A 50881-nucleotide genomic window follows, 5' to 3' on the forward strand; every position below is an offset into this window, starting at 1 on the left:
AGCGTAGCCCTACTACGCAACCTTCGGTTAGCTATGAAGGGCCATGATAGGAGCCATTCGAAGCTAAACTGCGTATCAAACTTCGTAAGGCGGAGTATGGCAATCCAGAATTCGTGCGCTCAATCTGAGCGCGACATAATAGTTATCTGGCTCTTACATCGAATCCACTTCAAACTATTTGTTCAGCTACTTTTTCTCTCTGTTGAATAGAAGTCGCCGCATCAGTTTCTTCGGGGCTTATAATTCGTTCAATTGTTTGATTAATAGTCGTTACCGCTTCTCGTGGATTATAGGATTTAATAAGCGTTGCAATGGTCAAAGGATGTATTTTTTCTTGTGCTCCAAGCAAAGCAGCTACGTCTCCGATCTGTATGTTTTCTATATGCGTCACATCAATCAATGTATGATTCATGCAAATTCTTCCCACAATGGGCGCATAGTGTTGCTGTCCATCAGCAGTAGCAATAAGCACTGATCCAATGTTACTTAAATTACGATGATAGCCATGGTAATAACCGACCGGTAAGATGCCAATTTTAGTTTCTTGTGCTGTTGTATAGGTTCTATCGTATCCAACATGCTCATTGGCTGCAATGGTACGAATAAAGCTGATGGTTGTTTTCCATGTAGCAACCGGAATAAAAGAATAATTATTTATTTTTGGGAGCAATCCATATGCAGCGCCGCCGATGCGTACAAAATTACCATGTGCCGCTGGTGTTGAGATCGTTGCAGCAGAATTGGCGATATGGTGTAGTGGAATTTCGACATTTTGTCGTTTTAATTCTTCAAGAAGAGCGTTAAATTCTTGCAATTGTTGTGGTGTAAAATCGCTGGCAGGATTATTGCTTTCTGCAAAATGTGATGATATGCCTCTGATTTTTATATATGGTAGAGCAAGAATGGTATGAATATTTGCAAGGAACTCTGCAGGAGTAAAGCCAAGGCGGGACATCCCAGTATCTATTTTGATATGGATATTAATTGATTTGCTTATTGCTTGTGCATGATCATGGACCATTTTTAGGGTTGCCATATCTTGTATCATCAGATCAATGTTATGATGAATTGCATCAATGGGATTTGTATCTATAAATGAAAGGACAATGATTGGCTTGGTTACTTTTAGCTCTCGTATAAAGACAGCTTCAGAAAGCGATACCGTGCAAAGCCAGTCAACATTTGAATTTTCTTGGCATAATTGAGCAATTGCTGCGGTTCCATGACCATAGGCATTACCTTTTATTACGATGGCAAGATTCACCGTTGCGCCAATTATTTTTCGTAGCAAAGTAATGTTATGATTAAACGCAGATTTGCTTAATTCTATCCATGATATATGTTTTTTTTCCATGTTTAAAATCTGGTATAATGTTATTATTTATAATTATATCATTATTGATTGAAAATTTTATTTATAATGAAAACTATCAATCTTGTATTATTTGATTAAAAGTAAGTGTATGTGAAAACGGATAAGGAGTATAGAGATGTCAAAAAAGATTTGGTTGTGTGCGTTAGCAGGAAGCGTCGTTGTAGGTTCAGTAGGGGTTGCAGTCTATGTAATGCATAAAAAACCTGCCATTAATATTGCTGAAAATAAACGGTTTATCGAAAAAGAGTTGTACAGAGGCATCAAAGGAGGCGGCCCGCTACAGGAGCATGAACGAGCTTTAATTGAAAAAAATTACACAAAAAAGACATCCATTTACGGCGAAATTCTATACGATTCAGCGCAAGCTTTACTGCAAGATCCAGAGCTTGCATTTGGTCCAGAGGATATATTTTATGATCTTGGATCAGGTGTTGGTAAGATGGCGGTCCAGGTATATTTAAATACGCCGGTTAAAAAAGTAGTGGGAATAGAGTTATCGCCAACGCGTCATGCTAAAGCAGAAAAGGTGATGCAGCGATGTACGCAGAGCAATATAATGCAAAAAGGTCGAGCGCTTGCATTGTGCCACGGCGATATGTTGGAGCTTGATATAGATGACGCAACGATCATTTATATGTGTTCCACTTGTTATCCCCCAGAATTATTAGAGCAATTGGTGCTTAAATTTTCTAAGCTGCAACCGGGTGCGCGTATTATTTCATTAAAAGAGTTACCGAATTATGCACAACATGGAATGGAATTTGTAAAAGAGGTGCGATTGCCGATGACGTGGTCGCGGGAAGATGGTTCACCAGTGTATATATACCGGCGCACGAATACGGGTGTTGCTCCAGCTTGATTGTGTTACTTTTTATTTTTTACAAAAGAAGAAAGACTTTATGGGTAGTTCCTTATTCTATAAAGTCTTTCTTCTTTCGCCCTTGTATTCTGCATAGTACTCACCAGCAATTTGTTGCTGACGCAAAACTTTGATAAAGTTATACCCATTATCAACTTATTCTTTATCTTTTTTATATGAGGTTATGAGATGTCACAAGCGCTTAATGATTTTTTTACCGTCGTTGCCACAGATAAAACGTTACAAGAGCGGCTATTTGTCACAAAAGAAGTCAGTGACGTTGCTACTATTGCAAATGAAATGGGCTTTAGCGTTACAGGGGCTGATGTTCTTCGTGCGCAGGTTGGGCGAGTGTTAACTTTACCCTCTGAAGAATTAGAAAATTTAGTGGCAGGTAATAAATCAAAAAAAGGTGCGCAATGGGGTCGTGCTGGCAAAGGATGGTTGGACAATGCAGGCTTTTGGATACTTGAGCTAATACAGTGGGGCTGTACCGTTCAATCTTTTGAGCCATCGTTAGATCTCTTTGTTGGTAAGGCAAAAGAAGATAAAGAACTACAGCAAAAGCTTCTTGCTGCCAAAACCTATGAAAGCGTTGCTAACATAGCACATGAATATGGCTATGAGGTTGCAAGCATTGATCTGCTTAAACATATGGCTATACAAATCATGAAGCTTAATGATGAAAAAGCAGAAACAGTGGCTTCTGGTGGCGCACATTAAGAGCTTATTCGAAAATTAGTTGGTGGATTAATGTATTGCAAAATATTGCAATGGTTGGAGATTGTAAGAAGCTGTTGACTCCCGATCGTCTTCGCGAGCGTATGCGTGGCGATCCAGGCAATTGTGCGCTCAGTTTGAGCGCTACAAAATAGGTCATTCTTAATTGTATTCATCTAAATATTTCTTTATTAATCTGGATCGCCACGCACGCCAATGGCGGCTCGCGACGACGACCGTGGGGTTCTTGTTCTGGTTAGCTTTCAAATATGGCGTAAAAATAATATAGATTTTTTTAGTTGAATTCAGTTCATATCTCTTTTCCAGGTTTACCGTTAATTTTTCTGCCAATTTTTTGAGAAGTCAAACTAGATCAGATCTTTTGCTATTTGTGGAAGCCCTTACATAGATAGAAACTTACTACTTTTGCTCTTCTTCTCTTGCCGCTGTTTGTGATACAACGGTAAGGCATTCTTGTAAATCTTGATTGAGAGCATCAAGATCTATAGCTGGTATTTCTTCTGCTGTTGGAAAAAGAGGTTTAAAAAATTGTATAATTTTTTTGCGTCCGGGGTGAAGTGCGCTTTGTTCCTGGGCAATTTCTAATAAATTTTTACCATCAAAGGCTCGTATGGCTGTAATATCAATACCACATTCTTCATAATGTGGTATAAGGGTTTTCACGTCGTTAATAGTTCCGCGTCCTGCTGCGTTACATAGCGCGTTCCATCTTAAAAATGCGTCTTGTGCATTGAGAAACAGTTTTTTTTCTTCCGGACTTTTTATGCCGCGGAGTATCTTAAACGCCTCAGGCCAGTGTTGTCCACGTGGTTTATTTTTAATGCTTGGGTGGCTGCAGGTTAAACGGTAAAAATAAATCACCTGTTGTTGCAACTCATTTGATAATTTTGCAGGTACCAATTTTTGCATTATTTCATGCGCTTCGCGCTCGGCCTCGTTAGTTACCTTGTTTAGTTCAAGTCGGTTTTGTAAACGGTTTAGTCTTTTTTCTTTTCTGGGGTCGGCTGAAAATAAAAAACTGGCATTGCATGTTAATAAGGTGATGAGTATATGCGTTATAAAAGTATATTTCATGATAGATGTATTTTTTTAAATATTATTATTTTGGTTTTTATTATTTTTTGTTTGGCTTACAAAGATGGATAGACAATGCACGCATCTGTGCGGTCAGTGGTATTTCTATCGAAGACACCGGTTTTTTTGAAGATTCATTTTTTCTGTATCGTACTAAAAAAGCAGGATATACCATTGTTGGATGAGAGTCGAATAAAACAGTAGGAATAAAAATTTTTTTTGGATGTAGTAGTTTTATATTTTTTGCTCTTTGTGGTGCCATGGTATTAGGAGGTAAGAATAATTGATACGTGTATAATTCTGGTTGCATAATTGTATAGGCCGAAAAATCGAGAACAACGGTTGCGCTTTGTGGCATGGTCGCTTTTATATATTGTGGTGCAATAACAAATATGAATGATAAGAGAGCGTGTGTAAAAAAAGTCATAAATTCCTTTAGGGGTAATGTTTCTGACAGAAAGAAAGTATATATATCAGCAATAAATAACGCTATACTTTATTATCTATAACAATTTGAGAAGTGTAATTATTATTTAAGATCAGATAAGAGGGCATAGCATGAAATATACAAAGTTAATTTTGGCAGTACTGCTTGTTGCAGGACATCTTCACGCGATGGATAAGCAACAAAAAAAAACAGATACTCGATCATCCATGACGCTGCGACTGTTAGAATTATTTTTTCAAAATCCTGCGGATGATTCTGTAAGGAGGCATATAGAAACAACTCTAATTGTGTCCGTTGCTTCTTCCATCTCAGAACATGAAACTTTTGAGACATGGTATGATGAAGTGGAGACTCTGCTGTTGAATAAGCAACATGAGCTTAAAATACAAGCAGACAAGACGCAACAAACAAAAGATCGTTGGCATTTAAATGGAGCTGGACTGATGTTGAAGTCTGTTCAAGATCTTAAAAAAAGCTGGTATAGACCTCGCAAAGAACAAAGGGTTCATCCTTCTTTTGATGCAGAAAAGCTTCAGAGAAAGCTGAATTATCTTGCAGCCAGTATTGCAAGCAAAGCTGAAGAAGCTGAGAAAAAAGAAGCTAATGACGAAGGGTGTGTAATAGGTATGGGAAACACATCGCCATTACAAAAAGAAACGCAGAGTCTATTGCAGCTAACAGGAAATACTGGATCAGCAGAAAGCAGAAACAAAAATACGGTTGCGCAAGACGCTTTAGGGGATGGGGCTGGTCAACGTGAGACGCAAAAAGTTGAAAGTGATGATGCGCCCTTACGCAGATTCTTAGCAATGCAGCAAGCAACTGCGGATTATGGTGAGCAATCGAGCGAATCTAAGAAAACGGGTTCAAAAGAGTCGGGCGTTGATACCACTACGTCAGAAGAAAGCGTACAGCGGGTTAAAGGATCTCAACAAAATGAGCATAATGGCGGGGAACCAGCAGATGAAGAGCAGGAGAATCCTGCAGTTAGACATTTGTTATTGTATTATAATGGCCAATTAAAAAATGCGGGTTCTCTTTCAAATATTTTACACACAACATATGAAAACTTGCCCAAATCGAATGTTGCATTGAGTGCTGCAGGTATAGGAGTGTTGCAGTATGTAAGGCAAAGACCTGCAATCAGCAGAATCCCATTAGCACGTCGAGTGGCGACAGGAATGCAATACATGTTGGGTATACAGGGAGCGGTTCAATTAGGCAGGGCTGCGCGCCAGACGTATACTCAAGTGCAATTAACAAAGGCTGGTGTGCGGCAGCAACTAGCAACATTACAAGCGCAAAACTCTGTTCAGAGATAAACCGTGCAAATAAAAATAACCGCATGAAAGAGGGGAGCGTATTGCTCCCCATATTTTTTATATACTTCCTGCACCGGTCGGTAAATTTTGCATGATCGCTTCTTGGTTATTGATCGCTCTTCCGGCCTCAAATGCATCGTCGATTATTTTATTCGCCTCATTAATAAATTGTATGAGCTCATTGCCTGATACATTTGTTTGTTCAAGTTTTTTAATTTGTTCTTCGATTATTTCTTTTTGTGCGTCGGGGAAGTAGGGCATTTGAGTGGCAAGATTTTGTTTTTCTCGTGCAGCTTCAAGGGCCGAAACACCCAATGTATTGGCTGTAGTTTTTTGGCCATCCTGAAAGCGTTGTTCCGCCTGCCGTGTAATGTTCTCAATACGATTTATGGCATCATCTTTCTCTAGATCAACGCGTTGAAGATCATCAAGGTAGCCTTGTAAAGCATTGGTATGTGTTTGTGGGAAAAAGGGTGTGGCGGCTGCTTGGTCGATCAAGCCAGAATCCGCGCGTCCAACTGGACGCGACATCTTTTTCTTCAACGTAAATTTCGTTCACACGGCCTAGGTCTGCAGAGCAATGCCCACGAAAATAACCCATACGATTTCTATAATCAACTTTCGAAGCATAACTATTGAAGCCTGGATTGCCACGCAGGCTCGCAACGACGGGGAGCAATATCTTTTGCTCCTATTGTTAGGCTTTTGTAGATATGAAAAAAAACATTTTTAGATTGAACCCACGTAAAAATAAAGAGTTTTAAGGGGGAAAAGGGGTAGCAGAGGAGCAAAGAGGCGGATATAAAAAAGGGAGCGGTTGCTCCCCAAATGATTGTAAGTAGAAAAAACTGGTCAGGTTTTAATCACCCTTGTTGGTTCTGTCTTGCGGCAAGTTCTGCCCTTAATCTATCACGTACTGTTGTCGGCTTAACTGGGCGTTTTACATAATATCCTGTACCGTGGATATGTATTTTTTTTCCGGCTAGGATACGGTCTGTCTGCTTTCCAGAAAGCGCAGGTCCTTGGCCAGCAGGGAGCCCCTGTGGGTTTGCTGAAAACAGTATCGTTGGTTTAATAAGTAAAACCATGAATATTATCATCAGTTTTTTCATAAGTATATCCTCAATTGGTAGGTTTTCATTGTTTATTGTTTTTTCATCCATTCAATCATCGTTGTTTTCAAAATAGGGTCATAGCTGCCACCACCACCTTGGATCATCGATTTACTACCACCGCCACGTAGTCCATGCGCTTCTTTTAGCCACGAGCCAAATTTTTGCATATCAACAGCATCAGCAAGCTTTGCAGATAGCGATGCAATGAAGGATGACGTTGCGGCATTTGCAGAAATCAAAAAGTAAAAACCTGGTTGTGCAGTAGTGAGTTGTCCAGCAATTTCTCTGAGCTCTTCAGCGCTTACATCATTAAGGTGTAAAAACAAGAACGGAATATCATTGATGGTTTCACTACTTTGTAACCACACAGGGAGCTGCGTTTTAAGGTTTTGTTTCCTCAGTTGTTTGATGTTGCTTTCCAGTGATTTAATATGCTCTTGTTGCTTTTCTACAGCATCGAGCACGTGTTCTCGCTTAATTTTAAATTCTTGGCTTAATGTTTTTACCGTTGAAAAGCTTTGTTGGAATAATTCAAGCGCTTTGGGACCAGTTACTGCAAAAATACGGCGATGTCCTGCCGATAGTGCGGTAACATCGGTAATTTTAAATGCACCAATAACACCCGTAGCTGGTACGTGCGTTCCTCCGCATAGTTCCACTGAATAATCATCAATGCCAACGATGCGTACTTGTTCTGGATTGTATTTATCGCCAAAGAAGGCAAGAGCGCCTCGCTTGGTTGCTTCTTTCATCGTGTTATATTCGATAGTTACTGGAATATTTTCCATGATTTTTTCGTTTACACGATTTTCGACTTGTTCGATTTGTTCTGGGCTGAGATTTTCGTGATAGGTAAAGTCGAATCGTAAATAATCAGGATGTACTAGAGAACCGGATTGCTTTATCTGTTTTCCTAAAATTTCGATTAACGCCGATTGAAGCATGTGCGTTGCAGTATGATTTTTCATTGCCGTTACGCGAAGCTGCTTGTTGACGATTGAAGTTACTGGCATACCAACAGTAAGTGCTGTCGGTGTTTGTATCTGTACTGCTATTGCCTTGCCAATAAATTTTACGTGGAGCAGTTCGGCTTGCAGATTATTGAATTTTAACCAACCATTATCAGGTACTTGTCCACCACCAACAATAAAGAATGGAGATTGTTCAGCGATCACCCAGCATGTTTCTCCTGCTGGCACTTCTATCACCGATTCGTTGTTGTGGACTAATCCAATAATAGTTGATTCTGTCTCTAGTTCTTGGTAACCCGTGAACTGACTGCTGATAGGAGTATCAAATTCGATATGGTCAAGTTCATCAGTTGTTTTTTTACCAGACTGTTCCTTTTGTTTTTGCATTTGCACTTCAAACGCATCAGTGTCTACGGTAAAATCGTGCTCCCGGGCCATTACATGAATCAGCTCAATCGGAAATCCAAACGTGTCATACAGTTTAAAGGTCTGCTCACCATTGATAATTTTTGTGTCTTGGTTTTGAATAAAGTATTGTTCTAAAATCGCTCTTCCGCGGGTTAAGTTAGCAGAGAACTTTTCTATTTCACTACTCAGAAGCTTATAGATATGAGTAGCATTTGCTTTAAGTTCAGGATAAATGTCGCGCATGTCTTCAACAACCACGAGCGATAATTCTGGGAAGATATTTTTATCGGAAAGTTTTTGAGCAAATAAAGCGGCACGGCGAATAATTTTGCGTAGTACATAGCCACGTCCTTCATTTGAAGGGGCGCATCCATCAGCAATCAAGAATGATGAGGAGCGAATATGATCAGCAAGAACATGAAAAGCGGCTTTTGTCTGAGCAGTTTGCTTTTCGTATATAACGCCGGTTAATTCTTCTATTTTTTTCAAGATGTTAGCAAATAAATCGGTTTCAAACACCGAGTCTTTGTCTTGCATCACTGAGCAGATACGTTCAAGGCCCATACCGGTATCAACCCCTGTTTGTGTAAGTGGTTTGTCGGTACCGTTTGGTTGACGTTCAAATTGCATGAAGACAACGTTCCACACTTCCAAAAAACGATCGCAATCACATGCTGGACTGCATTGTTGCTCGCATCCAAAGCCTGGTCCACGATCGACATGGATTTCAGTGCACGGGCCGCAAGGGCCAGTGTCTCCCATTTGCCAGAAGTTTTCTTCTGCTCCTAGTTTGTGAATTTTTTCTGTTGGTACACCCATCATGTTGTTCCAAATATCGTACGATTCTTGATCATGTAGATATACAGAGACGTGAAGGTTATCAACCGGGAGGCCCAATTCTTTTGTTAAAAAATCCCACGCAAACTGAATAGCCTCTATTTTAAAGTAGTCTCCAAATGAAAAATTCCCCATCATCTCAAAGAAAGTAAGGTGTCGCTTGGTAAAGCCTACGTTATCAAGATCATTATGTTTTCCACCTGCTCGTACACATTTTTGTATGCTTACTGCGCGAGAGTAACTTCGTTTTTCAAGGCCTAAAAAAAGATCTTTAAACTGATTCATGCCTGCGTTGGCGAATAACAAAGTAGGGTCTTGGGCAGGAATTAATGATGAGCTGGCTACTTTTTCATGACCATTTTTCACAAAAAAATCAAAAAAACGACGGCGAATTTCAGTTGAATTCATAGGGAGATTCCTGTTTTTTACTCTTTAAAAGAGAATATATGTATTTTCGTTTCTCATAATAATCCTATTTATGCGTGTAGGCAATTGTTGGGTATTGCCATCATCTTTATCAGGATTATTTATAGAAATAATCTTTTTATTGAAGTTTTCAGTTTGAATATGATACCTTATATTATAAATAAGAAGTATGCCTGATTGGGGCTATTGATATGGAATCGTTAAATCATTAGGAAGGAGTTTTAATATGAAAAAAATATTGTTATTAGCGCCTGTTTTATCGGTGGCTATGCTATTTGTGGGTAAGAACTTTGCAGCACAGGCAACAGCCGGAGATACAACTATGACGCAAACTGCCGTAGTGCCACAAAGTGTGCCAATGCAGCAGCCGGCTATGCAGCCAACGACCGGTACGCCGGCACAAGATTTGCCAAAGGGTCCTGTTGTGACTCCTGAAGTGGCAGCGAGTGACATGCAGAATTACGGTGAAGTGCGGAAGTATAAAACTGCTTTGCCTGAGATGCCGACGGCTCCAGCGATGCCAGCAGCTCCACAGCCCATGGCAATGCCAACTGGAGCGCCAGAAGTAACGGCAATGCCAAATCCAGCACCAGTCGTAGCAGGAGAACCAATGGATGTTTCAGCTCAAGTGGTTAGCAGTTCAGAAATGTCAGCAATGCCTGCGCCAGAAGTTTCAACAATGGAAGCGACAACAACCGCAGTAACACCTTCTATGCCAACAGGCGAAGTTACTACAATGGAAGTACCGCAAGCAGAAATTCCAACATTAACAGAGTCACAATGTAAATTAAGATATCAAAGTTATTCTCCAGCGCCGACAGAAGAACCAGGGATAAGCATGCCAGAGTCTGTAACTACAACAGAATTAGTAACAGAGACAATGCCGGAAATGAATACGCAAGCGACAACAGAAACGATTTCAACAGGAACAGGAGAAGAATCAACGGCAATAGAAGGGTCTGTATCCACAGAACCAGCTTCTGAGTCAGCAATGCGAGAAGAATCTATGCCAGAAGAATCTATGTCAGAAGTGAGTATGTCGTCAGAGATGCCTACTGATGCATCACCAACAGAAGAAATGAATTTCGAAAATTTTGACTGGTCTTCATTTGAAAATGAACAGGAAGACTCAACTCCGGTAGGAGCAGTTTAAATGCAAAAACGTATGAGTATGTATTAGAAAATATTTCGTGGGGTTTTGACATGGCGCGATATTGTAAAGTGTTGCGCCATTTTGCTTGATATATAACGAATTGAGGCAAGGGTTTATTATGAAGAATCTTTTATACAGTATAGCTATTGGATTTCTTATCTCTACAACCGGCAGTCATTGTGCAGCTGCAATGGATATCAAAAAAAGAACAGGGGCTGAAAGTATTCATTATGGCGATGAAAAAAATTTAGATGATAACGTTTTGGAAATGGCAATTCATGATATCTGGAAGGGATACTTTTTTTTATTGCGATCAATAGATCAGAGCGTAATAACACAATATGGTACACGAGAAGCGGTTATGCAAGAACTGTTAAAGCAGGCTGTTGATCAATCACGTTTTATGCCAGAGCTGTCTGATAAACGTGAAATTATTGAACAGGTATTAGGATCATTTGCAGTATATGGAGATCAAGCGAGTAAGCAAGATTTTACGTTGTTTCGTGCTGCTGATGATGTAACAAAACAGAAAAAATATTTTGAATATTTTGAAGAGTATTTTTCGGAGATCGGTCAGAAGATTAAAGATTTTTCTGATAATTGCACGCAAGATTCATTGGTAGTGTTAGAAGAGGATTTACAGAGGATTGCATCACGAATACGCGTGCCTAAAGCAATAGCAATTGATTGGAACTATTTTCAAGAAAAATTAAATACTCTTATTTCGCAAGATTTTGCTATGGGCATGAGCGAAGCAACAGATGTTAAGAATCAGGTTTGTATGCGTGCAGAGTTTATAGCAGACTATTTTATGGCGCTTGCTCATAGATTTAACGATGAGCAGGTGGCAATAGAAATAGTGAATGCACGCTCATTAGGAGAATTTTTATTTTCTAATGTACCGGATTCAGATCTTAATTGGTGTTCATGTTCAGCGGCGCCATTTGCAAAACGTATAGCGTTGGCAGTTCATATGATTAAAGATACGGTAAAACGGCATCCAGATAAAAATAAACGGATAGTGTACAGTTCATTAGCGGCAGGACAGCTGCTTATGGATTTTTTGGTGATATCGGGGTTACAGCATCAAGGCTTTAATAATATTGATATTAATGTAATTGATTTGGACATTAAAGACCAAGTTGCTATTACGGCTCTGTTGGATGATCTTGAAGGCAAACGTAATCGTTTGAAAGAAGGTGCAGCTGATGTGACGCAAGAGCGTATTGTGCAACAGATAGAAGATAAACAAGATGTTGCGCATGATGTTTTACAAAATGCTGTCGCGCAATCGATTTTTGAAAAGGCTATAGGCGCAAATTATAGTTGGTCAAAAGAGACCGTGCAGAATAAGCTGGCACATATAAATCGAGGTATTCATGTCACTATCTGGGACAATGCACAAGAGTATGTAGATTTTGTACAAAAAAACCCTCAATATCAGATAGATATTTTGATGTTGGTGGATGCCGGAGGGGTGCATAAAGTTTCAAGTTATTTGAAAGCTGAGGGGGTTGCGCTGATTGAGACGCAACGTGCTCTGGATGTACAAACACAAGAAATGGATCTTAAAGAGCTGGATGATATAACAGTAGTCAGAAGTTCATCAAAATACAAGGTTGCATGGGGTAATGAAGGTCTTTTTGCACAAAACAATGTTATGTATATTCCGTTACTTACCTGTGGCTCTGCACAGATGTATACCAATATGGCTACAGAAAGTGGTGGTGTACGTCTGTATCAATCAATTATAAAAAATTACAGTGATGCACCGATTACGCGAGCAGTAGGACAAGAAATAGCGCGTAGATTTCGTCGTCATGGATATGATGTTGTATGGCTTTCAGATCCCTATATAGCATATGAAAATATTGTTTGCGCAGCTGTAAAACGTGATGCGTTGATATACACCATGGATGTAGTAAATCGAGATGAATTTGCGGTGCGGACGCAACGATTTACGCGTGATCACTATTTGAAAAAGGAAGAGTTTATTGAGCCAGATATGTATAGGGAATTGATAGAGAAGTTTGGATATCGTCAGAGTGGCACACCAAGAGATAAAAGTATTGGAGGTTTGTTATGAAGAAATATGGATTATATAGTGCCATTGTGTATGGAATGATGTTATTTGTTATGGGATTCTGTTTTGCAGCAAAATAGATGCCACAATGCAAGCAGTGTAATGTTATAAAGTCATTGCGGTAAATGCAGGCAGTAGTTGCAAATATATTTTTTTCAAATCCACAGATATTGCGCGTGTGTCGCAGATAGCGGATAAAAATCCGGTGTCCCCTGACCAGCGGGGAATAATATGTTGATGCAGATGTGTGGGCACACTGCCACCAGCAAACTTTCCGATATTAAACCCAATATTAAACCCTTCAGGGTTAAGTATATTTTTAAGAACGGCAAGGCTTGCATTTGATATTTCCATTAACTCAATACGAGTCTCTTTTGATAATTTGCTCAGGTCCGCTTCATGTTCCAATGGCAGGACCAGTATGTGCCCTGCATTATAGGGGTATAAATTGAGTAATATGTAGGTATGTTCAAATCGTTTTAAAATAAAATTTTTTTCGTTGTTATTATCTTGAAGTTGCACACAAAAAGGGCACGAAGGTGTTGAATTGTTTTGTGTTTTTGTATAGCCATCTCGCCATGGTGCATATAATCGTTTCATTTTCAATACCCTTAAGAATTGTTTTTTTAAGAAGTGTAAAGTGTGCCAGAATAATTAGCAATACTGTTTTGATTTATAAATAAAAAAAGTAGCAGAGTTAATAATTTTCTTTTTTTATCTGTGCAAGCATGGGTGACATGTGTCTTTGGATATAATTTTTTATTACCAAAGCATTCACATTGTAACAACTGGTTTGTTTTGTTGCCTTTTGTGTTTCAATTAATGCTTACAATGGAATAGGTTCTGTATTATAATGATTTCAAATTCATGTCATATTGTGTAATTTTAATTATTTTTATAGGATTTTACAGTGTTAAATCGAAGTGCGGCAAGTTTTCTGTTATTGTATTTTGTTGTTTTTTGTTCTGACGTAAAAGGTATGTCAGGCCCTGAAGTATCATCACGACACTTGCGGCGACAACCGCACGGTGGCAATCTCGTTCATTTTTTTAATCACGCGATGGCTTCTGATGAGATTCCACCAGCACCTCCAATTGGAGAACATCAAATAGGGCGCCCACGCTCTCGTGTTATCGTTTCTCGAGATGAGTTTGCTGCTGCGTCGCTTGCATTTGCTATTGCGGCGCGTGCACTTGAAAGATCAGTATTTTCTGATGCATCTTCATCGTCTGAAACTTTATCACCGGTAGCGCAATCACCATTTGCTCGGGCTCGTTCTGAACGTGCGATGTCGATAACGTCAATGCCGTCTCCCGATTTGTCACCAATACATAGAGAACCTTCTGTTTCTCCAACTACCTACTCTGACATCTCATCACCGGGTTTATCTTCTGGATTATCAGGCCAAGACTTCCAGGATGATAGTATGTATATGATTCCTCAGAGGGCGCCGGTGATGCAACCGCGTTCTCGCGTTGTAGTTTCTCAAGATGAATTTACTGCGCGTGTAGATCTAGAGGAACGAGATGCGTTGCGCTCATTCTTATTGCTTTTTAATTCTCCGCAGATGGTGGCTGAACTTTTAGGGGGTCATGGCGAGCGCAGACGTCCATCATCTGGTTTATCTGACCAAAACTTCCAGGATGATAGTATGCTAGTAAGTCCTCCTGCTGCCACTCCGAGCATTGCATCTACAACAAGAACGCCATGTCCAACACCGCTTACTATGGCTTTTGATGATGAAATTGATGAGGACGCTAAATGTGAGATGGTTGAGAAACCGATGCTGCCGAATATGTTGTCAAAAGATCAATTGCCCGTTGATAGTAAGCGTGCATCGCAAGAGTATCTTGCTGCAGTAAAAGCGCATCGTGTTGCATTGAAGAAGGCTAAACGCAAGGTGTACCAATATAGATATTTTACTTTTTCTGACCATCATCAAACAGAATCAGAAAGACGTGCTCTAAATAGGAGAAAGACAAAAAATCCTAACGTCACCGCAATGTTAGAGGAAGAACAGCGACAACAGTGTGAAGAAGAAATGTTGCGAGCGCAGCAGTTTCCTGTTTCTAGCAGCAGTGCATTCAGCAAGGTACCGCAAGAAGCAGAACCTTCTGTAGCTGAATTAGAGAAAAAAGAGCAGCGACTAATCGCGGAACAAACTGTGGTTCAAAAGAAAATAAAACGGTTAAAGCAACGAGAAGCGCAAAAAAAAGAACAAGGATCACCGCAACAACAGCAAGATGCAGAGGAGCAACCTCAAGCGCAAGAGAATGCAGATCAATGTAAAAAATTAGCTCGAAAACGCGTAGGAGCATCTAGGCGTCTGGCGGGTCTAAAACCGTTTGGAGATTGGCCAAAGAATAAAGGTTTTAAGAAAGATAAGCAGCATCGAATTCGTTAGTATAACGTATCCAAACATCATATTTTGTTATAGCTGATTTTTTCTATAATGTCTGGCATGGGAAATGTATGAAAATAACCAATGCCACGTTTGTAATGACAATATAATAAGCAATGGTTCTACGGGTAATCGTAATCGAGCATATCCAAATCCTCCGGTCATGAATAAAATCCCTCCAATGAGAGGGATTGTTTTTATCCAAAGTTCTTGAGCATTTTTTAGATCAAACGATACCTTTTTTTTCTGCAAGAACGAGTGAGTGATAACAATCAATAATCCTATTATGAGTCCTATCCAGATAAGCACGGCATAACAAAGCTCAATCCATGCAACAATACGCATCCATGGTGGCATTGGTTGCGCATATAAACATGCAGCAGTCTTTGTAAAAAGAAATTCTTCTATTGGGTCGCGTTGAAATCGGTTTGCTGCAATAGCGGCAAGTTGGTAGCTATACAGATCGAATGTTGTTTTTAAAACTTCTTTTATCCAATGGTACGCAGCTGAAAAAGGATGCGCAATAATTATTGGCCATGCAATGCTATTGCATATACGTTCTTTAACGATGACATGGCGTGAATCGATTGATGTCTTTTCTTCTTGTTCTACCGCCAAAACTGCTTGTTCATGAGTAGACTTAATGCAGTGTGCAAGTGGTGTTCCATGGAGATCGCGTAAAATTTTTGGTGCAATGAACGCATTCAAATAAGGGCCCGAGAGTGGGCAGAAAAAGAGCTGACCGGTGAGATTATAATTGCGGATATACCAGCCGCTGATAGCAATAAAAAAAATCGAAAGGAATAAGATAGCATTTTTGATTTTTTGTCTCCAGATCGTCTGGCCTATGCACAGTAAAAGTGCGCTGCTTATTATTGCAACGAATTCGCCCATTGGGCGTAGCCAAGTCATGCATCCTAACGTAATGGCAGCAAAAACAATATAGAGCGACCAATTATTTGAAGGAGAAAAGCTTCTATAAAAAAAGAGCAAAAATAGATAAAAGAGAAGCATAGCAAGTCCCTCGGTCAGCAAAAAACAACTTGCTAAGATCATGCCGGGATGAAGCACCGCAATCCATGCAGCGATAACACTAATTTTTTGTGATTGCGTAAGAACATAGGCAAGTAAAAAAATAATGAAGGGAATAAACGAGCATAAGAAAAGTTGCAACCAAAGAGCCGCTTTTTGAGCGTGATCGTTTTTATTAAAAGCAGTGCTGCGTATGCCATATAATGTGTAAAAACTTGCAAGATATGCTGGATATCCAGGTGTGCGCCAGAAAATGGGTTCTTTTGTGTCAACACGGTGCATGCCGGTGCCCAACGATATGCCCAATGCGCAGATATGATAATCCATGCTATCAGGTTGTCGGTAACGTTCTTGATGTTGTATAAAAAACTGAAATGTTCCTGCGCGAACTAAAAAAGCAATAATGAAAATAAGTAATTTATTATCGGCCACCCACTCTGCCTCCACCTCCGCCACTGCCAGAAAAGCCCCCGCCTCCACCAGAAGAGCCTCTGCCACCAAAACTTGATTTTGATCCCGGCGGGTTTATCGATGCGGAAATTGCAGAGTTAAATGAGCTACTGAATGTGGATACAAATGCTTGTGTATTAAAATGATCGAGAGATCTGTTATAGCACCAGATTGGTCTATATGGAGTGCATTCTTGTTCTAGTTTTGTAAATAATGGTGCAAATTGTTTTGACCATGCTTTTTCAACGCCAAACGCAATTGCATAGGGAAGATACTGTTCATATAGTTCTGGCGTTTTAGTCGGTGGCGTGCCAATTATTTTTATCCGTTCCCCTTCGGTAGTTTCTAAAAACATCTTAAATCCCAGAAGTTCGGCATTCGTTTTTCTACCCGCAGGGGAGTAGAGCGTTGCCGCTTTATGTAAAAAGTGAAAAAGAACAAATACTATACATAGTATGAGCGGCAGAGCATACGGGAGGAGCATATGAAATTGCATGAATAATGGCACGGATATGCCGATTGCAGCAGCGATACCAGTGTGTATAACAAAAGATGCATCATAGCTAAATAAAGCACTGAAGCGTTGCTTAAAGGTATCTTCCAATTTGCTAATACTAGCTTGAACGATGCTGTTTTGTGTTTTTACATGCAAACGATTTTTTTTAGGAAATAGTGAGCAGAGGAGCTTGTGTTGATGGTTGTTGGAAGTGTCTGTATTTTTAATAAGCATGTAACTGTCAGTTGCAGTATATTCAATGGTTAAAAGTCCATGCACTGCCAGGTCGACAATTTCAGCAGAAAAGCCTTTTGCGTCTAAATTTTTCTTCATGATATATCGTGCAGCACCAGCAGAGATGTTATCCGGTGGGTAAAACAAAGGGATTATCACTTCTTGTTGTTGTAGTCGACGAATTTTTAACCATTGACGTATTGCGAAAAAGCAGAGCAGTACCCATCCGATCAGCGCCCATAATAAAAAGAGATTATCCGCAAAAAAATACCACCAGAGCGTTTGCCAGGTGGGAGCATCGATAAGCCCTTTTGGCCATACTGCAACAATAGTGCATCCTTGTGATGGACCCAATGGTGTGGTGATGGTAAATAGTGCAGAATGTGTTTCTTTTTCTACACTGAAATATTTTTCTTTTGATCCCATTTGGCCAGTAAAACCATCAGTTTCTACATCATTGAGAGAAATATTTGGGGGGAAATTGATGCGAGCACTTGCGTGAGCAACGGGGAGATCAGAATTGTGACCAATTAAATTCCAAGCAAGTTCATCATAGTCTTGGTAGAAACCGATTTGTCTATTTACGTTATAACTGATGGTGTAAGTATGTTGACCTTTTTTTATGAATGTCTCATCGCCACAGTCGATAATGATACCGTTGTATTTGTTGTTTAGCGCGTAGGCAATCGGTTGCCCCTCTTTATACACACTTTTGAGTGTAAAAGTGATGATGACGTTGTTGCCAAATAGATCCTTGTAGCGGGTTGGAAACTCTCGGGTAATCCCTCGTTTAATCTGGTTACCAGTGCTCCATACCGAGATGGTTTCCACTACATCAATAGTTGCGTTCGGATTAATAGTGATATCAGCATGAAATGATAAAATCTGCTCGTGTTGGCCGTAACTGTACACAGAGCAGAATGATATTAAAAAAATAAATAAATGTTTGATGCTCATGTTGCTGTTAAAACTGTATTTTTACGTTTTGTCGTTCTTCTGAATTATCGAGCTCAAAATATGGTTTTTTATGCATTCCTGTCATACCTGCAATCAGTGATGCGGGGAATACAATAATAGCACCGTTATAGTTGCGAATGGTGCCATTGTAATAGCGGCGCGATAGTTGTATTTCATGTTCAATCGCACCAAGATCTTTTTGTAGGGCAAGAAAATTGGTGTTAGCATGGAGCTGTGGATAGTTTTCTGTAACCGCAAAGAGCGTTTTAAGAGCGCCAGCGAGTTGTCCTTCTGCTGCAACTTTACCTTCTGGTCCGGTAGCATTCATTGATTGTGCACGGAATTTAGTAATGTTTTCCAATACCGATTGTTCGTGGATGCTGTATTGTTTGACTACTGCAACCAAATTGGGGATTAAATCGTAACGACGCTTCAGCTGTATGTCGATGCTACTCCACGCTTCTTCGGTTAATACATAAAGCCGTGCGAGTCCGTTGTAGGTAGATATTGCCCAAAGGCCAATAATAGCTATAATTCCTGCGATAACAAGTAAGAGAATGGTGGTATCCATAGAGTAGTTCCTTTTAAATTAAATATTATGTAATCGTAGCATGATCAATGGTGAGGTCAATGTGTTATTGATTATAGTTGTGCGGGTTTGATGTCATAAAACAGTCCTACTTCTGTTGGTACCGTTTTTTTGGTCCATTGTGAAAGAAACATATCTAAACTGTTCATTTTTGCAACGTGCGTATAAAGATCTGCTTTTCTATACAATGTAGTATGTATGGTATTGGAGTAATCATTGTGCGCGTCAGAATCAGTGAATTGCCATGCATAGATATTGTCATATAAAAAGAAATAGTTTGTATCAGTAGATGATGCTTTTGTTTTATTGAAAAAGAATCCATATGCTGCAGTGCGTTCTAATGCGTGTACACAGTTGGGAATGTTAATTGATGTTGTAATGATATCATTATCGGTAGTCAGTAGTAAATAGTGAGCAGGGGCATCAAAAACGGGTTGTAAAAATGCAGCAAGACGGCTGTTGTTATTGTTCGTATCTATGTAATAGAGATTAGCAAATGCTTGTTGTACCTGTTGATATTCTGGAGTAGAAAAATCTGTTGTTTGTGATACCGCATATATATTTCCGACACCGGTAATTGAGTTGTGTATATTTTGTATAGTTTGATGCAGTTGTTCCGGTGATTCTGACGAAAAAACAATGACATCTGCAGTCGCATCATGCAAAGAATCAAGATAATCTGTTTGTTCGTTTGCTAGAGGAGTATATTTCTCTTTTTTACGGGTATATTTTGCAAGATCGAGTTGTAATTGTGCATTTTCGTGACCTGTTTTTTCAACGTTTATAACATTTGCTCTATTATACCGATAAAGAACTTCCGGTATGAATGCAAATCGTCCACCAGACTTTTCAAGCATACCAAACATGCCAATCTGATCACCAGCTGACGGAACAAATTGCCCTTGATACAAAAAATCTTTGAGTTTTACTTGTTTAAACAACCACGCGTAAAACGTACGAAGGTGTGTAGTAACCCAATGGTATTCGCGATAACGATTTGTGGCAATAACTTGTTGTGGTATTGCACGACATATACCAATGGTGTTAGCAGGATATCGTTGATATTGCCCATACGTAAGCCAAACATTTTCGTCAGCGTAATATTGGTTAATTGTTTTTAATACACGAGAATGTGAGAGCCAGTCATCGCCATCAACGATGATAACAATTTCATGGTTTTTGCATGCAGTAATTGCACGGTATATGTTTGCATGCGCCCCTCGTCGTTCGTGCCCTTTTATGAGGGTGACGCGATGTCCTTCTGGGTGATTATCAATGTATTCTTGTACCAATTGCGCGGTGCCATCAGGAGAGTAATCATCTATATAAATAACGCGATATGCATCATATTCTTGAGAGAGGACAGAATCAAGATTTTTTATATACCAATCTTTATTATTGTATGATGCGATTACGATCACCATATCTTTCTCTTGCAACGTTTCTTGTGGCGTATTGGCGTTAATATGAGGAGCAAAAATTAAGAAAAATAGGCTGAGTAATGGTATATATGTTTTCATGGGCACTTCCTTTTTATCGACTGAACTTTAGGTAGAAGTTACTATGATTTTAAGACTGTTGTCTATCAGCAAAGTTGTGGTTGAGTTCTGTTTTAATTTTCATAGTTTCTTGCCAACTATAGGCGATATGTTATGTTTATCCCGCAGGCAGAGAACATTTTGTTTAGGGAGTACATCAATGGAATTGTCCGATATTCCATCAGGTCTTAATGTAATAAAAAAGAGTACAGTAGCTTTTGTTGCGCAGGATTATCATGTCAGTAGGTGGGGAGATAATTTGTGAGACAAGTATTTTTACAAAAAGGTTCCGTGGTTCTTCAGCAAGTCAGTAGACCAGCTCTTGATGACTATTCAGTATTAGTTGCGGTGCACTATTCATTTATTAGTACCGATGCAGAGCTTGCTGCTATTGTAAACAGCGCTCAGCGTTTATCTGTTACCAATGTACCTCAAAAAATTAAAAAATTATTAGAATCGCTGGTTATTAAGAATATAGAAGAGCCAAAATTGAATATCGGCGACTTTCAGTCGTTAGGATATTCCTGTTCAGGAGAGGTTATTGCTGTTGGTAAAAAAGTTACACGAATACGAGCAGGAGATCTTGTTGCATGTGCAGGAGTGGATTACGCATATCATGCAGATGTTGTCTGTGTTCCAGAGAACTTAGTAGTTCGTGTGCGCGGTAAACAGCATTTAATTTCTGCAAGCGTTACTGCAATAGGTTCTATTGCATTACAAGGAATACGCAGAGCTCAATTGCAGTTGGGTGAATATGTTTGCGTGGCCGGCTTGGGGCTTTTAGGACAGATTACCGTGCAACTTGCAAAACAGTCAGGATGTATTGTGATTGGCGTTGATCATTCTGATGAGCGATTAGCGCTTGCGCAAAAGTTAGGTGCAGATGTTGTACTGCATGCAGGACGGGATGATGTGCAAAAAGAGATAGCATTTTACACAAATCTTCAGGGTGTTGATGTCACGATGATTACTGCTGCATCGCATACTGATAATACAGATAGCGTTATGCAACAAGCGCTTACTATAACACGTAAAAAAGGGCGTCTTGTATTAGTAGGCGATGTGCGCCTTACCTTTGAACGCAATTTACTCTGTAGTAAAGAAATTGATTTTTTGGTATCTCATGCATCTGGCCCGGGAAGTTCTGACCCCGAATATGAACAGAAGGGGCAAGATTATCCTTATAGCTATGTGCGGTGGACAGAAAATAGAAACATGCAGGCGTTTGTGGACTTTATTGAACGAAAACAAGTTGACGTTCAATCATTGATTAATGCACAAATAGGTATAGAAGATGCGGTGCAAGCCTATGAACTTTTGGCAAAAAAAGAGTGCCTTGGTGTTGTACTATGTTATGGGGCTGAGGATGGTGACAAAGTAAAAATTCAGCCAGCGGTTAGAGAAAGAGTGCAGCAGAGCCCAATACGATTTGTACCAGCAGTACAAGATACTATTCGTGTTGGACTTGTTGGTGCTAGTAAGCTTGCGCAGGTACGGCTTATGCCAATTATTGCAAAAATAAAACGGGTAAGCATTGACGTTGTTGTGGATAAAAATGTTGCTATGTCATTGTATGTTGCCCAGAAATATGGCGCAGCAAAAACGTTGGTAGAAGATGTGCATTTATTCAATGATGACCTTGTTGATGTTGTAGTTATTGCATCATCGCATAAGTTTCATTGCGATCAAGCATTACATGCTCTTAAAAATGGTAAAGCCGTTTTTCTTGAAAAACCAATGGTGACTGATTTTGACCAATTAGATCGATTTATGGCATTTATAGAAAAGCATCCACAAATCCCATTTTGCGTTGATTATAGTCGATCGTTTTCTCCATTTATACAAAAAATAAAACGAACAATTCAAAATAGAAAAACACCGTTGGCGATTCAGTATCGTATGAATGTGAAAGAGCGGTGGGCGCAAACAGATTTAGGAGCAGGACGTATTATTGGTGAAGCATGTCATATCTTTGATCTGTTTTATTATTTGGTAGGAGCAAAACCGGTAGCAATTTCTGTAGAAGTATTGCACGCAGGTAATACCAGTTTGTTTCCAACAGATAATTTTAGTGCGCAGATTAGCTTTGCTGATGGATCCATTTGCTCATTATTGTATACCGTTCTTGGACATAAAGATTTGGGCAAAGAGCGAATGGAACTGTTCTTTGATTCTAAATCAATTGTGATGGATGATTATGATTATTTAACAGGATTTGGTTTACCGAAATCGTTTGATGAACTGCTTGAAGAGCCAGATAAAGGGTATGCAACATTACTAAATCAGTTTTTTAAACAGGTTAAAGAAGAATTTTTTGTTCCGCCTATTAGTGTTGATAGATTACGTACCGTTGCGCAGATAACTTTAATTATTGATCGGCTTGCGTGTGAAGGCGGTGGGACACAAGCATTATAATCTGTCACATGCAGTGATGAAGGTGATAAATGATGGATAAACAATGAATCAAGCACGTGTACTGTATTGCGTCATTTTAGCAGGAGGCGACGGAGAACGGCTGTGGCCCTTGAGTCGTCAAAAAAAACCAAAACAGCTCCTTACGATTGATGGCTGTTTGACGTTACTCGAAAAAACAGTTGAGCGTATTGCACATATTTCTTTTGAAAAAAAAGTGATTGTTAGTACCACGCAGCAACATGCAGAGGTTATTGAGGAACATATTGGCCATCTGGTTGACGCGGTATGGGTTGAACCGGAATCTCGTAATACAGCTCCTGCAGTGCTATTCAGTTGTTTGAAAATAAAACAGCAGGAGCCACATGCAATCGTTATGTTTTTTCCAGCAGATTCATTTATATTCGAATCAGATATTCCCTTATTCACCCTTTCTTTAGAACATGCCATACATTATGCAGCGCAATATGATGTACTTACCATTTTTGGTGTGCCTCCTATACATCCTGCTATTGAATACGGATATATAACGTATAAAAAACAAGGTATAGCTCCCTACATAGTATCTGAATTTATTGAAAAACCTTCTCTTGCGGTTGCACAAAACTATTATGCGCAAGAGGATGTGTTATGGAATATTGGCATATTATGCGCATCAGTTGCTGTGATTGAACAAGAGTTCATAAGGCATGCGTCTGATGTTATCAGTTGTATGCAGCACTATTTTGAAAATAACCACGATCTCTATAGGTATAAACAGCTTCCCTATATTTCTATTGATCGAGCAATACTTGAAAAAAGTCATAGTGTTGCTGTTTTACCACTTTCTATTAATTGGTATGATGTGGGTAACATTGAAACGTTTTTATTGTTACAGCAAAAACAGCAGGAAAATGCGCAGGTTATTACCATTAACGCAGATAATAATTTGGTAAGCAGTTCTGGAAAACGAGTGGTTTTGATTGGCGTAGATGATTTATGTGTAGTTAATACTGATGATGTACTGTTTATTACCAAACGAGGACAATCAGAAAAAGTTAAAATGTTGGTACATCAGCTTAAGCAAGAAAATCAGCAAGAATATTTGTAAGTAGGTGGTGTATGAAACGAGCATTAATCACCGGTGTAACCGGCCAAGATGGTTCTTATTTGGCAGAATTATTACTGGAAAAAGGATATGAAGTACATGGCTTGATACGTCGCTCCTCTTCTAGTAACACCGGCCGAATAAATCATTTACTTAAAAGCACAGATGGGCAACTTTCCCATCGTTTTTTTTTACATTATGGTGATTTAACAGACGCGATTAATCTTGTGCATTTGATTGTAAAAATAGCTCCCGATGAAATATATAATCTTGCTGCACAAAGTCATGTGCAAGTTTCTTTTGAATCTCCAGAATATACAGCGCAGGCCGATGCTTTAGGAACGCTGCGTATTTTAGAAGCGATCCGCATTGCAGGGTTGCAGTATAAAACAAAATTCTACCAAGCTTCAACGAGTGAATTATTTGGCAATGCGTGTGAAATGCCACAAAATGAGAATACCCCATTTCAGCCATGCTCTCCATATGGTGTGGCAAAATTATATGCATATTGGATTACAAAGAATTACCGCCAAGCATATGGTATGTTTGCGTGTAATGGGATTTTATTTAACCATGAATCGCCGCGACGTGGGCATATGTTTGTAACGCGTAAAATTAGTCGAGCGGTTGCAGCTATTGTATCTGGAGATCAACAGGTTTTATATTTGGGCAATCTTGATGCTCGCAGAGACTGGGGACATGCACGCGATTATGTATATGCAATGTGGCTGATGATGCAACAGGAAGAGCCATATGATCTCGTTATTGCAACGGGGCAATCACATACCGTGCGGCAGTTTGTTGAATCGGCGTTTAAAGAGATTGGAATTGTTATTGCATGGGCAGGTGCTGGAAAAGATGAGTATGGATACGATGTAAAAACGGGAAAAAAATATATTGGTATCGATCCGCATTATTTTAGGGCCGCAGAAGTACATTATTTGTGTGGTGATGCAGCAAAAGCGCGGTCTATATTAGAGTGGCAGCCAACGGTTACCTTTCAAGAGCTTGTTGCAGAGATGGTTGCGCATGATTGTAAGCAATATACGCATGGCGATACACAGAGCAAAGAACACTATTTTGATCTGTATAATAATGTATAAAAATGCAAAAATTTATGTTGCCGGTCATTGCGGATTAGTAGGCTCCGCGATTATGCGAACCCTATCATCTGCTGGTTACGCGAATCTGATTGTGCGAGATCGTGGTGAACTTGATTTGTGTCATCAGCAAGCAGTGCAAGATTTTTTTGCATCTGAGCGCCCTGAATATGTTTTTTTAGCAGCGGCAAAAGTAGGAGGCATTCAAGCAAATTTTCAGTACCCCGCAGAATTTATATATGAAAATGTGATGATTGAAGCAAATGTTATTCATGCGTCATACCAATCAGCGGTTAAAAAATTACTGTTTTTGGGCTCTTCATGTATTTATCCCCGCGCGTGTGCTCAACCGATTAAAGAAGAGTATCTTTTGACCGGTGCACTTGAAGTCACTAATGAACCATATGCAATTGCTAAAATTGCAGGTATTACCATGTGTCAAGCATATAACCGTCAATATGGCACCTCTTTTATTTCTTGTATGCCAACAAATATATATGGGATTCATGATAATTTTAATGTACACACATCACACGTATTGCCAGCGCTTCTTTTAAAAATACATAATGCAAAGGGAGCTGGAGCAGAGCAGGTTGTGGTGTGGGGAACAGGAAAGCCGTATCGTGAATTTTTATACGTGGATGATTTAGCTGATGCGTGTCTTTTTTTAATGAATAAATATTCAGGTAATGAGATTATTAATATTGGCACAGGACAGGATCTGATGATTGCAGATCTTGTTTGCATTATTAAAGAGATTGTTGGGTATGAAGGGCAGATTGTGTATGATGTTTCAAAACCTGATGGAACCCTACGTAAGCAGCTTAATGTTGAGAAGCTGCATAAGCTTGGTTGGTCTGCAGCGACATCGTTAGCCGAAGGGATACAGAAAACGTATGATTGGTGTTTAAAGACGGGGATTTTTGAGTAATATTGTTTTTTAGTAAAAAGGAAGAAGCATGAAGAGATTAGTATGGTTGTTATTTGTATATGCTAATGTGTGTGCAGAGGCTCCAAAGGCATTAATTTTTGGTGTAACGGGACAAGATGGGGCCTATCTTGCAGAGTTTTTGTTGAAAAAAGGGTATGAGGTTCATGGGGTTAAGCGTCGTTCGTCATCATTGAATACTGGCCGCATTGATCATTTATATGAAGACGTATTGTTAAATCAAAATGCTCGCTTTGTACTCCATTATGGAGATGTTACTGACCCATTGAATGTGATTAATTTGGTTAGAGCAATTGAACCAAATGAGATTTATAATTTGGCGGCACAAAGTCATGTGCAGGTATCATTTGAATTGCCGCTTTATACCGCGCAGGTAGATGGCTTAGGAACTTTGCATATTTTAGAGGCAATACGTGTTATTGGGTTACAAGATACAACAAAATTTTATCAAGCTTCAACGAGTGAGTTGTATGGCCAAGTGCAAGAGATTCCGCAAACAGAACAAACGCCATTTTATCCACGTTCTCCCTATGGCGTTGCAAAGCTCTATGGCTTTTGGATAACCAAAAATTATCGTGAAGCGTATGATATATTTGCGTGTAACGGAATTTTATTTAATCATGAATCGCCCATTCGCGGAGAAACCTTTGTAACACGTAAAATTACTCGCGCTGTGGCTCGTATTAGATGTGGATTGCAGAAGGCGTTATATTTAGGAAATTTAGATGCTAAACGGGACTGGGGACATGCACGCGATTATGTCGAAGCGATGTGGCTGATGTTACAACAACAAACCCCAGATGATTTTGTGATCGCTACGGGGCAGATGCATACGGTGCGCGAATTCGTGGAACGGGCCTTTGCATATGTTGATATTAAAATAGTTTGGGAAGGCTCAGGCCTTGATGAGTGTGGAAAGCATGCAGATACCGGGGAAGTGCTTGTACTCGTAGACCAAAAATATTTCAGGCCTGCAGAAGTAGAACAGCTGTTGGGAGATCCAAGCAAGGCGAAAGCAGTATTGGGATGGGAGCAACGGACATCTTTTGATGAGCTTGTGCGCGAAATGATGCAAAGTGAGATGCAATTGGTTAAAGGTATTGCATCAACGCTGTATCGATAGGTGGAGAGAGTCACTGATTTTATTAAACTATGGCAAGGAGGCGGCTCATCACCGCCTCTCACTCGTTTGTCTTATAATTTGCTTGGTGTCTGTTTTTTGTTTTGTGCTTTTTGTAGTAGGGCAATAATGTCTTTATTGCCTATTATTTTTGCTATTTGCAGAGCGGTGTTATTTTCATCATTTGTAGCATAAATATTAACATTCGCTTTCAGTAAAAGTTGTACAACGTCTAAATGTTCATGGGTAACAGCTAACATTAATGCGGATTCCTTTTTTGAATCCAGGGCATTAACATCGGCTTTGTTGTCTATTAACAGTTGTGCAGCCTTTAACCTTCCGTTTCGGCAGGCAAGTATTAATGGTGTTCTTTCTAATATATCACGGCTATCAACTGGCACTCCTTCATCTATTAAAAATTGTAAAACATTTAAGTCCTTATTGTTAATTGCATAAAATAATACGTTCTTGTCATCAGTCTCAATGGCCTTTATATTAGCGCCATGCTGAAGTAGAAAGCTTACTATACCTACATTGCCATATTGGGCGGCATGCATTAATGGTGTTTCACCTCTACGATTGTACATATTTATATTAGCCCCATTTTTTAGCATTTTTGTTACTATTTCAATTGCATTAGGTACGCGTACTGCTTGCAGTAAATTGTTTGGTGTAGTTAGATTTTTCATTGATTGCTCAACGGTGCTTGATTCTTGTGTTGTGAGCGATCGTGACTCTACCCCAGATCCAGGGAATATCTTTTTTATTTGAGATGCAGATGTGGGTCTTTGGGCAAATATTTTTTCTGAAACATTCCGAATTTGTTCTTTATAATTTTGTAATTGCTCTTCTGACAGGGTGGTGAAATAAAACACCTTAGCGCCCATATTAGGGTTTAGTAAAGGGCCTGTTTTTGAGAAAAATAGCCTGAGTTGAATAGACGCTGAATATTCTATGATACCTGTTTTATTTTGGACTATCTCAAGAATGGTATTAGTTTTTATATATCGTTTGCGTTTGGCGTCATAATCATTGTTGGCGATGGGATTACCTTGTGCATCAACGAATGGTGCACCTCGAGGGACGCCCCATGGTTTTGCAAAATATGTACAACTATTGACTAAGTTTTTTGGTATAAAGATTTGTATAATATTACCTGTTTTAGATTGAAATTGTTTATTAATATTAAGAAGGTCATCAATAAACGATGATTTAAATTGATTCTTTTTAAAGATTCTTTCTAAACTCTTTCTGGTAGCATTTTGTATGCTACGATTTTGTAAGAAATAATCGTATGTACATTCGCCTATAGCAGCTGAGTTAAAGTTGCCAAATATTGTTGGATTTACCGATAAAAGGACCGCTTGAATGCGTTCATTGTAATCATTTAAATTTCCTTTCTTGGGAACAAAAGGATTAGGAATACCGAAACTATCTAAATAATCATTAACATTTGAATACTTGGAGCCATCTTGCCAAAAGCGAAGAAATTCAAAATCAGAATGCAATGGGTCTTTGGGATGCTCATAGTTGTATAGATTTCTTAAAAATTGTGCAAAGCCATAATTATCTTGGTTTTGTGCATGATAAAAAACAAAATGGGTAGGTTCATATAGTATTTCATTTTCTAACATTTTTTTTATTAAATCACGATGTTCGATCAATTCTTCGATCCACATATTTCTGATGTCTTCACAATAACCGGATTCTTCAAGAAAGGTTTGAGTAGCAGCAACGTCTTCTGGTTTGACATTCGATATAGGCACAGGGGCGCTTTGTAGCTGTCTTGTAAGGATATCGAGTCGTTTTTTCGCTTTTTGTTCAGACGGGTCTGCTGCATAAAGGTTTAGTCCTATGTTCAAATTAATCATGATACCTATTAGCAGACTTTTTTTTATAAATAGCTTCATAAAGTTCCTTTTTAGAGCAAGGGGGTTTATTCAGTTTGTTTTATTATATAATTAAAACTAAGGCTTCTTGTGTTAAAAAGTCAATAATAATGTGGTGTGGGGTTTAAACAATCGGGGTAAAGGGATAAAATTGCGATGATTACAGGGATACATCGTATCAATAATATGGTATCTATTATTTTCGTGTGCTCATTGATCAAGAGGCTTTATAGAAAGATATATATGAAACGATGTAAGACATTAATTGCTGCTATATGGGTATTAATCAGTTGGTGGGATATATATGGATTGCATCATATACCATATGCTTCCTTTGATATTTCGATGGGTGCAAGTGCAGATCAAAAATCGCCTCAGAAATATGAAGGGCGGTATCAATTTTTAAACGCTTTTAAATGGTTATATGCACGTAATAATTTTACCCGTGTCGTGCCACAAGCACGGATAAAAATTCCTAAAATTATCCATCATATTTGGTTAGGTAGTCAGTTTCCTACCGCCTATGAAACCTATTATCGGAGTTGGAAAGAGCATCATCCAGAATGGTGCTCTGTTTTTTGGACCGATAATCCAATTAATTTTTCTAAGGGTGAGCGCGTGGTGGGTTCGTTTGATGAGCTATCAGCTTTGCTCGGGACAGAACAGAGCGTCAAGCGTCTTGTGGTTGATGTCCGCACTGTATCGTTTACTAATCGCATCTATTTTGATCAAGCAACTAATTATGGCGAGAAATCAGATATCTTACGGTATGAAATTTTGTATAACGTTGGTGGTTTGTATGTTGATACTGATTTTGAGTCGTTGCAACCATGCGATCTGTTGCATCACATGTATGATTTATATGTTGGTATTCAACCATTAGATACTGGATATGGCCAGCTGGGCATTGGGTTGGTGGGTGCTATTGTGGGACACCCACTTATGAAACTGGCGATAGAAAACATTAAAAATAGTTGCGCAGAAAAACAGATTATTTGTAGAACTGGACCCTTTTATTTCACTCGTTTATTTTGTCACTACATGAAAAACGGATTGACTATTGATGTTGCATTACCTGCTTCTTATTTTTATCCAATGGGGTATGATCAGCAAAGATTGTCATCAGATATTTGGCAAAAAAAAGAGTCATTTGCAGTGCATCATTGGGCGGGTAGCTGGCTGCCAACTCATGCAACAATAGGATAGTCATAATGGTTTATATGCGTTTGTTGGCGCAATTATCTATGTTTTCTATTTTTTTATTTGTTTCTGCGGAGCAAAAGCCATTTGCGATAGTTATTCCTTCTTATAACAATGCGCAGTGGTATGAAAAAAATTTAGAGTCGATATTTCAGCAACAGTATGATAATTATCGAGTGATTTATATAGATGATTGTTCATCTGACGGCACGTATGAGTTGGTGAAACATTATGTAATAAAATGTGGGTATCAAGATCACGTTACACTTATTAAAAACGAACAACGATGCGGTGCTCTTGCAAACCATTATCGCGCAGCGCATTTGTGTGCCGATTATGAAATTATAGTTAATTTGGATGGAGATGATTGGTTTACGCATAATAATGTCCTTGCACGTATCAATCAAGAATACCAAAATACAAATGTTTGGATGACGTACGGCCAATATAGTATGGATCCGCCGGATAAACCGGGGCGTAGTAAACCTATGCCACCTGCAGTGGTGAAATATAATGGGTATCGAGAATATGAGTGGATCACCTCTGCGGTACGTACATTTTATGCGGGATTATTTAAACGTATACAACTTAAAGATTTACTATATGAAGGACAGTTTTATGAAACAGCATGTGATTTAGCTTTTATGTTTCCCATGCTTGAGATGTCAGCAGGTCGTATCGCATTTATTCCTGATATTTTGTATATCTATAATTGTCATACTCCAGAAAATGATTTTAAAAAACGGTGGTTGTTGCAGCTGCATCTTGATCATGTGATTCGCGCGCAGCGTAAATACAGTCCTTTGTATTGTGTCCCTTATGCACCAAAGCAAGAGTTGAAAGAGCAAAAAGCTCGACTACTTATTTTTTCTGATAACAATTCTCATGGGCTTGATGCGTTGCTTGATTCTGTTGCGCGATATCTGCAGGGGGTTGCTGATATTGTTGTGTTGTATAGGACAAATCAGGGTGCTTTATATGAATCGATAAAACAGCGATGGGCGGATGTGCAGTGTATACCAGTGATTGATTTAAAAGCTCAGATGATGGAGTTGGTTTCTGATCCTGCGTATTCTCATATTATTTTTGCAAAAGATACGATGTCTGTTATTGGACCTATTGATGCTGTTGCATCTATTCAGGTTATGGAGCAAACGCAAGCCCATGGTGTTTATTATGGATTGGGCCAGGACGTTGCGCAGCAACCATATTTGCAAAAGGAGCAACAAATTCCATCATTAATTGCCATAGATTCTGGTTTTGTTGCATGGCAATTTTCTGTTGCAGAGTATGCATGGCGAAAGCCGTATGCAACTGCTGCTTTGTATCGTGCGATAGATGTTATGCGTGTCATTGCGCCCTTACGATTTAGGTCAATAAGCGAGCTTGAAGCGATTTGGAATGGTGGCATGTTTAATTTAAATCAGGTTGGTATTTGTTATGAATTGTCGAAAGTCAAAGAGGAGTGACTGTGTATTACGGTATGATATTTTTGCTATTCGTTTTTAATACAGTTTTAGCGCAATCTGACTACGTAGAAAAAGAGTTAGTCGTTGTTATAACGTCGTATAATAACAAAGATTGGTATAAACGGAATCTTGACTCTGTATATTGTCAAAAATATAAAAATTATGAAGTTATTTACGTAGATGATTGCTCGACTGATGGTACAGGAGATTTGGTTGAGCAATATAGTATAGAATCTGGTCAATCGCATCGCACAACGATCATAAGAAGCGGTATGCGACAGGGGGCGTTAGCTCATATATATAGAGCAGTCCATAGTTGTGATGATCATAAAATTATTTTACAAACCGATGGAGATGATTGGTTTGTACATGATCAGGTTTTTACACGTATTAATCAGGAATATCAAAATCCAAACGTATGGATGACGTATGGTCAGTTTCGTTATTATCCATCAGGGGCTATAGGATGGAGCCAAGATTATCCGAGACATTGTATCAAGTTCAATTTGTATAGAAAGCATTCGTGGGTTGCTTGTCAAATTAGAACGTTTTATGCCGGATTATTTAAAAAGATTAGGTATGAGGATTGTTTATATAAAGGTGAGTTTTTCAGGATGGCCTGCGATAAGGTATTTATGTATCCTATGCTTGAAATGTCCGGAGGTCGCTTTAAGTTTATTTCTGACGTGTTGTATGAGTATAACAGAATGAATGCAATCAATAATGATAAAGTAGATAAGGCATATCAGGTAATGTTAGCAGAGTTTATTAAATGGATGCCGCCATATGCACCGTTGGGTATTTCTGAAGTGACGTGGATCTAAGAGGAGTATATTGTTTACTACTTTAACGTGAGCTCGATGTAAGAAGCAGATAAAGACTATTGAATAAAGTAATATTTGGTCGCGCCTTATCGGCGCACAATTATCTGGATGGCGACGTTCGCCGAGGCTCTCTCACCATGACGGTTAGAGAACGACAAAGGTGCTAATAATATTTATCTATACTTCGTAGCTTTACTTTTCAAATAAGTTTCTTCACTACCACTGCTACTTGCTACAGAACATAAGCGCATTGCCTACTGTCATTATGAGCGAATGCGTAGTAATCCAGAATGCGTGCGCCCAGCATGGGCGCGACCTTATTCTAAATATCTTTACACCGAGCTCATGTTATTTTAGCGTTTTTCTAGATTGAGCCGATATTAATTTATTGTAAAAGGAGTAGGACACATGTTGAAAATAGCATTTCTTTTTTTGACCATTGCGGATGTTTATCATCAAGATCATTGGAAAGATTTTTTTGCAGGGCATGAGGATGCACATTCTCTATATGCTCATTCAAAAGAACATCTTAAAACAGGTGATTTTTTGAAGCCCTATGAGATGACATATAAAATTGATACCACGTGGGCAAATACCATGCGGGCACAGATAGAGCTTTTGCGCGTAGCATTGCAAGATTCTGAAAATACAAAATTTATTTTCATCTCAGAGTCAACGATTCCATTGCAAAATTTTGATACAGTCTATGCTCGAATTATGAGTGATGAGAAAAGCATGTTTTATTTTGTTTCCAGTCCTTATGTGGGTAATACATGGGGGCCTCGTAATTTACAGCCGATACCACAGGATAAGCAATATAAAAATAGCCAATGGGTTGTTCTAAACAGAAAACATGCACAATTAATGGTTGATGACAGATATTATATAGATATTATTACGCGTTATCCTTGCGATCAAGAACATTATCCATCCACTTTGTTAATTAATTGTGGGTTAATTGATGAAATTATTCGGGTGAGTACAACATATGTTGAATGGGGAGTGAAGGCTGAAAAATATCCATATCATTTTACTGATTTGAGAGATCCAAGTGAGCTTTCAATGCTTATTAATGCTCAGCGATTAGGTTTTTTATTTGCTCGTAAGATAACCGAAAAGTGCGATCTTACATTGCTTAATAGATACCTTCCATATCGGTGGGAATACCAAACATAAAGAAAAATCCTCGGTTATGTTTGCCGAGGATTTTTATACGAAAATAATAATGTTTATTTTAATCGTTGAATTGTAATTGCTGCACTAATTGCTGGCCCACTATTTGCGTCGAAATTAGTAGCATGTAATATTTGTGCTTGATTGGTCCCAGCAAATTGAATTTTTAAAACATCCCCTGCAGTTACGTTAATAATGAATTGATTAGAAAATGGTTGTGCGACTGCAAGAGATTGCATAGCTTCTACCGCTTTGCTAGCAGAAACTTCAGAACCATTAATCACGGCTCGGACTGCACCAACGTTTAAAGATAAACCTATGGTTATTTCTAGATATACGTTATATCCAATAAAATAGGTTCCAGTTTGTGCACAGGTGAATTCAGCGGCACCTGCGGTATGAGACCATGCAGAGCTAGAATTTGAAGATGCATTGGTATTAAATGTGAGATCTTTAAATGTATTATTGGAGCTTGTAGTTTGGGTTGTTGTTGTATCATAAGCTGAAAAATAATCACTTGCTATAACAGAGCCGCTTGTTCCCGTGGCACCAGTGGTTCCAGTAGATCCGGTTATACCAGTCACTCCAGTGGCACCTGTTGCCCCGGTAGCTCCCGTAGGACCAGTAGCTCCAACATCGCCAGTTAATCCTGTTTCTCCAATTGGCCCGGTTAGTCCAGTTGCCCCAGTTATCCCAGTGACACCCGTGGCACCAGTTGCTCCTGTAATGCCGGTAGTACCGGTTGTCCCGATCGCCCCCGTGGTTCCAGTAACACCAGTTGCGCCAGTAGCGCCAGTTATCCCAGTGAGACCAGTTACTCCAGTGGCACCTGTTGCCCCGGTAGCTCCAATATCGCCAGTTAATCCTGTTTCTCCGATTGGCCCGATTGGTCCAGTTGCGCCTGTGGCCCCAGTAGATCCAGTTATGCCAGTAGCGCCTGTTGTACCGGTGGCTCCCGTAGGCCCAGTCGCTCCAACGTCGCCAGTTAATCCGGTTTCACCGATAGGCCCAGCTTCGCCTGTGGCCCCGGTTGCGCCAGTGATACCAGTGGCACCTGTTGCCCCGGTAGCTCCCGTAGGCCCAGTGGCTCCAATGTCGCCAGTCAAACCTGTCTCGCCAATAGGTCCCATTTGTCCAGTTATCCCGGTCGCCCCAGTAGTGCCCGTTACTCCAGTAGCGCCAGTTATACCAGTTGCTCCCGTGGGTCCGGTGGCTCCAACGTCACCCGTTAATCCAGTCTCACCAATAGGCCCCATTTCTCCGGGTTCACCTGTGGCCCCAGTAGCGCCAGTTACTCCCGTGACACCCGTTGCACCAGTTGCTCCCGTAGGACCAGTAGCTCCAATGTCACCGGTTAATCCGGTCTCACCCATTGCTCCAGTAGCACCAGTTATCCCAGTGAGACCAGTTATCCCAGTGAGACCAGTTACTCCAGTGACACCTGTTGTACCTGTAATACCCGTTGTGCCGGTTGCTCCCGTAGGTCCAGTGGCTCCAACGTCGCCGGTTAGTCCGGTTTCGCCAATAGATCCGGTTATACCGGTCACTCCAGTAACTCCAGTGGATCCAGTTATACCAGTAGCACCCGTTGCACCGGTAGCTCCCGTAGGTCCAGTGGCTCCAACGTCGCCGGTTAGTCCGGTTTCGCCAATAGGCCCGATTGGTCCAGTTGCGCCTGTGGCCCCAGTAGATCCAGTTATGCCAGTAGCGCCTGTTGTACCGGTTGCTCCTGTAGGACCAGTAGCTCCGACATCACCAGTTAATCCGGTCTCACCGATAGGTCCAGCTTCGCCAGTAGCACCGGTGGCCCCAGTAGCGCCAGTTACTCCAGTGACACCTGTTGTACCGGTGGCTCCCGTAGGTCCAGTGGCCCCGACGTCACCTGGAGTGCCCGGCAACACCTGCGCTTGTAATGTCACCTGTAACATCAGAGCCCCTGTCGCGCCAGTTGGTCCTGTTACGCCTTTTATGCCCGTGGCACCCTTTGGGCCGGTTATACCAGTGACACCTGTTGCCCCGGTTGCTCCTTTGAAATTAGGATTGTTATAACAGTTATGGATTGATTGGTATAATTTTTTTAACGTATCAGTGTTCCCGTTTGTTTGGTTTTTATGTGTTATGTCCGCTAATATCTTTAGCAACAAAGACCAATCATGAGCAGGTAGTTCACGGTATAGCTCTAACAAGCTGTTTTGTACCTGTTCATCGATGTGAATATTAGAATCAGCGAATATTGTCTTAAGGGTATTTATACAGGTCTCTTTTTCAGAATTATCCGTAGCTACGGTTTGTAGTGGCATTATCATAGACAGTAAAAATGGCAGAATTACTTTTTGCTTCAAAACCTTACCTTTTTATAAAAATTGTATTTTCATTGTGTTAACACTAAATCGTATATAAAAATTTAACAACTCTTGCGAATAATAGTTGAGTTGCATATATTTATAAGATTTATTTAAAAATGTACGGTTGGGGTGAGGGTGGGCAAAAATAATATTAAAAACAAAAACCCTCGGTGTTTCGAAAAAGAACCGAGGGTTTTTGTATATATAAAGAATAAAGATACTTACATCAATCTCTGAATTGCAATCTCTGCACTAATTGCAGGCGTTCCTGTTATGGCGGGGATGGTATCAAAGTGAGTGTTATGCGTTACTATAAGTTTATCACTTGCAGCAAATTGAACTTTTAAAACTTGACCTGCAGTTATATTAACAATGAATTGATTGAAATATGGCTGTGTATTCGAAGCAGATTGTATTTCTTGTGTTGTTTTGCTACCAGGAACTTCATTAAAAATTATTCCGGTACCGATGACAGCGCGTATTGAACCAATATTTGAACCGCCACCTCCGCCGTTTGTCATCATGAATACGGTAAACCCAACGAAATAGACCCCGGTTTGATTGCAAGTAAACGTGGCAGTGCCCGCTGCATGAGTCCAAGCAGCGGTCACTTCTGCGTTATTGCTAAAGTGGAGATCTTTATATACGTTGCTAGTGGTGGTAACTTGAGTTGTTGTGATATCATACGCTGAAAATAAGTCTGCGGTTACCCCAACGCCAGTAGCGCCAGTTGTTCCAGTAGAGCCTGTTGAGCCGGTAGCTCCCGTAGGACCAGTTGCTCCTGTTACGCAAGGACCACAAACACCAGTAGCTCCTGTAATGCCCGTTGCTCCTGTAGGACCCGTGGCACCCGTACTTCCCGTAACGCCAGTTGCCCCGGTGATTCCAGTTGCGCCGGTCGCACCTGTAGAACCGGTTGCACCTGTGTTTCCAGTAGCTCCCCCCGTTGGACCAGGCGCCCCAGTAGCGCCTGTAGGACCTGTGGCACCTGTACTTCCCGTAGCGCCAGTTGTACCAGTTGTTCCAGTAATACCAGTTGCTCCCGTTGGACCAGGAGCTCCAGTAGCGCCAGTAGGACCCGTTACACCCATTGGACCCGTTGCTCCCATTGGACCTGTCGCACCCATAGGACCCGTTGGTCCCGTTGCCCCTCCAGAGGGACCAGTAGCTCCAGTTGCACCCGTAGCTCCTGTTACGCAAGGTCCACAAACTCCGGTTGCGCCGGTTGCCCCAGTATTACCTGTGGCTCCGGTAACGCCGGTTATACCCGTGCCGCTTCCGGCAGGACCAGTAGCTCCAGTGGCTCCCGTAGTCCCCTTCATACCGGTAGGACCTCTTGGACCAGTAGCACCTTTAGGATTCATACAACAATTAAGAGGGGCACAATTGCCGCTCGATTCGAATAATCTTTTTTGAAGGTCGCGCATTGATGGTGAATCTAGTGCACTAAAGTCTATTTGGTCAGCATCTACGCATAAAGCTTTAAATACTAAAGACCAATCATGATTGGATAGCACATGAGATAATGCTAAAAGAATGTTTCTTGCTTGCTCGCTGATAAGAATGTGCGGATTATTTAATTGCATATCACGTTCAGAACTGCTTGCAGCAATAGTGGGTGACTGCATTGCCAGAGAGAGTAAAAAAAACAGTATAATTTTTTGTTTCATACATCCATCCTTTTTTATAAAAATTATATTTTGACTTGTTTTACACTAAATGATTGATACAAGATTTGACAATAGTTTTAAAAAGTTTGACAACTCTTTCGCATAATGGTTGAGTACATCTGTTTATTATTTTTTATACATTGAGAGAGAGATATGTTACAGACACGGATAATGCGAATCGCATGTATCGTATTAGTTATGGTTCGGCCGTTATGCGCTGACACCAATAAAGTACAGACTAAATTATGGAGTATTTTCATTGTTTTAACACTAAATCGTATATAAAAAATTAACAACTCTTGTAAGTAACAGTTGAGTTGCATATATTTATAAGATTTATTTAAAAATGTATGGTTGGGGTGAAGTAGTTAAGAATGATGCTAAAAAGAAAAACCCTCGGGTGTTTCGCAAAACAACCGAGGGTTTTTATGAAAAATAATGAAAAGTATTAACTCAATCTTTGAATCACAATTTCTGCATTAACTGCGGGTCCCGTGTTTGCATCAAAGTTAGCGTTATGAGTTACTATCAGCTGATTGCTTGCAGCAAATTGAATTATTAAAACGTCACCTGCATTGAAAGGAGTTATGATTTGGCTGAAAAATGGTTGTGTAAGGGTAGCAAAGTGCATTTCTTCAGCTACCTTGCTACCAGGAATTTCGCCGCCATTGATGGTAGCGCGTATTGATCCAACATTTGAAGTACCTCCGGTCCCTGCCTTCGCAAATACCTCAAATGCAATGAGATAGATTCCGCTTTGATTACAGGTAAATGTGGCTCCATTTAGGGCATGGGTCCAGGCAGCACTCGTTATAGCATGGTTACTAAATACCAGATCGGTGAATGAATTAGGGGCGATTGTCACTTGGTCTGGGCTTGTGGTTATATCATATGCTGAGAAAAAATTGTTTGATACTCCAGTTCCAGTAGCACCGGTCGCACCCGTTGCGCCAGTCATACCAGTCGCTCCTGTTGTTCCAGTGGCGCCAGTTGCCCCAGTAGCTCCAGTTGCGCCGGTAGATCCTGTTACTCCTGTAAGCCCAGTTGCTCCAGTTGTTCCAGTAACGCCAGTATTGCCTGTACTACCTGTAGCTCCAGTAGCTCCTGTTACGCAAGGTCCACAAACTCCGGTTGCGCCGGTTGCCCCAGTATTACCTGTGGCTCCGGTAACGCCAGTTATACCCGTGCCGCTTCCAGCAGGACCAGTAGCTCCTGTTACCCCAGTGGCTCCCGTAGTCCCCTTCATACCGGTAGGACCTCTTGGACCAGTAGCACCTTTAGGATTCATACAACAATTAAGAGGCGCGCAATTACCGCTCGATTTGAATAATCTTTTTTGAAGGGCGCGCATTGATGCTGAATCTAGTGTACTCAAGTCTATTTGGTCAGCATCTACGGATAAAGCTTTAAATACTAAAGACCAATCATGATTGGATAGCACATGAGATAATGCTAAAAGAATGTTTCTTGCTTGCTCGCTGATAAGAATGTGCGGATTATTTAATTGCATATCACGTTCAGAACTGTTTGCAGCAATAGTGGGTGACTGCATTGCCATAGAGAGTAAAAAAAACAGTATAATTTTTTGTTTCATACATCCATCCTTTTTTATAAAAATTATATTTTGACTTTTTTTACACTAAATGATTGATGCTAGATTTGACAATAGTTTTAAAAAGTTTGACAACTCTTTCGCATAATGGTTGAGTACATCTGTTTATTATTTTTTATACATTGAGAGAGAGATATGTTACAGAAACGGATAATGCGAATCGCATGTATAGTATTAGTTATGGTTCGGCCGTTATGCGCTGACACCAATAAAGTACAGGCTAAATTATGGAGTATTTTGATTTGCACGCTTGAGGAGCGTAAAAAAAGTTTTGACACATTACGTGCTAAAGTGCAACGGCAAATAGAGGTGAATCAGTTAAACGACCAGGTTGAAATTCTGTTTTTTAGAGATAACCGTGAGCGTTCCATTGGGTATAAACGTAATTTCTTACTCCAACAAAGTAAGGCGGAGTATGTTAGTTTTTTAGATGATGATGACGATGTGCATGGTCGTTATGTGCCTATGATTTACGAAAAATTACAACAAAAACCTGATTGCGTGAGTCTTGTGGGGATTATGACAACCCACGGAAAAAATCCAGAAATTTTTAAACATTCGATTGCGTATAATAATAAATATTGCACAGAAGATGGAGTTCACTTCCGCCCTCCGAACCACTTAAATCCTATCAAGCGAGATATAGCTGCTCAGTTTTCATTTCCAGAGGCTAATTATGGAGAAGATTATTCGTGGGCTCATTTGCTAGCGGAGTCAGCTTTGTTAAAAACTGAAGCGGTTATTGAAGAGCCATATTATTTTTATCTCTATGATGGAAAATATCATGGCAGCTCGGATCACTGCAAAAAGCCACGCGTTTCGATTATCACATCGGTCTATAAAGGGGATGAATTTATAGAAGGATTCTTAGCTGATATTGTTAGGCAAACTATCTTTAAAGAGTGCGAACTAATCATAATTAATGCAAATTCTCCGGGAAATGAAGAGCCAATCATAAAGCAGTATTGTGAGCAATATCCTAATATTATCTATGAACGGCTTGAAGCTGATCCTGGTTTGTACGCAGTATGGAATTATGGCATTAAAAAGGCTCGTGCTGATTTGGTTACCAATGCAAATATTGACGATCGCCGTAATCCAGAATCGATTGAAATGCATGCACGCGCTTTAGAAGAAGATGGCACCATCGATTTGGTGTATTCAGATTTTTATAATACGTATAAACCAAACGAAACTTTTGAAAATAATACCCATGCCTATCTCATACAGCCAGGTGAGTTTACAGCAAAGGGGATGAATCTCTGTGTATGTGGCCCTTTTCCTATGTGGCGTACATTATTACATGATAGGTATGGATTTTTTGATGAGCAGTATGTTTCTGCAGGCGATTATGAATATTGGAATCGTCTTGCTGCCGCGGGGGTGTATTTTAAGCATGTGCCAGGGATAAGTGGATTATATTTTGAAAATCCAACAGGTCTTTCTACAGATCAGGATGCTAGAAAGGTTGCCCAACGTAATTATGAAAATAATCTTGTTGTTCAAAAATATCGGCATCTATGGGATTGCTAAAACGAAGTTAAAAAATAGGAGTTGGTAAAATGAAGCTAAAAAAATATTTATTGTTGTTTGTTTTTCAATTTTGTTTTATATATGCCGATCCACTTTTGGTGGTTGTGCTGATGGTAAAAAATGAAGCGACGGTAATAGTCGATACGTTAGAGCCGTTTGTTAAGGGTGGCGTGAAAGATTATATTATTTTCGATACAGGGTCTTGTGATGGTACGCAGGAAATTGTTAAAGAGTTTTTTAAGGAGCATGGCATAACAAATGGGCATGTTGTAGAAGAGCCATTTATTAATTTTGCTGAATCACGGAATCATGCACTTGATGCCGCACAAACTATATTCCCTGATGCTACCTTTATGGTAATGCCTGATGCTGAATGGTATATCCATAATGCGGCAGGTCTTTTGCAGTTTTGCGAGGAGCATAAAAATGATTTTCATAATTCCTATACCATTACAGCAGCCAGCACCACACAGGCTTTTGGTGTTACAAGATTAATTCGCTGTCGTAGAAATATTCGGTTTGTTGGGGCTGTTCACGAAACACTTAATCAGCTGACGTTCGTTACATTACCACAGGATGTGTATTTTGAATGGGCACCAAGGGCCATAGGAATGGAAAAATCTGCGCAACGTTGGCATCGAGATCGTGACTTATTATTAAAAGAACATGAAAAAGATCCGAGTAATGATCGTACTCTTTTTTATCTTGGCCAAACATATGATTGCCTGGGTGACTGGGAAAATGCGTATACATTTTATAAAAAGCGCGCTGCCATACAGGGATGGGATCAAGAAAATTTTATAATACAGCTTCGTATGGGAAATGTTGCACGACAGCTTGCCTTGCAAGAGTCTCCTGACGCATTGTGTCCTCTTGCTGTTCAGCATTATCTTAAAGCGTACTCTATGCGTCCGCAAAGAGCAGAGTCGTTGGTGGCATTGGCGCAATATTATTTGGGTAAACATGAGATGTATCTTGCCTTTCTGTTTGCTTCACGTGCCGTGCAAGTTCCATATCCGGTGAATGATGTTTTATTTATAGAAAAATACCAGTACGACTTTGTGAGATATGATATTTTGGGTATATGTGCATGGTATGTGGGGGAATATGAAATTGGTGAATGGGCAGTACGAAAAGCGCTTGAAGTGCAGCCAGCTGCATGGCATTTGAATTTTAATTTAAAATTGTATGTAGAGCGAAAATCAGCGATAAAAACATAAGCTTTCGATCGTTGTTTGATATAGAGATGGCGTTAAAAGTAATTTTAACGCCATACATCTTAATAGATTAAATATTACGTGATATTAAACCCGGTAGGCAAAAAACGATAAAACGTATATCACTAAAAAAACGATAAATAATATTTTTGCAATTCCCGCGCTTTCTTGTGCAAGGCCACCAAATCCGAGTACTGCAGCTATAATAGCTAATACCAAAAAAACCATAGTCCAATGTAACAACATTGTTTCTCCTTTATGAAAGTTATAGATACTTAAAACAGTTTTTCAGTACTACTATATTTTAAAAGTTTGAACAGAATCTAGAAACTTATTATTTTGGCCCAATAATGCATTATTTTCTTCATATTGTTTTCTCCGTTGACTTTTAAAAATATATAAAATAGTGTCACAACGTAATGACAGTTCTAATCAAAATATAGGAGGATTTAATCAAAAAATGAGATGATGCGTAATTAATTTAATCAAAGGGTGAGTTTATGAAGTATAAAGTTATACTACTATTTTTACTTTCTATAGTAATGCCGCAGCACACTATTGCTGCAGACAGTCCTGCAAACGATATAAGCATTGATGCACAGTTAGATCAGTCGGTTGCTTATCTTAGCGAGCAGGCAAAAAAAACTCTTTTAGCGTTATATTATGTACTACCCAAGCATGATTGGTATGTGATGCTGCAAGTGTTAGCCGGAGCTGTAGATGCTGGCCAAGCACATGTCAACACACTTGATGATTCTTTAAAAAAAATATGCTTCTCTACAAACAACAGTAACACTTGTTTTAACCCCAAAGGGCCCACCGGCGCCACAGGGATGAAAGGTGCTACGGGCGCTACCGGCTCTAGAGGAGCTACTGGTGTTACCGGAGTGACTGGTGCAACGGGTGCCACTGGCGCAACGGGAAATACGGGCGCTACTGGTATCACAGGGGCTACGGGAGACACTGGTGTCACTGGTGCGACAGGTCCTACCGGAGCTACCGGAATTACTGGAGCGACAGGTGCTACGGGCATAACGGGTGCTACAGGGATAACTGGAATTTCTGGTTTCTCTGGAGCAATAACAGGATCAATGTTTTTTGGATTAACCGGAACATTTTTAAATCCCCTACTAACTGATTATCCTTCTCCGATTGCACCCAAAACTATACCTACTACTGGTCGAGTTCCTTTTCCACAGGATGGACCAACAGCAGGTGGTATTATTCGTAATCCTAATATTCTTGAGCCTTCAAGTTTTCTCTTGCCAACCGTTGGAACATATTTTGTTACTTTTAGAGTGCATACTACACAGCCTGGGCAATTACAACTCGAATTGAATGGCGTGGAGTTACCGCAAACTATTGGCGTTGATCTGAATCCAACTACTGCTCCAGACGGTGGACATCCAATTATTGGTAATGCAATCATTACAACAAGCGCTCCTAATTCTGTATTGGCCGTAATTAATCCCCCAGGAAATGATGTAACAACAACAACGCTTACTATTACTCCTGGCGCAGCTACTGGAAGTATCCATGCTAATGCACAGAGTTTAACTATTTTATTGATTGCATAACAGATGGCAATGTATCAAAAAGTTATATTTTTTGGTTTTAACTATTTAATTAAAGGGTGAGTTTATGAAACAAAGAATTATACTATTGTTTTTATTTTCTCTGTTTATACCGCTGCACACTGTTGCGGCAGCCAGTTCTGAAAATGACATAAACCTTGATGCACAATTGGATCATTCGATTGCATATCTGAGTGAGCAGGCAAAAAAAACTCTTTTAGCGTTATATTATGTACTACCCAATCGTGATTGGTATGTAATGTTAAAAGTTTTATCCGAAGCAGCAGATGCAGGCGAAGCACATGTTAACACGCTAGATGATTCTTCAAAAGCATTATACCGCTCTCTACGTAATTGTTGTTTTTCTGACAATAAAGGTGCTACTGGAGCTACAGGTATGAAAGGAGCGACGGGAGCCACGGGAGCCACGGGTACAACCGGGGCAACAGGTCCTACAGGAGCTACTGGCATTACTGGCGCAACTGGTATCACCGGTGCAACAGGTCCTACAGGAGTGACTGGGCCTACTGGCGCAACGGGAGCTACTGGCATTACCGGAATTACGGGTATCACTGGAGCAACAGGTCCTACAGGAGCCACAGGCGTTACTGGCGCTACGGGTGCTACCGGTGGTTCATCTGGAACGATAGCAGGAGCAATGTTTTTTGGATTAACTACAGGAACAGGCAATGGCGGACCAACTGATTATCCTGCTACGATTGCAGTTAAAACCTTACCTGGTACTGGTCGAGTTCCTTTCCCACAGGGGCTATCAACGGCTAGTGTTACTCGCATTGATAGTTCAAGTTTTGCTTTAGCAGCCATTGGAACATATCTTGTTACTTTTAAAGTGCACACTACAGAGCCTGGGCAATTACAGCTTGAACTGGCTGGTGTCGACTTACCGCAAACTATTGCCGTTAATATGAATCCAACTGCAGGTGGACATGCAATTATCGGTAACGCCATTATCACAACAAGCGTTCCTGGTGAAGTGTTGGCTGTCGTTAATCCCGTAGGAAATTCACCAGCGCTTACTATTACTCCTGCTAATGGCGCAGAAACTCATGCTAATGCCCAGAGCTTAACTATTTTACAGATCGCATAATACATAATAAGCCACCAAGGTATATTTTTTGGTTTTAATTATGGCAGCGCCTATACATATGTATAGGCGCTGCCGATTTTTTTCTGGCCAATTAAACAGAATCGAGAGACTTATTATTTTGGCCCAATAATGCATTATTTTCTTCATATTATTTTCTCCGTTGACTTTTAAAAATATATAAAATAGTGTCACAACGTAATAATAGTTCTAATCAAAATAGAGGAGGATGTAATTAAAAATTGGGGGAGCTAGTCAAAAGATGGGAGTTATCTAATCAAATCAATTTAAAAAGGATGAGTTTATGAACCAAAGAAGCATGTTATTATTGCTAGTTTTTATGTTAGTGCCTTTGCATACTGTTGCAGTAGATAGTTCTGCAGATGATATAAGCTTTGACGCACAGTTAGATCAGTCGGTTGCTTATCTCAGCGAACAGGCAAAAAAAACTCTTTTATCGTTATATTATGTGCTCCCCAAGCATGATTGGTACATACTGTTGAAAGTTTTATCCGAAGCAGCAAATGCAGGCGAAGCACATGTTAACACGCTAGATGATTCTTCAAAAGCATTATACCGGGCGCTCAATAACTGCTGCTTCCCTACAAATCAAGCTACTACTTGCTTTCCTACAAATACAAATCAAGGTGTTACTGGCGCTACGGGTGCCACAGGTATGAGAGGTGCTACTGGATCGACTGGTGCAACGGGTGCCATAGGTGTAACTGGAATTACTGGAGCCACCGGTGCTACAGGAATGGATGGAATTACTGGTGCTACAGGCGCAACCGGAATGGACGGAGTGACGGGAGCAACTGGAGCTACAGGGATGGATGGCCTTACAGGTGCCACTGGTGCAACGGGAGCAATAGGCGCAACGGGTAATACCGGAGCAACGGGATCAGCAGGAGTCACAGGCAGCACAGGCGTTACCGGTGCTACAGGGACTACAGGCATAACTGGAATCACTGGCGTTACTGGTGCTACAGGTCTTACAGGAGCCACAGGAGCAACGGGCATAACAGGCGCTACCGGAATTACAGGTGCAACAGGTTTATCGGGAACAGTAGCAGGATCAATGTTTTTTGGATTGGCTGCACTGATACCTGGAAACGGCGATTACCCTCTCGCAATTGCACCTAAAACCACACCTGGTACTGGTCGAGTTCCTTTTCCACAGAGTGGACCATTAGCAGGCAGTATTATTCGCGTTGATGGCTCAAGCTTTATCTTACCAATCATTGGAACATATTTTGTTACGTTTAGAGTGGGCGCTACGACCCTTGGGCAATTAGATCTTGAATTAAATGGTGTAGAGTTGCTGGACACAGTTACTACCAATGGAGTTGCGGGAGGTGCGATGGTAGGGAACTACATTATTACAACAAACGTTATTAATTCTGTATTGGCTGTAGTTAATCCTTCAGGAAACGTAGGATCACTTACTGTTACTCCTCAGATTACTATTGTAGAAGCCAATCCCAATGCCCAGTCTTTAACTATTTTATTGATTGCATAATATCTGACAATGCACCAAAAAATATAATTTTTTGGTTTTAATTATGGCAGCGCCTATACATATGTATAGGCGCTGCCATTTTTTTTGTTCTTTTCTATAGATTCTATGAGAAAATAGCTACTTTTGGTGATGTTGAATACAAATGTTGACTTTATCTATTTGAATATGATCTTATTTGGTTGATAGTGATTTATTTCAAACGGTTTCTCATTATTTGTTTTTAGGGGAGCAAACAATGGTTAGTAGAATAATTGGTTTTTATTTGACATGTGTGGTGGCCGCCAGCAGTAATTTTCTCTTTTCGGCATCTCCATATCGAGTTTCTATTATTACATCGGTATATAAGGGAGATGACTATATCGAAGAGTTTATGCAAGATATAACGCGACAAACAATTTTTGATCAATGCGAACTCATTATGATTAACGCAAATTCTCCTCATAATGAAGAGCCGGTCATTAAGAGATATATGGAACAGTATCCCAACATTGTATATTTACGGCTGGAAGAAGATCCAGGACTGTATGCAGTTTGGAATATTGGTATAAAAATGGCGAGTGCTGATTATGTAACCAATGCAAATTTAGATGATCGATTGAATCCATGTTGCTATGAAAAACATGCACAAGCTTTAGATGAAGATTCAACCGTTGACCTTGCCTATTCGGGCGTATATATTACCACAAAACCGCATGAAACATTCGAAAATAATAGTGCCAATGGATTCACCATTTGGCAAAGTACACGAGATTTTAATAAAGATTTATTGATTCGTAAATTTGTTCCCTATCCATGTAATAATCCAATGTGGCGTAAATCGTTACACCATTATTATGGCCTTTTTGACGAACGATTTAGATCGGCAGGTGATTTAGAAATGTGGTTACGCGCGGTAATATTTGGCGATGTAAAATTTAAACGGGTTGATGGTATCCATGGATTATATTATTGGAATCCAAATGGCCTTTCTTCAAGCGAATTTCCCGGCGCATCTGCCACAGGAACCAGAGAAAAAGAGATTTTACGTAAAACGTATCACGAACTGTATGATACAGTATTTCAGCAAATTGAATTTTTAGATCGATAACAGTAATTAGAGTTGATCCGAAAATTATTGCCATATATGAAAGCTAACCAGGAATAAGAAATTTCCGATCGTCGTCGCGAGCCGCCATTGGCGTGCGTGGCGATCCAGGTTAATAAAGGAGTATTTTGATGAAGACAATAAAAAAAGATCTATTTAGTCGCGCTCATACTGAGCACACTATTTCCTGGATCACCACGCAGGCTCGTGACGACGATAGTGAATATCCTTTGCATTGTACTAGTTTTTTGCATTACGAAAATCTCTTTATAAAGGATCTTGTATGAATGTTAATAAAATTATTTTTTTATTATTTGTCTCTACCGGGTATTTGTTTCCAGACTCTGCTGATACAAAAATTGTTGCATTATTGCAGATTCGTAACGAACGGGAAGTGGTTGAGCAATGTTTGCGTATGTTGAGTCTGTATGCGGATGGGATTGTTGTGCTCGATGATGCTTCCAATGACAATACCGTACAGATTATACAAAGTTTAATGGGTGAATTGCCGATAGAAGAGATTGTACAAAACGAAGTCTCAGCCTGGCAAAATGGTTCAGAGCGGGATAATCGTGAAAAGCTATTGATTGCGGGCCGCAGAGCAGGAGGTACTCATTTTATTGTGCTTGACGCAGATGAGATGTTTTCTGCATTATGTTTGCAAGGGGATTGGTTACGCAAAAAGTTGTTGCAATTAAAGCCAGGGCAGACTTTGCGATTACCAACGATCCATCAGTGGAATGATTTGTATGCATATCGTAATGATGCGCAGTGCAATCCAACATTGCTCAAATGGCGTCGTGTATATGCATTTGCGGATGATGGGGTGTGTACTTATGATGACAATCAGTCATGGCATGGATCAGCATGTATCCATGTATCGCGTGAGCCAGAAAAAATGATCTGCGCTGATAAGGTTAAAAGTTTTTATTATGACGATGTGCGTACCGGAGTTCTCCATTTTAAATGTGTAAGCTTGGAAAATATTGATGTAAAAAAGGGATGGTATATGTGCCTTGAATTTATTCGCTTGAATGAATCTGGCGCATCAGACGAGCAACGGTTTGCGAACGCACAACATCTTAATAAAGTGTATAACGAATATTTATACAGTGGCATTCTTTCGCAGGTAGATAACATTGTATGCGCGCCGGTGCCTGCGCAATGGTATGCATACCCGTTTTTTGATGGATGTGCGTATATTAAGCCGCTTGTTACAAAGATAGAAGAGATTGAAGTGTGGTTCAAGCGATATGGTATGGAATACTTCAAAGATTTAGATATTTGGAGTATTGCGGCTGTGCAGGAAATTAGAGGCCGATTACAATCAGCGTTATGATTTAAGGAGTAGTATGAAGAAGCAAAATATGATTTTGTTATTAGTATCATTATTTTCTAGCATTTTAGTATCTGCGGCTCAAGAAGATGTCCTTGCGGATGGATTTTTAAAGGAACAGTACCAAGATATTGTTATTAATAATGTGGTGGTAAAACCAGGCGTGCGTGAATGTGCGCATCGATACGAAGCGCTGAAAACCATCCTTGATCGCTATCAGCGACCAATTACGGTGCTTGATATTGGCGCATCGCAAGGTTACTTTTCTTTCAAAATTGCGTATGAATATGATGCAACCTGTGTGATGGTTGAAGGTGATTATAATAATGATTGGCGCACCACTGAGCAGCTATTACAGTTATGTAAGCTGAATACAGAGTTAGATAATATTGTTTTTTTGCGTCATAGAATTACACCAGCAGAACTTGAACGACTTGCAACCTGTGAGCATTTTGATGTGATATTGGCGTTTAATATTTTACATCATGTAGGATCAGATTGGCAACGGGCTGCAGACGCATTATTTAAGATGGGAGACAATATTATTATTGAAACACCGCCATCAGATGACGTTTTTGCAGATAAGCATCCAACGATTCGGCCGATAGAAAAATATCTTTTTGATCAGCAGGGCACGGTCATTTGTGAGACCCCGCGCCACACGGATCCGAATGTGACCGGAAAAATGTTCTGGTTTGAGCGGGTAAAAACGCAGATGCAAAGGCGACATTGGTTTGAAAAAAAGCTATACGAACCAGGGTATTCAAAATTGGTTATAACCAGCACGAATACAGAAAAAACAGTTGTAAAGACAGAAACTAATGCAACCTATGCATGGAATCAAGGGATTAATTTGCTTACTTTTAAAATGTTGGGAGGTGCCTATCCAGAGCCTGAAATGATTGAGCGTGCAGTACGTAATGCGTACACTGGCTTACATCTTGATTTTTTCCCGTGGAATATGATTTTACAAGGTGAGAACATCGCTACTATTGATAATGATGATGGTCGTTGGATATTCGATCCGCAAGCAAGTTTAGATTTTAGCGTGCAAATGTTGCAAAATAAAACGCCGCAAGATGTGCTGAGCTGGTATTTAGCGCATTGGATTCCATTTGCGCAGTCACAAGGGGTGTATGCACATTTATTATGGTGTATTGATACAGCAAAGGTGATGTGATGCAGATGTTAAAAAAAATTATAGTATCGATTGCCGTAGCATGCAGTGCGGGGCTATTGGCTAATATTGATAATGGATTTGTGCTCATTACTGTGCTTTACAACGAAACTAATGCTGAGCGTATTGCTGAATATATTGAATGTTTTGAGCGTAATCGCATGCATACCAGTATTGACAGCATTCATGTTATTTACGACACGGTTAAAGATGAGGGTAACAATGTGATTCTTGATCATCTTATCCAGTCTGGTGTTGCAATAAGTTATGTGCAAGGGCGCGTGCCATATGCGTACTGTTTTGATCTTGCAAATCGGTTATACCCCAATAGGCGGATTATTTTAAGCAATGCGGATATTTATTTTAATGACACGTTAACACTATTGGATCGGTATGATTTTACCGATCTTTTCTTTGCACTCACGCGATGGGATGTGCGGCAGGATGGCTCCCTTGAAATCTTTAAGCAATACAACAAAGAAGGAAAGTTTTGGCCGGATGCATCAATTCGGTCACAAGATGTTTGGATGTTTCAAACCCCACTGCGTGCGTTTAATCGATCAGATATTTTTATGGGAACTATGCAGTGCGATAGCCGAATTGCATTTCAAGCAGCAAGTAGTGGTCTTGCGGTAATCAATCCCTGTTTGACGATTCAATGTTGCCATTTACATCTTTCTGATGTACGTAATTATGATAAATCTGATCGGTATACCGAGCATCATCTGATGCAAGGGGTGGCTTGGAGTCAGTTGCCAGATTAATCTGGGTTTGGCTTAGGACATCTATAATTTTCGAATAGACTCTAGGCTGTGTGAACGAAATTATCGCAGCCATACAAGAGTTCCTACAAAATATAAGAATCGGAGAAAGGCAATCCTGTGACTTATCAAACCTGTTTGTCGCGCCTTACCGGCGCATTTATTTCTGGATGGTTACGTTCGCCAAGGCTCTCTCACCATGACGGTTAGAGAAGG

At 40.0% G+C, this 50881-nt stretch carries 41 protein-coding genes; 25 read left to right on the forward strand and 16 right to left on the reverse strand.

Annotated elements, in window-relative coordinates; all coding sequences use genetic code 11:
* Window positions 1-169: 169 nt before the first annotated feature.
* Window positions 170-1354: an alanine racemase gene (gene alr, locus VGT41_00345; GenBank protein HEV2600720.1), complete on the reverse strand. Its 1185-nt coding sequence runs from the start codon at window positions 1352-1354 to the stop codon at window positions 170-172.
* A 136-nt stretch (window positions 1355-1490) separates the two neighbouring features.
* Here alr and VGT41_00350 point away from each other — a divergent pair, with 136 nt between their 5' ends.
* Window positions 1491-2234 (forward strand): hypothetical protein, encoded by a 744-nt coding sequence (locus VGT41_00350; protein ID HEV2600721.1) that lies wholly within the window; start codon window positions 1491-1493, stop codon window positions 2232-2234.
* Window positions 2235-2423: 189 nt separating this feature from the next.
* Window positions 2424-2957: a Nif11-like leader peptide family RiPP precursor gene (locus VGT41_00355; protein HEV2600722.1), complete on the forward strand. Its 534-nt coding sequence runs from the start codon at window positions 2424-2426 to the stop codon at window positions 2955-2957.
* A 417-nt stretch (window positions 2958-3374) separates the two neighbouring features.
* Here VGT41_00355 and VGT41_00360 read toward each other — a convergent pair whose 3' ends face one another.
* Entirely contained in the window at window positions 3375-4049 is a 675-nt protein-coding gene (locus VGT41_00360; GenBank protein HEV2600723.1) for a hypothetical protein, read from the reverse strand.
* Window positions 4050-4089: 40 nt separating this feature from the next.
* Window positions 4090-4476 (reverse strand): hypothetical protein, encoded by a 387-nt coding sequence (locus VGT41_00365; protein ID HEV2600724.1) that lies wholly within the window; start codon window positions 4474-4476, stop codon window positions 4090-4092.
* 131 nt (window positions 4477-4607) lie between these two features.
* On the opposite strand from VGT41_00365, the gene VGT41_00370 reads away from it, so the two are divergent.
* On the forward strand, window positions 4608-5819 hold the full coding sequence (locus VGT41_00370) for a hypothetical protein (GenBank protein HEV2600725.1): 1212 nt from the start codon (window positions 4608-4610) through the stop codon (window positions 5817-5819).
* A 57-nt stretch (window positions 5820-5876) separates the two neighbouring features.
* On the opposite strand, the gene VGT41_00375 is transcribed toward VGT41_00370, so the two are convergent.
* From VGT41_00375 to alaS, 3 genes are all read right to left on the reverse strand, one after another.
* Window positions 5877-6350, reverse strand: a complete 474-nt coding sequence (locus VGT41_00375) for a hypothetical protein (GenBank protein HEV2600726.1) — start codon at window positions 6348-6350, stop codon at window positions 5877-5879.
* A 332-nt stretch (window positions 6351-6682) separates the two neighbouring features.
* Window positions 6683-6931 carry a hypothetical protein gene (locus VGT41_00380; protein ID HEV2600727.1) on the reverse strand — a complete coding sequence of 83 codons (249 nt, stop codon included), beginning with the start codon at window positions 6929-6931 and terminating at the stop codon, window positions 6683-6685.
* Window positions 6932-6963: 32 nt separating this feature from the next.
* The gene (gene alaS / locus VGT41_00385; protein HEV2600728.1) at window positions 6964-9558 is read right to left on the reverse strand and encodes an alanine--tRNA ligase; all 2595 of its coding nucleotides are present in this window, start codon (window positions 9556-9558) and stop codon (window positions 6964-6966) included.
* 244 nt (window positions 9559-9802) lie between these two features.
* On the opposite strand from alaS, the gene VGT41_00390 reads away from it, so the two are divergent.
* Window positions 9803-10729 carry a hypothetical protein gene (locus VGT41_00390; GenBank protein HEV2600729.1) on the forward strand — a complete coding sequence of 309 codons (927 nt, stop codon included), beginning with the start codon at window positions 9803-9805 and terminating at the stop codon, window positions 10727-10729.
* Window positions 10730-10847: 118 nt separating this feature from the next.
* On the forward strand, window positions 10848-12815 hold the full coding sequence (locus VGT41_00395) for a hypothetical protein (protein HEV2600730.1): 1968 nt from the start codon (window positions 10848-10850) through the stop codon (window positions 12813-12815).
* Window positions 12816-12917: 102 nt separating this feature from the next.
* On the opposite strand, the gene VGT41_00400 is transcribed toward VGT41_00395, so the two are convergent.
* A complete protein-coding gene (locus VGT41_00400; GenBank protein ID HEV2600731.1) occupies window positions 12918-13412 on the reverse strand; it encodes an HIT domain-containing protein in 495 nt (164 codons plus the stop codon).
* Between the two features lie 310 nt (window positions 13413-13722).
* Here VGT41_00400 and VGT41_00405 point away from each other — a divergent pair, with 310 nt between their 5' ends.
* Complete coding sequence (locus VGT41_00405) at window positions 13723-15216, forward strand: hypothetical protein (protein HEV2600732.1); 1494 nt, start codon at window positions 13723-13725, stop codon at window positions 15214-15216.
* Window positions 15217-15243: 27 nt separating this feature from the next.
* On the opposite strand, the gene VGT41_00410 is transcribed toward VGT41_00405, so the two are convergent.
* The 4 genes from VGT41_00410 to VGT41_00425 all read right to left on the reverse strand — a co-directional run bounded on the left by VGT41_00410 (window position 15244) and on the right by VGT41_00425 (window position 20491).
* Window positions 15244-16677: a hypothetical protein gene (locus VGT41_00410; GenBank protein HEV2600733.1), complete on the reverse strand. Its 1434-nt coding sequence runs from the start codon at window positions 16675-16677 to the stop codon at window positions 15244-15246.
* Window positions 16667-18382 (reverse strand): DUF2207 domain-containing protein, encoded by a 1716-nt coding sequence (locus VGT41_00415; GenBank protein HEV2600734.1) that lies wholly within the window; start codon window positions 18380-18382, stop codon window positions 16667-16669. The genes VGT41_00410 and VGT41_00415 overlap by 11 nt, the downstream gene beginning before the upstream one ends.
* A 7-nt stretch (window positions 18383-18389) precedes the next feature.
* The gene (locus tag VGT41_00420; protein ID HEV2600735.1) at window positions 18390-18953 is read right to left on the reverse strand and encodes a LemA family protein; all 564 of its coding nucleotides are present in this window, start codon (window positions 18951-18953) and stop codon (window positions 18390-18392) included.
* A gap of 71 nt (window positions 18954-19024) precedes the next feature.
* A complete protein-coding gene (locus VGT41_00425; GenBank protein HEV2600736.1) occupies window positions 19025-20491 on the reverse strand; it encodes a glycosyltransferase family 2 protein in 1467 nt (488 codons plus the stop codon).
* A 279-nt stretch (window positions 20492-20770) separates the two neighbouring features.
* Between VGT41_00425 and VGT41_00430 the strand changes: the two genes are divergently transcribed.
* The 5 genes from VGT41_00430 to gmd (VGT41_00450) are packed head-to-tail and all read left to right on the forward strand — an operon-like array spanning window position 20771 to window position 27180.
* Complete coding sequence (locus VGT41_00430; GenBank protein HEV2600737.1) at window positions 20771-22924, forward strand: bi-domain-containing oxidoreductase; 2154 nt, start codon at window positions 20771-20773, stop codon at window positions 22922-22924.
* 43 nt (window positions 22925-22967) lie between these two features.
* Entirely contained in the window at window positions 22968-24011 is a 1044-nt protein-coding gene (locus VGT41_00435; GenBank protein HEV2600738.1) for a sugar phosphate nucleotidyltransferase, read from the forward strand.
* An 11-nt stretch (window positions 24012-24022) separates the two neighbouring features.
* A complete protein-coding gene (gene gmd, locus VGT41_00440) occupies window positions 24023-25111 on the forward strand; it encodes a GDP-mannose 4,6-dehydratase (GenBank protein ID HEV2600739.1) in 1089 nt (362 codons plus the stop codon).
* On the forward strand, window positions 25104-26039 hold the full coding sequence (locus VGT41_00445) for a GDP-L-fucose synthase (protein ID HEV2600740.1): 936 nt from the start codon (window positions 25104-25106) through the stop codon (window positions 26037-26039). Before gmd (VGT41_00440) ends, VGT41_00445 begins: the two co-directional genes overlap by 8 nt.
* A 28-nt stretch (window positions 26040-26067) precedes the next feature.
* On the forward strand, window positions 26068-27180 hold the full coding sequence (gmd, locus tag VGT41_00450; GenBank protein ID HEV2600741.1) for a GDP-mannose 4,6-dehydratase: 1113 nt from the start codon (window positions 26068-26070) through the stop codon (window positions 27178-27180).
* Window positions 27181-27251: 71 nt separating this feature from the next.
* Here gmd (VGT41_00450) and VGT41_00455 read toward each other — a convergent pair whose 3' ends face one another.
* Window positions 27252-29087 carry an ankyrin repeat domain-containing protein gene (locus tag VGT41_00455; protein HEV2600742.1) on the reverse strand — a complete coding sequence of 612 codons (1836 nt, stop codon included), beginning with the start codon at window positions 29085-29087 and terminating at the stop codon, window positions 27252-27254.
* A 222-nt stretch (window positions 29088-29309) separates the two neighbouring features.
* Between VGT41_00455 and VGT41_00460 the strand changes: the two genes are divergently transcribed.
* The 4 genes from VGT41_00460 (at window position 29310) to VGT41_00475 (ending at window position 33735) form a co-directional block, all read left to right on the forward strand.
* Complete coding sequence (locus tag VGT41_00460) at window positions 29310-30272, forward strand: glycosyltransferase (GenBank protein ID HEV2600743.1); 963 nt, start codon at window positions 29310-29312, stop codon at window positions 30270-30272.
* Window positions 30273-30277: 5 nt separating this feature from the next.
* Window positions 30278-31735 carry a glycosyltransferase family A protein gene (locus VGT41_00465; protein ID HEV2600744.1) on the forward strand — a complete coding sequence of 486 codons (1458 nt, stop codon included), beginning with the start codon at window positions 30278-30280 and terminating at the stop codon, window positions 31733-31735.
* A gap of 2 nt (window positions 31736-31737) precedes the next feature.
* Entirely contained in the window at window positions 31738-32559 is an 822-nt protein-coding gene (locus tag VGT41_00470) for a glycosyltransferase family A protein (GenBank protein ID HEV2600745.1), read from the forward strand.
* A gap of 408 nt (window positions 32560-32967) precedes the next feature.
* A complete protein-coding gene (locus tag VGT41_00475) occupies window positions 32968-33735 on the forward strand; it encodes a beta-1,6-N-acetylglucosaminyltransferase (protein ID HEV2600746.1) in 768 nt (255 codons plus the stop codon).
* A gap of 53 nt (window positions 33736-33788) precedes the next feature.
* Here the strand turns inward: VGT41_00475 and VGT41_00480 are convergent, their stop codons facing one another.
* The 3 genes from VGT41_00480 to VGT41_00490 all read right to left on the reverse strand — a co-directional run bounded on the left by VGT41_00480 (window position 33789) and on the right by VGT41_00490 (window position 39341).
* Window positions 33789-36074: a spore surface glycoprotein BclB gene (locus VGT41_00480; protein ID HEV2600747.1), complete on the reverse strand. Its 2286-nt coding sequence runs from the start codon at window positions 36072-36074 to the stop codon at window positions 33789-33791.
* Between the two features lie 224 nt (window positions 36075-36298).
* On the reverse strand, window positions 36299-37747 hold the full coding sequence (locus tag VGT41_00485; GenBank protein ID HEV2600748.1) for a hypothetical protein: 1449 nt from the start codon (window positions 37745-37747) through the stop codon (window positions 36299-36301).
* A gap of 448 nt (window positions 37748-38195) precedes the next feature.
* Window positions 38196-39341: a hypothetical protein gene (locus VGT41_00490; protein ID HEV2600749.1), complete on the reverse strand. Its 1146-nt coding sequence runs from the start codon at window positions 39339-39341 to the stop codon at window positions 38196-38198.
* A gap of 153 nt (window positions 39342-39494) precedes the next feature.
* On the opposite strand from VGT41_00490, the gene VGT41_00495 reads away from it, so the two are divergent.
* Window positions 39495-40892: a glycosyltransferase gene (locus tag VGT41_00495; protein ID HEV2600750.1), complete on the forward strand. Its 1398-nt coding sequence runs from the start codon at window positions 39495-39497 to the stop codon at window positions 40890-40892.
* 29 nt (window positions 40893-40921) lie between these two features.
* Complete coding sequence (locus VGT41_00500) at window positions 40922-42112, forward strand: glycosyltransferase family 2 protein (protein ID HEV2600751.1); 1191 nt, start codon at window positions 40922-40924, stop codon at window positions 42110-42112.
* Between the two features lie 84 nt (window positions 42113-42196).
* Here VGT41_00500 and VGT41_00505 read toward each other — a convergent pair whose 3' ends face one another.
* Window positions 42197-42352, reverse strand: a complete 156-nt coding sequence (locus VGT41_00505; protein ID HEV2600752.1) for a DUF1328 domain-containing protein — start codon at window positions 42350-42352, stop codon at window positions 42197-42199.
* 257 nt (window positions 42353-42609) lie between these two features.
* Between VGT41_00505 and VGT41_00510 the strand changes: the two genes are divergently transcribed.
* From VGT41_00510 to VGT41_00545, 8 genes are all read left to right on the forward strand, one after another.
* A complete protein-coding gene (locus VGT41_00510) occupies window positions 42610-43686 on the forward strand; it encodes a collagen-like protein (protein ID HEV2600753.1) in 1077 nt (358 codons plus the stop codon).
* A 64-nt stretch (window positions 43687-43750) separates the two neighbouring features.
* Window positions 43751-44791, forward strand: a complete 1041-nt coding sequence (locus VGT41_00515; protein ID HEV2600754.1) for a hypothetical protein — start codon at window positions 43751-43753, stop codon at window positions 44789-44791.
* A gap of 301 nt (window positions 44792-45092) precedes the next feature.
* Entirely contained in the window at window positions 45093-46307 is a 1215-nt protein-coding gene (locus tag VGT41_00520) for a collagen-like protein (GenBank protein HEV2600755.1), read from the forward strand.
* A gap of 235 nt (window positions 46308-46542) precedes the next feature.
* Window positions 46543-47394 (forward strand): glycosyltransferase, encoded by an 852-nt coding sequence (locus tag VGT41_00525; GenBank protein ID HEV2600756.1) that lies wholly within the window; start codon window positions 46543-46545, stop codon window positions 47392-47394.
* Window positions 47395-47522: 128 nt separating this feature from the next.
* Complete coding sequence (locus VGT41_00530) at window positions 47523-47678, forward strand: hypothetical protein (protein ID HEV2600757.1); 156 nt, start codon at window positions 47523-47525, stop codon at window positions 47676-47678.
* A complete protein-coding gene (locus VGT41_00535) occupies window positions 47675-48730 on the forward strand; it encodes a glycosyltransferase family 2 protein (protein HEV2600758.1) in 1056 nt (351 codons plus the stop codon). The genes VGT41_00530 and VGT41_00535 overlap by 4 nt, the downstream gene beginning before the upstream one ends.
* A gap of 13 nt (window positions 48731-48743) precedes the next feature.
* Window positions 48744-49907, forward strand: a complete 1164-nt coding sequence (locus VGT41_00540; GenBank protein ID HEV2600759.1) for a methyltransferase domain-containing protein — start codon at window positions 48744-48746, stop codon at window positions 49905-49907.
* Window positions 49907-50668, forward strand: coding sequence for a hypothetical protein (locus VGT41_00545; GenBank protein ID HEV2600760.1), 762 nt, complete (start codon window positions 49907-49909; stop codon window positions 50666-50668). The genes VGT41_00540 and VGT41_00545 overlap by 1 nt, the downstream gene beginning before the upstream one ends.
* Window positions 50669-50881: the final 213 nt, after the last annotated feature.

The sequence above is a fragment of the Candidatus Babeliales bacterium genome, from assembly GCA_035944115.1.
In the GTDB taxonomy this organism is placed as follows: Bacteria; Babelota; Babeliae; order Babelales; family Vermiphilaceae; genus DASZBJ01.

Excerpts from the sequence above, each read along its gene's own strand:
- alr (HEV2600720.1), bottom strand. The coding sequence starts at position 1,354 with ATGGAAAAAAAACATATATCATGGATAGAATTAAGCAAATCTGCGTTT.
- VGT41_00350 (HEV2600721.1), top strand. The coding sequence starts at position 1,491 with ATGTCAAAAAAGATTTGGTTGTGTGCGTTAGCAGGAAGCGTCGTTGTA.
- VGT41_00355 (HEV2600722.1), top strand. The coding sequence starts at position 2,424 with ATGTCACAAGCGCTTAATGATTTTTTTACCGTCGTTGCCACAGATAAA.
- VGT41_00360 (HEV2600723.1), bottom strand. The coding sequence starts at position 4,049 with ATGAAATATACTTTTATAACGCATATACTCATCACCTTATTAACATGC.
- VGT41_00365 (HEV2600724.1), bottom strand. The coding sequence starts at position 4,476 with ATGACTTTTTTTACACACGCTCTCTTATCATTCATATTTGTTATTGCA.
- VGT41_00370 (HEV2600725.1), top strand. The coding sequence starts at position 4,608 with ATGAAATATACAAAGTTAATTTTGGCAGTACTGCTTGTTGCAGGACAT.
- VGT41_00375 (HEV2600726.1), bottom strand. The coding sequence starts at position 6,350 with ATGTCGCGTCCAGTTGGACGCGCGGATTCTGGCTTGATCGACCAAGCA.
- VGT41_00380 (HEV2600727.1), bottom strand. The coding sequence starts at position 6,931 with ATGAAAAAACTGATGATAATATTCATGGTTTTACTTATTAAACCAACG.
- alaS (HEV2600728.1), bottom strand. The coding sequence starts at position 9,558 with ATGAATTCAACTGAAATTCGCCGTCGTTTTTTTGATTTTTTTGTGAAA.
- VGT41_00390 (HEV2600729.1), top strand. The coding sequence starts at position 9,803 with ATGAAAAAAATATTGTTATTAGCGCCTGTTTTATCGGTGGCTATGCTA.
- VGT41_00395 (HEV2600730.1), top strand. The coding sequence starts at position 10,848 with ATGAAGAATCTTTTATACAGTATAGCTATTGGATTTCTTATCTCTACA.
- VGT41_00400 (HEV2600731.1), bottom strand. The coding sequence starts at position 13,412 with ATGAAACGATTATATGCACCATGGCGAGATGGCTATACAAAAACACAA.
- VGT41_00415 (HEV2600734.1), bottom strand. The coding sequence starts at position 18,382 with ATGAGCATCAAACATTTATTTATTTTTTTAATATCATTCTGCTCTGTG.
- VGT41_00420 (HEV2600735.1), bottom strand. The coding sequence starts at position 18,953 with ATGGATACCACCATTCTCTTACTTGTTATCGCAGGAATTATAGCTATT.
- VGT41_00425 (HEV2600736.1), bottom strand. The coding sequence starts at position 20,491 with ATGAAAACATATATACCATTACTCAGCCTATTTTTCTTAATTTTTGCT.
- VGT41_00435 (HEV2600738.1), top strand. The coding sequence starts at position 22,968 with ATGAATCAAGCACGTGTACTGTATTGCGTCATTTTAGCAGGAGGCGAC.
- gmd (HEV2600739.1), top strand. The coding sequence starts at position 24,023 with ATGAAACGAGCATTAATCACCGGTGTAACCGGCCAAGATGGTTCTTAT.
- VGT41_00445 (HEV2600740.1), top strand. The coding sequence starts at position 25,104 with ATGTATAAAAATGCAAAAATTTATGTTGCCGGTCATTGCGGATTAGTA.
- gmd (HEV2600741.1), top strand. The coding sequence starts at position 26,068 with ATGAAGAGATTAGTATGGTTGTTATTTGTATATGCTAATGTGTGTGCA.
- VGT41_00455 (HEV2600742.1), bottom strand. The coding sequence starts at position 29,087 with ATGAAGCTATTTATAAAAAAAAGTCTGCTAATAGGTATCATGATTAAT.
- VGT41_00460 (HEV2600743.1), top strand. The coding sequence starts at position 29,310 with ATGAAACGATGTAAGACATTAATTGCTGCTATATGGGTATTAATCAGT.
- VGT41_00465 (HEV2600744.1), top strand. The coding sequence starts at position 30,278 with ATGGTTTATATGCGTTTGTTGGCGCAATTATCTATGTTTTCTATTTTT.
- VGT41_00475 (HEV2600746.1), top strand. The coding sequence starts at position 32,968 with ATGTTGAAAATAGCATTTCTTTTTTTGACCATTGCGGATGTTTATCAT.
- VGT41_00485 (HEV2600748.1), bottom strand. The coding sequence starts at position 37,747 with ATGAAACAAAAAATTATACTGTTTTTTTTACTCTCTCTGGCAATGCAG.
- VGT41_00490 (HEV2600749.1), bottom strand. The coding sequence starts at position 39,341 with ATGAAACAAAAAATTATACTGTTTTTTTTACTCTCTATGGCAATGCAG.
- VGT41_00495 (HEV2600750.1), top strand. The coding sequence starts at position 39,495 with ATGTTACAGAAACGGATAATGCGAATCGCATGTATAGTATTAGTTATG.
- VGT41_00500 (HEV2600751.1), top strand. The coding sequence starts at position 40,922 with ATGAAGCTAAAAAAATATTTATTGTTGTTTGTTTTTCAATTTTGTTTT.
- VGT41_00510 (HEV2600753.1), top strand. The coding sequence starts at position 42,610 with ATGAAGTATAAAGTTATACTACTATTTTTACTTTCTATAGTAATGCCG.
- VGT41_00515 (HEV2600754.1), top strand. The coding sequence starts at position 43,751 with ATGAAACAAAGAATTATACTATTGTTTTTATTTTCTCTGTTTATACCG.
- VGT41_00520 (HEV2600755.1), top strand. The coding sequence starts at position 45,093 with ATGAACCAAAGAAGCATGTTATTATTGCTAGTTTTTATGTTAGTGCCT.
- VGT41_00525 (HEV2600756.1), top strand. The coding sequence starts at position 46,543 with ATGGTTAGTAGAATAATTGGTTTTTATTTGACATGTGTGGTGGCCGCC.
- VGT41_00530 (HEV2600757.1), top strand. The coding sequence starts at position 47,523 with ATGAAGACAATAAAAAAAGATCTATTTAGTCGCGCTCATACTGAGCAC.
- VGT41_00535 (HEV2600758.1), top strand. The coding sequence starts at position 47,675 with ATGAATGTTAATAAAATTATTTTTTTATTATTTGTCTCTACCGGGTAT.
- VGT41_00540 (HEV2600759.1), top strand. The coding sequence starts at position 48,744 with ATGAAGAAGCAAAATATGATTTTGTTATTAGTATCATTATTTTCTAGC.
- VGT41_00545 (HEV2600760.1), top strand. The coding sequence starts at position 49,907 with ATGCAGATGTTAAAAAAAATTATAGTATCGATTGCCGTAGCATGCAGT.